We start from the raw sequence: 56,524 nt of genomic DNA, 5'->3' as shown, positions 1-56,524 counted from the left end.
GGCGGAACGCCGACGGGGTAAGACGCGTACCAGATGCCGTCGGTATCGGGCGCGGCGTGCCGCGCGCCATCCGCCTGCGCTGTCTGCGCTTGCAGTTGGGCTGCCATGGTCGTCTCCAATCTGTTTTTGTCGTGAATCGCGGCATGGCGCGCGTGTAGGGGCATCCCGCCACGCGCCGCCGCCATTCACGATAACAAGCTCACCTCCCGCTTCGCACGCTTTAGTACCGAGCAGTCGCTCTATCGCAACGCCTGAATCGCGGCGCGGCGTTGCAGCACGGCGGGCGACGGCGATGCCTCGGCGCCGTCGTGCTGATCGATCGCGATGGTGCGCTCGCCCTGGGCTTGCGTCGTGCCGGCGATGGCGGCGCGCAGCCATTCGAATGTCGTCGATGGCGCGGTGACGGGCAGCATGTGTCCGCCGTCCACGACCTTGAGCGTCACGCGCTTCGAGCGGCGGCGCAGCGCGTCGCCGTGGCGCTTCCAGTTCAGCACGATGTCGCCTCGCCCGAACAGCACATCGACGGGCATGGTGAGTTGTGCGTAGCGTTGCTCCATCTGCGCGAGATCGTCGGCATCCTCGATGGCGACGAGATCGAGCGACGCGTTGATGAAGCCGGTGGGCCGCAGGCTCAGCAGCGCGCCGCCGCGGGTGCGGAAATCCACGGGCACGACCTCCGGCGCGAAGACCTGTTTAAGCGTGGGCGTACTGGTGGCAAGGCCGAAGGGCGTCGCCAGGGTGCGCGCGATAAAGCGGCGCACGGCGCCCGAGCGCACGACGAGCGCGCGGAACGCCTTCGGCACCTCGGTCTGTACATGCGTGAGCGGCGCGATCAGCGCGATACGCGCGACGGTTTCAGGATGATCGAGCGCGACCGCGAGGGCGATTGCCCCGCCGAGCGAATGCCCCACCAGCACCGGCGCCTGCAAATCGAGCTTCTTCATGAAGCGCGCGATCGTGTCGCCCTGGGCGCGAATGCTCGCGCTCGCCCGGGCGCTGCGCGTGGAATAACCCGAACCGGGCCGATCGACGAGGATCACGCGATGCTCGCGCGCCAGCGCTTCGAGCGGCAAATAAGCGAAATTGCGCATCTGCCCGCACAGGCCATGGACGAATACGACCGGCGGCTTGTCGGGGCTGCCGAATTCGACGTAATGCAGACGCTCGCCATCGACGTCGACAACACGGCCGTCCATCGGCACGTCCTGCTCGATGCGTCGCGTCGCGCGCCGCGTGAAAAGCATCAGCAACACGAGTGCGACGGCAATCGAGGCGATGGCGGCGATCACGATAGTTCCCGTCAACGAGGGCAGGGCGATGGCGTTCACGCGATTCTCCACAAACAGAATGGTTATAGATCGAGAGAGACCGCGCGGGCTTCCTCGCGCTTTGTCCACGCGATAAAGCGCTGCACACGCGCGGCGATGAGCGGCGCGTCGCGCACTACGGTCCAGTGCGGCGCGTCGATGATCTCGCGTCGATGGCGGCCGAGCCATTGCGTCGCGCATTCAACCAACGCGGGCGTCACGTAGCGGTCGAAGCGCGGCACGATGAGCTGCACGGGTACCTGAGTGCGACGCTCTCGCGGCGCACGCGCGCATGCGATGAAGTTCGCGCGATAGAGCTGCAAACCGTTGATACAGTTGCGCAATTGAGCAGGATCGCGCTGCGCGCGAACACCCTCGGTGCGATGCAGCCACCACGGCCACAGCGCCGCGCCGCCGAGACGCCAGACCAGTTGCGGCACAAGCGGCAAATGAAAGAACGCGATGTACCAGGACCGCAGCGACTGCGCCACGCTCAGCCGCGCGCGGAATACGTGATCGAGGCAAGGCCCGGAGATCGACGTATAGGAGGCGATACGCGCAGCGTTGGCCGCATCGGCGACGGCTTCCCAGCACTGGATCGAACCCCAGTCGTGCGCGACCAGATGAAACGGCTGTGTGCCGCAGGTCGCGTCGGCCACTGCAATCAGATCGCGCGCGAGCTGCGCCAGTTTGTAGTCCGCACGAGCGCGCGGCGCCGCCGATGCGCCCGCACCGCGCACGTCGTAGGCGATCACGCGATAGCGCGTTTCCAGTTCGCGGCGCATGCCCTCCCAGACGCGCGCCGAATCCGGATAGCCATGCACGAGGATCATGGGCGGCGCGTCGCGCGGCCCGCTGACATAGACGGCGAGCCGCACGCCGTCCGAGACGACGTCGAGCCGCTCGGTCTCGCGAGACAGCGCAGCCACGGCGGGCATTTCATAGTCGCGCCCGCCGCCGCGCGGCGCATCGCATTGCGTACGCATGACCGCTCAGGCCGCGCGCGGCGTGCCGGCCGCATGCAGGGGCACACGGCGCGGCGCGGCCTGCGCGGCGTACTGCGCGTTGGTGTCGTCGATCTGCTCGATGAGGCTGCTTATCCGTTCGAGGTGCTTACGATTGTTGTGATCCCACGGATGGAAGCTGGGCTTGAAAAAGCGCAGCCATTCCATCGCGATGCCGGGAAACACGCCATGACGCGGCCCATAAAGGAACTTGAAAAGCCGCCAGTATCCGCTGAATTTTCCGATGCGGCGCTTGTGCCGGCGCATCAGTGCAAGGTGATAGTCGAACACGATCAGCCAGAACAGCAGCGTCGTGGCCAGCATCATGCCCGTGCGCATCAGATAGCGTTTGGGTCCCGGCTTGATGACCCGATTCCAGACATCGTAAGAGACCGCCTTGTGCTCGGTTTCCTCCAGTGCGTGCCAGAGCCACATCTGCTTGTAGCCCTCGACCGAGCCCTCGATGCGCGTGCCGGTGTCGGCGAGCAGCAGATCGGCGAGCATCGCGGTGTAGTGCTCGAGCGCCACCGTTTGCGCGAGTTGCAGCGACGGCGGCAGCACCTTGCGCGCGAAGTTGAGGATTGCCCACAGCCGCTTGTCGAGCTTGTGCGCGGGCAGACCGGCGGCCTGGAGCAGGTCGTTGTATTCGACGTGCTCGCGCGTGTGCATCGCTTCCTGGCCGATGAAGCCCATCACCTGTTTCTTCAGCTCCGGGTCTTCGATGCGGTCGCGGTAGTGGCGAACCGCATCCATAAAGAAGCGCTCACCAGCCGGAAAGAGCAGCGAAAGCGCGTTGAAGAAGTGCGTCACCGGCACGCCTTCGACGTGCCAGTCGCAAGCCCTTTCGGGCGGTAACGCGAAACGAACGTCGCGTCGTACCGGCATGATCATGCTGTTTCTCCCTGATTTTTGCCTGCGTTGTTGTTCATGGTGCGGCCCGTGCCGTTCAGCGTGGCCTCTCGTTCGGCACGCCGCGCGCGCTTGCGCGCCTTCGCGGCCTCGCGCCGCGCGCTCATCACGACGAGCGCCTGGTAGGCGGCGGGTAGCGAGCGTGCGAGCCAGTCGGCGGCCCGCGCATCGCGCCCGATCAGCACGCGCCGCGCGTTGCGGCGCACGCCGGTGAGAATCGTGCGAGCGGCGTCGTCGGCGGTGGTGATGAAGAACTTCTCGAATTCGTCCTTGCCCTGCTGTTCGCTCGCGACCATGAAGCCGACCATGTTCGACGCCACGCGGCTCGCCTGGGCGATGTTGGTGCGAATGCCGCCCGGATGTACGCAGGTCGCGGAGACGCCGCAACGCATCATGTCGAGTTCCTGGCGCAGCGATTCCGTGAAGCCGCGCACCGCGAATTTCGTCGCGTTATAGCCGCTCATGCCGGGTTGGGCGAACAGACCGAACACGCTCGACGTGTTGACGATGTGGCCGTCGCCCGACGCCTTCAGATGCGGCAGAAAGGCCTTGGTGCCGTGCACGACGCCCCAGAAGTTGATGTTCACGATCCATTCGAGATCGCTGTACGACATGCCGTCGATGGTGCTGGACAGCGCCACGCCCGCGTTGTTGAAGATGAGATTCACGCGGCCATGCGCAGCGGCGGCCTCATCGGCCCATGCGAACATCGCGTCGCGATCGCTCACGTCGAGTTCGCGCGTCGTCACGCGGACATTGGGCGCCAGCGCACGCACGATGCGCTCGGTCTCGGCGAGGCCGATGGCGTTCCTGTCGGCCAGCGCGAGATGGCAGCCCGCGCCGGCAAGCTGCACGGCGAGCGAGCGGCCCATGCCGGAGCCGGCACCCGTAATTGCGGCGACTTTGTTGTCGAAGTGCTTCATGTTGGCTTCTCTCCCTCTGGCGATCAAGCCGCTTCTGTCGTTTGTGCGGTTACCGCAAGCGTCGATTCGGATTCCTCATGACGTGGCACACGAAACACCTGATACTCGGCGATGGAAAAATGCGCCGTGGCCTGCCGGAAGCGCCACGTAAAGCCCGGCCAGAGCGTGGTGTTCTTGCCGTTGCGCGGATCGAGATACCAGCTCTTGCAACCGCCCACCGACCAGATCGCACGATCGAGCTTCAACTGGATGCGCTCGTTGTAGCGCGCTTCCACCTGCGCACGCACCTCGATTGAATCGGCGCGATCTTTCTTCATCGCATCGAGCGCGCCCAGGATGTATTCGATCTGCGACTCGATCATGAAGACCATCGAGTTGTGGCCAAGCCCCGTATTCGGGCCGACGATCATGAAAAAGTTCGGATAACCAGGCAGGCTGGTGCCCAGGTACGCATGTGCGCCGTTACGCCATGTATCGACGATATCCACGCCGCCGCGCCCGAGAATCGTGCCCCGCGCAAACGGATCGGCCACCTGGAAGCCCGTGCCGTAGATCAGGCAATCGACTTCATGATGGCGGCCGTCGGCGGTGACGACGCCCGTTGCATCGATGCGCTCGATCGCGTGGGTCACCACGCTCACGTTGGCGCGCGTGAGCGCGGGATAGTAGTCGTTCGAAATCAGCACGCGCTTGCAGCCGATCGTGTAATCGGGCGTGACGGCTTCGCGCAGCGCGGGATCTTTCACCTGATGGTGGATATGGCGCAGCGCGAGCTTCTGCACGTTTTTCATCAGCGAAGGATGGATCGCGAAACCCAGCACGCGCGATTCCAGCATCCAGTAGAGACCCGCGCGGGCGACCTTCTGCGTGAACGGCAGCGAGCGGAACATCCATTGCTCGAACTTCGAGAGCGCGCGGTCGGGTTTGGGCATGATCCACGGCGGCGTGCGTTGGAACAGCGCGAGCTTTGCGACCTGCGGCGCGATCTTCGGTACGAACTGGATCGCGCTCGCGCCCGTGCCGATCACGGCTACGCGCTTGCCTTCGAGTGCGTAGCCGTGGTCCCAGTGCTGCGAGTGGAAGGCCTTGCCCTTGAACGTCTCCACGCCGGGAATGGCAGGCAGCGCGGCGCGCGAAAGGCCGCCCATCGCCGAGATCAGCACGCGCGCCGAGAGACGCCGTCCGTTGGCGAAGGCCAGGCGCCAGCAGTGCGCGGCCTCGTCCCACTGCGCGCTCGCCAGCTCGTGATCGAAGTTGAGCCACGGCGACAGGCGGAACTTGTCCACGCAACGGTTCAGATAGGCGCGGATTTCCGGCTGGGGCGCGAACATGCGCGTCCAGCGCGGATTGGGCGCGAAGGAGAACGAATAGACGTGCGATTGCACGTCGCACGCGCAGCCGGGGTAGTGGTTGTCGCGCCAGGTGCCGCCCACGGAGCCGGCCTTCTCGAACACGGCGAAGTCGGTGTGGCCGCGCTGCAGCAGGCGGATCGCCATGCCAAGCCCGGCGAAGCCGGTGCCGATGATGGCGACGCCGACTGTCTCGCCAAAGCGGCCGTCGCCGGCCCCATCGAAAAACCGGGTGGGTGCGTTCATCCGGAGCGTCTCCCTATGGTTCATTATTAACTGTTACATTGAATGATGTAAACATAGTGCGCGAGACGGCCGCGCGCAAGAGGCTAGAGGAAGCATTCCAGGAATTGCGCGCGGGCGGCGAGAACGCGTGGAAACGCCCGCCTGGCCTGGCTTTTCGGGATTTCGCAGATGCGCGAAAGGGGGAAGAAAAAACGGGGCCGCAATAGAAAAACGCGGCGTTACGCCGCGTTCAGGGCATGGTGCGGCGCACGATCAGCGCTTCTTGCGGGCGGCCTTTTTGGCTGCGCGGGGCGCTTTTTCGGCGGTTTCGTCGGCCTGCGCGCTGGCCGATTGTGGCTCGGGCGTGCCCCGGCGGCCCAGCTTCTGGTCGAGGATGGTGGCGACGCGCCCGCCCAGATAGTCGCTCGACTGTTCTTCGAGCGCGCGCAGGATTTCGTTCTCCACGAACACCGTGGAGAGCGGGCGCAGCCGCCAGATGGCGTCGACGAGCGCGGGCATGTCGGTGGCGGGCGGCAGCGCGCCCTGATCGTAGCGGTCGAGATGGCGCACGACCATTTCCACGAGCACGCGCGCGATGGCGTCGAAATGCGGGCGCGCTTCTTCGAGCACGTCGAGCAGCTCGCGCGCCGGGATGCCTTCGCGCACCGTGGCCGCAGCGGCATCGAGCATGGCCGGATTGCGCGCGACGAACGAGAGGCCCTTGCGTTCGAGCAGGCCCAGTTCCGCGAGGCGCGTCAGGTTGCTGGGCGCCTGCGGGCCGAACAGCTTGATCAGTTCGGGCAGCGAATAGGTTTTGGGACGCGCATGCGACCACGGCCCGCCGATGGCGTTCTCCAGGCCCAGGATAGAGCGCAGATCGCCGCCATCGTCGATGGCCTTGATGAGATCCTGGATGTTCGAGAGCGTATAGCCGCGCGCGAGCAGATGGTTGATGAGTTTGAGGCGCGCGACGTGCGAGTCGTTATAGATGCCCACGCGGCCACGTTTGTCGGGCGGCATGAGCAGGTCGCGGTCCTGATACGCGCGCACGTTGCGCACGGTCGTATTCGCCACGCGCGCGAGTTCATCGACGGTGTATTCGCTGTCGGTGGCGCGCTCGGGCGCGAGTTCGGTCTCGGGGGGCGTGGACGATTTCGGCATGCGCCGATTTTAGCGCGAGCCGTCGTGCGAGCGCGAGACGGTGCGCCATCCAATCGTTCGACTATCGTGCGCTTGCGCGCACGACGCTTACGATGGCCCCTGCCCCGTGACTCAAAACTTGTACGAGACCGCGAGAAAGGAAATGAGCGGATCGGCCTTCAGTTCGGCGCGGCTCACGGCCAGCTCGCTGCCGTCCGCGGCCTTCACGATCACGGAAGATGTCGTCTTCAGCGGAATGTAGGTGAGCGACGCCACGAGTCCCAGGTGTGCCGTGATGTTGTATTCCGCACCGACGTTGAACACCGGCTGCCATGACGACGACGCCTTCGCGCTCACCTGCGTCTGCCCGGGCTTGCCCGCGCCCGCGGCGAGCACGGCGCCCAGATCGTCCTGCGTGGCCTTCACGAAGTTCGGATTGAGCTGGATCGACGAGAACCAGTTATATGACACGCCTACGCCCACGAACGGCCTGAACTTCGCATCCGCATCCCGGAAGTAGTACTGAAAGATCAACGCCGGGCTCCATTGACGCACGCTCGTCACAATCGGGTTGGTGGCCGGATTGCTCAGATTCTGGCTGCCGAGCGCGCCGGCCGGTCCCGGCGGCTTGATGGTGCCGTGGCCGTAGAGTTTGAACGCGGGCGGCACGCCCGCCACCGACGATATCGCGATGTGATCGGTCAGAAAGTGCGTGAACACCAGCCCGACCGTATCCGCTTTGCTGGTCGACAGACCGGTTCCCGCCGACGTGAACGAACCCGGCAGCCGCAACGGCGTGTTGATCGGTGTGGGCGCAACGGTCGTGGTGAGCGGCGTGCTCGATTGCTGGGGCGCGACGTGAAACCAGCCGAGCACGGCCACGTTGTCGCCCGCATGCTGGGCATGCGCCGCCGTGGAAATACCGGCGGCGCACGTTGCCACGGCGGCCGCTGCTGCCGCCTTCGCAGTACGTCTCATCATTCCTCCCTGTTTCTCTCAGGTTCGGGTGGCCTGCCCGCGTGCGGCAGCCGTCTCGTGAACGGCCGGTCCTGCGCGCGCCTTGCGGCTCGCCTGCGCGCACGATGACAAGCGTGGCATCGCGCGCGCGGCGTGGAGCGGTCACCTCATGGGCAGCGGGTCCCTCGTTGATCGCTGCATCGTTGCATCGTTACGTAAAAGCGGACGTGCATGCGCACAGGCATGTGTCACTGCACGAAGGCGCCAGCCGTGAAGTACGGCGCGGACGCATTCGTCAAATCGAGGAAGCTGAACACGCCGCCCGTGAAGGTCATCTTGCCGGTCGGCGTCGAGCCGGTCGATGCGCCCACGTGCGTGGTCGTGGCGACGCCTGGCACGCTCTGCGTGAAGTCCAGGTTGAGCGCCGTCGCAAGCGAGGCCTGCGAAGCATTGAATGGATCGAGCAGCGTGCCCTGGGTGCCGCTGAGGGCAAGCGTGCGATAGTCGAACTGGCTATCGACGCTGATGTACTCGCCGTCCTGCGAACCCTGCGTGATGGCCGTTTGCGGCGCGAGCACCGAGATGCCCGATTCGTCGTCGGCGACCGGGCCGGTTGCGCCGCTCTGCGGATCGGTGCCGATCGTCGGATATGCCACGCCCGTGCGCACCAGTACGGGCACGAGCTGGTTGCGCAGCTTGCCGACGATCATGAAGCCCTTCGCCGCGTTCTTGCCGGTGACGAGCGTGGGCTTGACCTGCCCCTGGAAGTTATCGGTTTCGAACGCGCCGCTGCCGTCGCCCGACTGCGTGAGATTGGTGCCGGGCTGCTGGCACTTGCCCGCGTTCACGCCGGTGTTGTCGCACTCCTGCCATGTGCCGTCGGCGTTGATGGTGATCTTCGCGTCCACGGCGGCGGGCAGAAAGTTCTGCGACGGTACCTGGTGATAGCCCAACTGGTTATACGTGCCGGCCACGTTGGCGATATTCGTTTCGATCGACGAAAACGCGATGAACGGGTAATACGGGAACGTGGTGTCCGGCACCACGCCGATGCCGCCCGAACCGGCGAATTGAATCTGCGCGCCCGGAATCGTGCCGCCCGCCACGCCCATGCCGATGAACACGCGCGCCGGGCGGCTCGGATCGAGGCTCGCGCCGTTCAACTGGAACGCGCACTGGTTGAGCTTGGCCGTGGGCAGGCCGGTTTCCTGCGTGATCGTGCCCGAGACCACCTGGCCCTTGCGCGTGGGCGTGACGGTGCCGGTGGTCGCGGGAATCGGCGATTCCACGTAGGTGATCTGCCAGGTCTTTTTCGTGGTGTCGAGCTGCAGTTTGACGAGTTCGCCGTCACCGCCGCCGCCCGTATAGACCGTGCTGTAATCGAGCGTGGTCGGGCAGAGCGCCGTTTCGACCAGCGGCGGGCTGCTGTTACCGCCGCCGCCGCAGGCGCCCAGCGTGAGCATCAGCGGTGCGCCGACGCCAACCATGGCGAGGCGCTTCGCGAAGGGCTTTGATTGCATACCGCGTCTCCAGATTCATTCTTGTAGGCGGGGCGCCGGCTCCCTGTCGTGGCGCCCCGTTCTGGCTTGCTGCGTGCTGCTTATTATTAATCTGCAATCCAAATCAATTGACGATGCAGATGTTTCAACTATTGCGGCTGGATCAGCGCACCCACGCCGAAGTACGGCGAGTTGGACGTTTCGCTATTCGCCGACGTCGAGGTGACGCCGCCGTTTTCCTCGCCGTTCAGGAAGATGCCGTACAGCCCGCCCACGGCGATTACGTTGCCGGTCTTGCCGTTGTTGTCGGTCGCTACGATCAGACCCGGATGCGTCTGCGTGTAATCGAGCGCGAACGTGCTTTGCGTCGTCATCGTCGAGGGCTTGAGGAAGCCGCCCGTCTGGCCGTTGATGAGCGTGGCCGTGTAGGCGAAGTTCGAGTCGGCGCCGATAAAGCTGCCGTCGAACGAGCCCGACGTGAGATTGGTGGCCGGCGCCATCATCGCGATGCCCGATTCGTCATCCACGGCGAGCGAAGTGAGGCCCTCGTTCACGTAGCCGGTGCGCACGACGACCGGCACGATCTTGCCGTTGAGCTTGCCGAGGATCAGATGGCTCGACCCACCGTGCGCGAGCAACGAAACGGTCGGCGACTGGATCTGCGGGGCGTTGCTGCTCGTGAAATAGCTGCCGGCGGAATCCGCGGCCCATTGCGATGAGGCCGTGTCGCATTGCGTGTTGGTCGCGCCGCTCGTCACGCTGCAATTGCCGCTCGCGTCGTAGGTTTCCTGCGCCGTGGTGGCCGCCGAGGCGAAGTTCTGCGTCGGTACGATGTGGTAAAGCAGCGCGTTCCAGTTGCCTTGCAGATCCGCGATGCTCGTGCTGACCGACGAGAAAGCGAGGAACGGATAGAAGTCGAAGGTGCGCGACTTCACGTTGCTGAAGAGCAGCGCGGCCGTGCTGTCGCCCGTGATGTTGACCGTCGCGCCCGGAATGCCGCCGCCCGCCACGCCGAAGCCCACATAAATCGTGGGCGGATTGTTGGCGTTATAGGCCGTGGTGTAGGTGCTGCCGTTGAGCGTGCCGCTGCCTTGTTGAAGCTGGAACGCACAGGCGATCTGCGCGGCCGTGGGCAGTGCGCCGCTCGGCGGATGCTGGACCGCGCCGGTGATCGTGAGACCCGCACGCGTGTTCTGCACCGAGCTAGCCTGCGCCGGAATCGGCGACGCGAGGAAGGTCAGCGAGTAGGTCATCTTCGTCGGATCGATGCTCAGGCTCACCACTTCGCCGCTGCCGGCGCCGCCTAGATACGTGTTTTTGGCGATGTCGGCGTCGGCCGGGCAGAGCGCCGTCGCAGCGGTCGCGCTGGCCGGTGCGCCCTGGCCCGTGCAGGTCGATCCCGAGCATTGCGCCGGATTGATGGCCGACGGATCGCTCGCCTTGCCTCCACCGCATGCGACCAGAAGCGGCGTTGCGGCTGCGGCCAGCGCGACGCAGCGGACAATGCTCTCCAACATATGTCTGCCCTCCCTGTCTCGTAATAATTTATGCGCTGAAGATTGGATCATGACATTGCGCGCTGTCAATTGAACGAATCACTCTAAAACCGCGCCAGCGGGCCGCATCGCTTGCGCTGTCACGGTTTGGGACTGCGGCAACAGGGGTTTGTCCTGATGCGTCCGTTACGCATGCGGCCCGCATGGCGGGGCGGCTGAGCAATCGACGTTCCCGGCGAAAGCTATGCTTGTTGCGTACGAATCGTTTCGCGCAACGGCGTACCAAGCCAGGCGCGGAGGAAGAATTACGCTGCTCTTATTGATGCCGATTTAATTCGACATCCAGATAAAGCCATTTGGCGGTTGTGCGAAGTGTTTTGCCTCGCGTTTATGTGACGACGGTGAGGGAATTCGGGAGTGGGCGCTGGTCGTGTCACGGTGTAAGGGTGAGACTTTTCGGGAGCGTGACGGGTCTTGTTCCAGTGAGGCTCGAATTCCCGCCGTGAAGTCACAATCCGCGCTTTAGAGGGCAAAGGTGAGTATCTGCGGGAGCAGATATCGACTTCAAAAGGCAGAAAAGTGCCTTTTTTTGAATCAACTCAAGTCGCTTTGCAGATTTTCTAAATCAAAGTGACTGGCGGCGGATTTAAAGGTGAGTATTTTCAGGAGGGGATAAATGGCCTCCCATCATCGGCCGGATAATGACAAACGGTATAAATACTGATCCGCGCGGGCCATCAGCGCCCGCACCGCACTCCGGAGTTGCCCGATGGGACTATTCGACCGCTTGTGGCCACGCAAACGCGCGCAGCCGCTCCAGGAAACGGCGCAGACCCGCGCGCTCGTCGAACGGCTGACGGTGCTCAGCCCCTCGCTCAAGCTGGCGCGCGCGTATCGCGAGCGCCTCGTGCCCGCGCTCGCCATATCGCAGGCCTACATCGGCGAACTGGTCGAGCGCCTGCCGCCCGCGCGCGAAGCGAGCGCCGCGAACTGGCTCGCCGATCCCTATATCCACGCCTTCTTCGCCGCACCCGATGAAATCGCGCACGTCCTGAGCCGCTCGCCCGAACTGCACGCCTGGTTCGATGGCCATCTGCTCGCGCGCGAGACCTGGGCGGTGCTGGGCATGGCGATGAACGAGCGCCGAGGCTTTGGCGTCAGGCAGCAGGGCGATCAGGTGCATACCGACGTCGCCCAGACCACGCTGAGTTTCGACGATCATCAGGTGCGCGTGTGCGGCGAATCCGAAGCGGATCTGCGCGCGCAGATCGTGCAGCGCGTGGTCGAGCAGATCGCGCTGGAGGGTCTCGCGCAGATCGGTGCGGACGAGTCGCGCCGCGACGCGCTCGAAGAGGAGCGCGCGTTGCTGCGCACGCGCCGCCAGTTGCTCACCCGTCAGGGCGCGGGCACGCAGCGCATGGTGGGTCAGCGCGTGCAGGCGGACGCGGCGGAACTCATGCGGCTGGAGGCGGAAATCGCGGCCAACGAGCAGGCGCTGGGCGCGCTCGGGCTCAAGACGGATGCGATCGAGCACGAACTGGACGTCATCTGCGACGTGCTCGGGCATCCTGCGCAGCACGCCAACGTGGTAATGCGGCAGGTGACGCTCAGCCCGATGAACGTCGTGATGGAACAGGCCGATGGCGGCGCGCAGATCGTCTTTCCGCTCGCGCATATTCCGGCGAGCCCGGACGGCGTGCGTGCGTTTTCGCTGGTGCGCTTCGCTCGCGCGGACCTCATCCCGTTGCCGAAGGTGCTGGACGTGGACAGCCGGTTTGTGATCTGAAGGCCGATAGGTGAGGGTATTCGGGAGCCTGGTGCGCCTGTGGTTAGTCGGCTCTGCGAAGCGTGAGGTGATTTTGGCTAACCCTGTTTGTCTCACTGCAGGGATAGGGTTCGCGCAAGAAATCACGCGATTTCTCCGTGAATCATGCTTAAAAATTTCCTGGGAGTCCCAGGTCACGCGTGGCGATTGCAAACGCCCGTGGGGCGATGACGTGCAATGCCTATGGTGAGGGTTTTCGGGAGGTGGCAGTCCGAAGCGTGAAGTCGCCGTGTGGTGAGGGATCCGGAACGTCGGCGATTCACCGCACTCGTGCGCGCAGCCAATCGGTATCGGCGCAAAAAACGCTGGATTGAGGCCTGTTTGCTGGAGAATTTTCCTGGTAGTCCCAGGTTAATCGGTGCGAATCGCTTTTCGGATTTGCGCCCTGATGCGCCCGGAAATGCCTGAGGTGAGGATATTCGGGAGCGTTGTTCTGGAGGGCGGTCTGATCGCTTGCCGATCGATATGCAAGGGCAAAAACGCCTTGAAACAAGCCCTCGCCCGCAAAACGACGACGCCTTCGCGTCGCCGCTTCCAATCCAAAGGTGAGCTTTTTCAGGAGGAGCCTGCCGTCCACACCGTCACGCCGCCCGCATCGATCTCGAAGCGCAGCGCGCGCGGGCCGTCCTGCGAGTCGGCCCAATCGTCGGCGGGAATGTCGAACAGTTCTCCTTCCAGTTCGATCGTCACATAACGGTCGCCGTGGCGCAGCGACGTCCCGGCGATGCAGCCTTCCCAGCGGCCGTCGGGCGCGGCGCGCAGCGCGCGCGGCGCAACCCGCCACATCACGCGCGAACCTGGCATGGTCGTCGCGTCGCCACGTACATCGGCGCAAGGCAGCCGCAGGCCGCTTGCCGTCTCGATCTCGCCCGCTCCACGCACGACACCTTCGCCGATGTTATGCAGACCGAGCAGTTCCGCCACGCGCGTCGAGGCGGGCCGCGCGAACACCGCGTCGATGGGACCGGCCTGCAACGTGCGGCCTTGTTCGATCACGAGCACTTCGTCGGCGAGCAGGGCCGCTTCGTCGGGATCGTGCGTGACGATTACCGTCACCGCCGCGATCTCGCGCTGGAGCGCGCGCAGCGACTGCTGCAGACGCCGGCGGCGCGGCGTGTCGAGTGCCGCGAACGGCTCGTCGAACAGCAGCAACTGGCTGTGCCGCGTGAGCGCGCGCGCGAGCGCGACGCGCTGGCGCTGGCCGAACGAGAGCTGGCGGGGCAGGCGCTGCGTGAGCGCGTCGAGGCCCAGATGCGCGAGCCAGTAGCGCGCGCTGGCGGTATCGGCGTCGACGGGAAACGCCAGTTGCTGCGCCACCGTCATGTGTGGAAAAAGACCGTAATCCTGCGGCATATAGCCGATCTGGCGGCGCTCGGGCGGTAGCACGCCGAGATCGGTCGTGCCGAGCATCACCGCGCCCGAACTTGTGCCGATTTCGTTTGCCTCCAGCCCCGCGATGATGCGCAGCGCGAGCGACTTGCCCGAGCCCGACGGCCCGATGATCGCCAGCCGCCGCGTGCGCGGCTGCCAGGCGACGTCGAGCGTGAATGCGCCCAGGTGCCGCTTCGCCGCGAACGACAGCCGCAGGTCGGCGGCTTCGCTTGCAGTGGCGGCGGGCGTGATGGCGGTGAGCTCGTCGCCGTTATCGACGCTCACCGCCAGCGTCGCGCGCGCGCCGCGCGTGTACACCGAGAGCACCGCGCAGACGATCGCAATGCCGAGCGTCGGCAACAGCAGCGGCATCATCGCAGGCAGCCCCTGGCCGCCGAACACCACGTAGGTGTAGACCGGCAGTGAGTACGGGTGATACGCGACCATCACCGTTGCGCCGAACTCGCCGAAGGCGCGCAGCCACGCGAGCGCGAGTCCGGCGCGAATGGCGGGCCACGCGATCGGCAGGGTGACGCGAAAGAAACGGCTGGCGGCGTGATGGCCGAGCGTGGCGGCGACGTCGTCGTAGACGGGATCGACGGCGGTGAAGGCCGAGCGCGCCGCGACGATCAGAAACGGCGCGGCCACGAAGGTTTCGGCGAGCACGATGCCGGTGAAGGAATCGGTGAGCGCGCCGTTGAACAGCAGCCCGAGCGGACTATACGGTCCGAGCAGGAACAGCAGCAGGATGCCGCTCGTGAGCGGCGGCAGCGCGAGCGGCAACTGCACCACGAAGCCCAGCAGGGCGACGCCGCGCGCGCTCGAACGCGCGAGCCAGTAACCGAGCGGCACGCCGCTCACCAGAATCAGGAGCGCCGCCACGCTCGCACTGCCCGCCGACACGCCGACCGCCGACCAGGTGGCGTGCCAGTCGACGTTGGCCCAGTCCGCCTGGCCGATCTGCGGAATGCTGGCGAGAAAGGGCGCGCACAGATAGACCGCGAGCAGCGCGCCCAGCCACCAGAGCGGCCTTGCGGCGCGCTGCACGGGTTGCGTCATGACTGCATCGGGCTCACTGCTGCGCGGCGTCGATCACGGCTTGCACCGAGGGCGGGATCGCCTGGCCGTTACCGTTGACGGCGGGCTTCGTCACATCGACGCCATGCTCGGCGAGCAGCTTGCGGCCCTCCGCCGAGAGCAGGAAGTTGACGAAGCGCGCAGCGCCCGCGCTATTCGGGGCGTCGTTGAGGATCGTCAGCGTGTAGTTCGCCTTGATCTTCAGTTCGGGCGCCGGGTGGATCGACGGAATCTTCAGGTCCGAGGTCTCGGTCGAGTAGAAGAAGCCCGCGTCGAGCTGACCCGATTGCAGACGGCCCACGAGCGTTTCTTCCGGCAGCACCTGTTCGGGATTGTCCGGCGCGCCCAGCGTCTTTTCGACGAGATCCGCCTGGTTATAAGCCTGAGCGGCCTTCGTCATGAGTTCGACGGTGAAGGCGCCCTTCGGGTCGAGCTTGGGGTCCGTGCGGCCGATGCGGATGCCCTGTTCCTGCAGCACCTGATCCCACTTCTTCGTCTTGAAGTCGTTCGCGAAACGGCTCTTCGCGCTATAGCCGATCAACAGCGGCGATTCGGCGAAATTCACGTACCACGAAACATGATTGCCGTTGGCTTCGCCCATCAGGCTGGAATTGACCTTGGGGCTTGCGCTGATGAACACGTCGCCGCGGCGCAGCTTGCCCTTTATTTCATTGGCGATCTTGTTCGAGCCGGCCGCATAGCCCTTGAAATGCAGGCCCGTTTCCTTTTCGAACGCGGGGCCGACGCTCTTTTCCATCAGGTTCACGAGCGAGCCTGCGTAGAGCACGTTCACATCGCTGTCATCTGCTGCGAATGCACTCGAACTCGCGGCCAGCACGCCCGACATCACCACGACCGATGCGATCATCTTGCGGATCATCTGTTCTACCCCGTACCGTTATAAAGGTGCTTATATTACGACGTCCTGGCGCAACGTTGTGCTTATCCGAATGGCCAATCTTCGCGATAACACCTGTGCGTGCCGGACTAGCGCGACTACACTGGGCGCCTGAATCTTGAGGAGACCATCATGCGTACCAGCGCCCGCAATCATTTCACCGGCCAGATCACCTCGGTCAAGCACGGTGCCGTCAACGACGAAGTCACGCTGCGCGCCGACGGCGGCCTGGAAATCGTCGCCATCATCACCCACGGCAGCGCGGCTTCGCTCGGTCTCGCGGCCGGCAAGCCCGCATTTGCGCTCGTGAAGGCGTCGTCGGTGATCCTGATGGTCGACGGCGAGACGACCAAGGTGTCCACGCGCAACGTCGTCACGGGCAGCGTGACATCGCTCACGAAGGGCGCGGTGAACGCCGAAGTCGTGATCGCCGCGCCAGGCGGCGCGCAGATCGCGGCCATCATCACGAACGAGAGCGTGGACCGCCTCGGTCTTGCGGCCGGCAAGCCGGCATCGGCGCTGTTCAAGGCGTCGAGCGTCATCATCGGCGTCGACGCTTGAGGCGCTTGCCTGCCTGTTGTCGATGACGTCGCGCGCAAGGTGTCTGATATGACCGGCTCGCTGTCCGATTTCGAACACCTCGCGGCGCAGTGCCGCGATAGCCTGACCGGCGTGCCCGGTGGCGCCCGTTCGCCCGATGCGTGGCTGTTCGCGCGCCTCGTGGCGGCCCGCGAAGTGCGCGGCGAACGGGCTTTGCTCGGATTGTCGGCGGCCACGCTGGGGGCGTTGGCCGCACGGCATTTCGCGGCGTCGGGCGGCGCGCTCGCGGCACCGCAGCATGAAGCGCTCCTGGTGCTCGATGAGGCGCACGCGGCTTTCGTGGCGGCAATGCGCGATTTCCTGGTCGGCCTGGCCGCCCCCGAAGTCGATGCCGATGACGCGCGCTGTCTCGCCACGATCCTCGCGCACGCGTGCCTGCGGCCCGACCATCTGTGGCGCGATCTCGGCCTGTCCGGCCGCGATGACGTCACGCAGATGCTCACGCGTTTCTTTCCCGAACTGGTTGTGCGCAACACGGACAACCTGCGCTGGAAAAAGCTGCTCGCGCGCGAACTGGCGTTGTCTGTTGGCGGCGTGCCGGGACCGGCGCCAGGCTGTCCCGGCTGCGAGGATTTTGGTTTTTGCTTTCCGGGCGGCAAGGCCGCCGTTCAAGGTTCCTAGCGCCCTTGGTGCCCCGTCGGGCATGGGATGCGCGAAATCCATCGTGTATGCTTGCGGCCATGACCACATCCGCCATAGACCGCCCGCCGGCGCCCGCCAGGGAGCGCAAAACCGCTGCTTCGAAGCCCGCCGTGAATCCTGATTCGAATCCCGCTTCGAATCCCGACTCGACCGCGCGAACGGCTCCGCCAGCATCCGGAACGAGCGATGCCGCCAGCCCGTCGGCGCGTCGTGAGCCCGACGTGCGTTTTCGCATGCGCGTCATCCAGGGCGAAACGGTCGCGCTCGGGCCTGGCAAGGTTTCACTGCTGGAGGCGGTGCGCGATCACGGCTCGATCTCGGCGGCGGCGCGCAGCCTCAATATGTCGTATCGGCGTGCGTGGCTGTTGATGGATGAACTGAACCGCGCGCTCGAATCGCCGGCCACGGTGTCCGAGCATGGCGGGCAGAGCGGCGGAGGCAGCACGCTCACGCCGGTCGGCGAGGAAATCATCCGGCTCTATCGCGGCATCGAAGCGCGCGCGGCCGCGGCCTGCGCGCCCGAAATCGCCGCGCTGATCAAGCTCGTGAAGGGCTGAGCGCGCTTCGCCTTAACCGTGGCGCAGGCAAAAGCGCGACACCGGCACGGCGGTGAGCGCCGGCGTGGAACCCGCGTGCAGCCGCACCATCAACTCGACAAAGCTCGCGAGGCTCGCGGTGCGCAGCGGGTGATAGCTCACCTGATGCCGCTCGCAGACGCGCTTGAGCATGTTCATCGAATCGTGGTCGATGCAATCGACCGGGAACACGGCCATGTCGGCGCCCGCGAGCGCCGCCGCCAGCAGGCCCTTGCGGTCCTCGATGCCGCCGTCGTGCACCGTCAGCTCGCCGCCCGCCGCCGATACCCAGCGCCGCAGCGCGTGATTCGAACCGGGCCGTCCGCCCACATAAACGATACGTCGACCCTTGAGCGCCTCGCGCGGCAGGGCGCGTGCGGTGCTGCCCTCGGCATCGGCGTCGCCGTCGGCATGGATGGCGCTTTCCATCGCGTATGCCTCCGCGCGCAACGCGTCGATCAGCGTGCGCGCTTCGTCCAGTTGCATGCGCACGGTGCGCAGCGCGTGTTCGTCGGCGGTGGCGCGCTGCTCGGCGGCTTCGCGGCGGCTGGTTTCAAGCGCGAGCCGCGCGTCGCGGGCCGCCAGCGCCTCGCGCAGCGTCGCGATCTGCGCGTGTAGCGCCGACTCGTCCCGCACTTCGCGTTGCGCCACGGCGCGCGTGGTGTGTTCGTCGAGCGCCGCGCGGGCTGCGTCGCGCTCGCGGCTCATCTCGTGCAGGCGCGCCTGCTGGCGCTCGATTTTGGCTTGTAAAGCCGCGTTCTCTTCTTCAAGCACGACGAGGCGGCGCAGGTCCGCACGGTTCGCCGCGCCGACGAGGTGCGAAAGCATGTGCAGGTCGCCGAACGCGGCCTGACGCACTTCCATCGTCGTTTCCGGGTGGGACATCAGCGCCCAGTAGGCGGGTGGAATGTCGCCGCTCGCGCGCGCTTCGTTCCACAGCGCCAGCACGGCGTCGGCGTCGCGCGCGCTGGAGAAGCGCCGCAGCGCGCCCGCATAGCGCGTGTCGAGCGCCTTTTGCAGCGCCTTGCCGCCCGCGCCGCCCTGAATCGCCAGTTCGACAGCGGTGTGATGGATGTCGAGGTCGCTCGCGCGCTGGCCGTCGAGCGGCGCGTATTTCGGCACGAGCTTGCGCAACTCATGGGTGGACAGGCAGGTGCCGATGATCGAACAGTGCAGATGCGCGTCCAGGTCGGCCAGGCGCGTGCGCCGGCGCGAACGGTCGAGTTCGGCCTGCGAGGGGCCGCAGCAGTCGGCGGCGGGAGCGAAGGCGCGCAGATGCGGCGCCTCGTCCGGCGTCGCGGCGCCTGAAGCGCGAGCGAGGCGAAACGGCGGTGCGTGCATGGTGACCTCTGTCCGGTTGGAAGCGCGGGCCGGCGATATAGGCGGGCCGCATACCGATAGCGCAATATATCATGGAATATAGCGATGTTCGGCTGGCGTCCCAAGCGGCCAGATCAGGCTGTGTGCGTGTCGCCCGGGACTTGCGAGCGTTGCTCGTGCTGCGCCAGAACATGCTCGACGCATAGGCCGACAAAGGCCGTATCTAGCCGTTCGAGTTCCGCGGCGGTCCTTCGCATGGCCTCGATATCGAGGCAGAAGGCGTCGGAAAAGAGCGTTTCGCGGGTCTTGTCGAGGCGGCGCGCATCGCGGATGGCGCGCTTGAGTTCGCGATACCGCGCGAAGGTGGCGGGATCGACGTGACGAGCGAGCGCGCTCAAAAGCGGCTGGAGCGCGCTGTCCGCCGCGCCGCGCGCGGGTTCCTCGCCTGCGCGCGCCGCTAGCAGGCGGTTGAAACGCGCGAGGCTTTCGCGCAGCCGCCGGAATGCGTCGACGACGTCGCGAATGCGTTCCGCGCGGTCATGGCCGCTGGCGGGCCGCAGCGTCGTGATCGTCGCCGGCAGGCCGCTGGCTGGGGCGCCGGCAGGGGCGCTCGCGCGCGCCGGCGTTACCGAAATCGCCGTGACGGCGGAATTCATCATCAAGGGCCGACTGCTCACTTACCCACCTTTCGCGGACCTGCGCATACAAACGACGCACAAACGGCGCACGGAACGCGCGCCGGACTCGATGTATTCTAATGGATATATCGATAGGCGGATCGCTCGCCGCTTCATGGCCGGTATCCATAGCCGGTATTCGTGACCGCTATGTCCGGCGCAACAGGCCCTTCCGGTGCCTGCGCGTCCGTTGTTCTAGAATTGTCGGCTTTCCGATCCGCTCCACGCGCTGCCGCGTCTGCCGCCCCGCGCGTTTTTGGCTTTGCTTTCGGCTTTGTTTCCGGCTTTATTCGCCATCCAATGAATACACCCTTATCCGACTCCGGCTCCGCGTCCGGCAGTCTTGCGCGTCATCCCGGTTTCCAGCGTTTCTGGGGCGCACGCGTGCTCGCTTCCCTGTCTTTTCAGATGCTTGCCGTCGCGATGGGCTGGCATATCTACGCACTGACAAAGAGCGCGTTTGCGCTTGGCCTCGTTGGCCTCGCGCAATTCCTGCCGATGTTTTTGCTCACGCTCGTGGTGGGTCACGTCGCCGATCGCTATGACCGGCGACGGATCGCCGCCGTCTGCCAGAGCATCGAATGCGCCGCCGCACTGACCTTCGCGTGCGGCACCTTCGGCGGCTGGCTGAGCGCGCCGATCATTTATGCGCTGGCGGCCTGCGTGGGCGCGGCGCGCGCCTTCGAGTCGCCGGCCATCTCGTCGCTGCTGCCCGGCGTGGTGCCGCGTGCGAAGCTGCCCAACGCGACGGCCTGGTCCACCTCGGCGACCCAGACCGCACAGATCCTCGGGCCGGCGCTGGGCGGTCTGCTGTATGGCGTCGGTGCAGGGGCGGCGTATCTGGCCTGCACGATCTCCTTCGCGCTCGCGGCGGTTCTGTCCTCCAATATCCGTCTGCACACGAAGCCTGCGTCGCGCGCACCTGTCACGCTCGAATCGGTGTTCTCGGGCATCGCCTTCATCCGCTCCCAGCCGGTGATTCTGGGGGCGCTTTCGCTCGATCTGTTCGCCGTGCTGTTCGGCGGCGCGACCGCGCTTCTGCCGATTTTCGCGCGCGACATTCTCCACGCGGGGCCGCTCGAACTCGGCCTGCTGCGCTCCGCGTCGGCCGTGGGCGCGCTGACGGGCACGATCTGGCTCGCGCATTTCCCGCTGCGGCGGCGGCCAGGCCTTGCGATGTTCGGCGGCGTGATCGTGTTCGGTTTCGCGACCATCGCGTTCGGGCTGTCGCACAACATCGTGGTTTCGCTGATCGCGCTCGCGGTGCTCGGCGCATCGGACGTGGTGAGCGTGGTCGTGCGCAGCTCGCTCGTGCAATTGCGCACGCCCAATGAAACGCTTGGCCGCGTGAGCGCGGTCAATTCGCTCTTCATCGGCACGTCCAATCAACTGGGCGAATTCGAATCCGGGCTGACGGCCGGATGGTGGGGCGCGCAGCCGGCGGTGCTGGTGGGCGGCGTCGCGACGATCTGCGTGGCGCTCGTCTGGATGAGGCTCTTTCCCGCGCTGCGCGACACCCGATCGCTCGAACGCGAGCCGGAACCCGCCACGGCGGCCGCGAACTGATGCGCCACCCTGGCCAGGCGGCTTAAGCCGTCCGGCGAGACGAAAGCACGCCGTTTGCCGCTATGCTTTTGCGGATGGAACTGGAAACTGAAAGGTAACGATGCAATCGACGACTCCCTCCCGTGTAACCCGAAGGAGCCACTCATGCGTGTAGGACGCCCGGTCAAGGCGCTGCCGCAGCCGCTTTGCGACTATTGCGGCGCGAAGGCGCTGCTCGCCCGCTTCGGCGACGAAGCCTATCCGTACCGCGACGATCACGGCCCGCTGTGGGTCTGCACGCCCTGCGAGGCGTGGATCGGCGTGCCCGCGCGCAGCACGCGCAATGTGCCGCTGGGGCGGCTCGCCAACGCGGCGCTGCGCGAGGCCAAGAGCCGCCTGCACGATGCGCTCGAACCGCTGGTCGCCGCGAAGGTGCGGCGCGACAAGGTCAACGTGTTCGAGGCGCGCGGCCGGGCGCTGCGCTGGATCGCCGAAGAACTGGGCTTCGACCTGCCGAATCCCTCGATCCACCATCTGACCCTCGATCAATGCGAAGCGGCGATTCGTCACGTCGAAGCCTTCATGGCCGCGCGGCGCGCCACCGACGACGCGCGATAAAGACCGGCCAAACGTCCGCAAACGCCCGCCCGGCAGCTTTCGCCGGGCGCACTCCTTACCGGTTGTCACCAATCGTTACATTGGCGTAGTCAATCAGTGCTCAACCTTGAGCGGGAGGTGCCGTTATTGCACCTGAACTGATTTCCTTTGTGCGACATGGCCAGAACGATTCCTTTCCCGCAACATGTTCAAGCCGCCCGCGTCCGCCGGCATCGGGCCAAGGGTGATTTGCTGCCGATGCCGCGCGCGAGCGCGGACGAACTCGCCCTGCAGGTGCATCTGGCGCTGGCCGCGTTACACGCGGGCGGTTCCCAGCATGATGCGCAGGCCATCCTGCACGCTCACTGGCTGGCCCAGGCGAGCGCCGAAGCCGGTTACGGCACGCTCACGCCGGAGCAGATCGGCCCCGCCGACGAAGCGATCCTCGCGTGCTTCTCGCGCGGCGGCACGCAGGGCGAATGGCTGATCGACGACGCGCAGTTCGACGCCATCAAGGCCGTGATCGCCGTGTACGACCAGCAATTGCAGAGCGCGCCGCTGTGGGTGCTGACCGAAGCGAGCGAGCGGCTGGAGCGCATGCGCGCGGGCGATACACGCCAACAGGCCCGCAAGCGCGCCTGAGCGGCGGGCCGCTTTGCAGACCCTTCGCAGACCCTTTGCAGCCCGCTTTGCAGACTTTCGGGCACACGATTTGCGCAATAACGCGAATGCCTTTTGCTGATCGGTTCCCGAGCCTCGCAGCCGTTTATGGGAACGGTTTCGCAGCGCTTGCCCGGATCCGTCCCGAATCCGCGTGACAGGCCGTCCGGCGGCGCTGTGGCGGCATTGGCACGGGATTTGACGAACGGCGCGAATCGTGTTGACTTCAGGCAGGGTGCGTGACTAAAATTCGCCCGTCTTAACAAAAGGGGCTGACGCCTTGGACAGTAGCAGTTGTCGATCTTCGAATAGTTTCGCTGCCTGACCGGCAGGACGTCCGCGCTCCCTTTCTTTCAGCCGCCGTCTTGCCAGCCAGGCAGATGGTGCGCGTCCAGCAGTAAATCCTCGTGCACGCTAATTAGCGTCGATCCCGCGCCGCCGCACTTCGCGCAGCGCAGGACCGATATCGCGCCGTGAGCGTTCGCGCTCCCGGCACGGCCCGCTCATGGCTTCGTTCGCCGCTTGTTTTTCGCATCCCAGGTGTCGCCTGGCCATGCGCTAGCCGACCGAAGCCGATGCGCGGACCGCCACTCGCGTCGCGCTTCAGGCCAGGCCCTCCGGCTCGCCTCGCACGCCGCCGTGACGATAAGGAGTTCCGATGTCCGACAGTGACAGTTATCCGTTATGCCGCTTCCTTTCGATATTTCTTGAGGAAAGCCGGCGGACGTAAGCCGTCGTTGCGCGCCGAATTGCCCGATTGCATCGCGCGCGCCGCCGGGTCTGCTGACTTTCCTCGCCAAGGCGTCCACCGATGGGTGAGACGCGAGGAGATTCAGCATGAACTTCGGCCTTCTTCTGCCGCACCTGCCGCAAACGCAGCACACCCTGCATCCCGATGTGATCGGCGCCCGCCAGCGCGCGCCGGCCACGCCGCCCTGCCGTACTTCGAGACTCGCCGCGCGCTGGCGTGATTTGCGCGCACGGGTGTTCCCTGGCGCACGGGGCTGACGGGATTTTCAAGAGTCAGACGCGAGAACGGTCCCGCGCCGGCACCGTCGCCCACGAAGTCAGTGAGGCGAGGAAAGCCAGGCGCGAGGGCCGCGCATCACCCAGAACGCTGGTGCTTCAAGACATGAATCAGTTCAACCGCTCACTGCGAACGATCCGCCGCGCACCCTGCGCAGGTGGCGTCGCGCGCATTTTTGCCCTCGGAGGCCGCTAATGGAGTTCAGATTCAACCTGAACCGGACGGCCAACGCCTCGGCGTGGCGCGTGCTGCCCAATCGCTGGGACTTCGTCGCGTTTCCGCTCATCATCTGCCTGATCGCGATGGCGGCCGTTGGTTTCCACGAAACCATGGCGCCCATCTCGACGCTCAAGACCCAGGCGATCTCGCTCGACCCCGCGAACCTGCCCGAATACGCCCTGCGCACCACGTTGCGGATGCTGGCGGCGATGGTGGCCTCGCTGGTCTTCACGCTGGTCTACGGCACGCTCGCGGCCAAGAGCCGGCGCGCGGGCCAGGTGCTGGTGCCGATCCTCGACATTCTTCAGTCGGTGCCGGTGCTGGGCTACATCTCCTTTACGGTCACGTTCTTCCTCGCGCTGTTTCCTTCGCGCGTGCTGGGCGCCGAACTCGCGGCGATCTTCGCGATCTTCACGAGCCAGGCCTGGAACATGACCTTCAGCTTCTACCAGTCGCTGCGCACCGTGCCGCGTGATCTGGACGAAGTGTCGAAGGGCTTCCACCTGACGGCCTGGCAGCGTTTCTGGAAGCTCGACGTGCCGTTCTCGATGCCGGGCCTCATCTGGAACATGATGATGTCGATGTCGGGCGGCTGGTTCTTCGTGGTGGCCTCCGAAGCGATCACGGTGGGCAACAACACGATCACGCTGCCGGGCATCGGCGCGTATCTGGCGCAGGCGATCACTGAAAAGAATCTGCACGCGGTCGGCTGGGTGATTCTGGCGATGACGGTCGTGATTCTCGCCTACGACCAGTTGCTGTTCCGTCCGCTCGTCGCCTGGGCCGACAAGTTCCGCATGGAAAACACGAGTTCCGGCGATGCGCCCGAATCGTGGCTGCTCGACCTGATCCGCCGCACGCGTCTGATCCACCGCCTGCTCGTGCCGATGGGCTTTTTGCTCGCGACGCTCGCGCGCATTCCGGTGCGCGCGCAACTGCCGAAGGCCATGCCCGCGATCAGCACCACGCGCAGCAAGCGCTCGCGCGTGGGCGACATCGTCTGGTCGGTCTGCGTGATCGCGCTCACGGTGTTCGTGGTCTGGCGCGCGGTCGCTTACGTGCGCACGGGCGTGACGCTCGACGAAGTCTGGCACGTGTTCGTGCTCGGCCTCATCACGCTGTTGCGCGTGGTGCTGCTGATCGCGATTGCGTCGGTGATCTGGGTGCCGCTGGGCGTGCTGATCGGCCTGCGTCCCGCGCTCGCCGAAAAATTCCAGCCGCTCGCGCAGTTCCTCGCCGCGTTCCCGGCCAACCTGCTGTTCCCGGTGTTCGTGATCGTCATCGTGCGCTTTCACCTGAACCCGGATATCTGGCTCTCGCCGCTGATCGTCCTCGGGACGCAGTGGTACATCCTGTTCAACGTGATCGCGGGCGCGAGCGCCTATCCGAACGACTACAAGGAAGCCGCGAAGAATTTCCACATTCGCGGCTGGCAATGGTGGCGTCAGGCGATGCTGCCGGGCATCTTCCCGTATTACGTCACGGGCGCGATCACGGCCTCGGGCGGCGCGTGGAACGCGAGCATCGTCGCCGAATTCGTGCAGTGGGGCGATACGCGGCTCCAGGCGCATGGTCTGGGCGCCTACATCGCGCAGATGACCGCCGCCGGCGACTTCCCGAAGATCATTCTGGGCATCGCGATGATGTCCCTGTTCGTCACGCTGTTTAACCGCGTGCTCTGGCGTCCGCTTTACACCTATGCCGAATCCCGGCTGCGGCTCGATTGAGATGGAGTAAATCATCATGCTGAATCCGAAAATCGTCTCATCCGACTTGCTGCCGATGCGTCCGACGCTCGGTGAAGAAGTGCTCTCGGTCAAGCACATGTCGCGCGGCTTCGCGAAGAAAGACGACGAGCGCCTTGTGCTCGACGACGTCAATCTGTCGCTGCGCGAGGGTGAAATCGTCGGGCTGCTGGGCCGTTCCGGCTCGGGCAAGTCCACGCTGTTGCGCATCATCTCCGGCCTCATCGAGCCGACCGCCGGCGAAGTGAACTGGCGCGGCAAGCCGCTCGAAGGGCCGGCTGAAGGCGTGTCGATGGTGTTCCAGACCTTCGCGCTGTTCCCGTGGCTCACCGTGCTGCAGAACGTGGAAGCGGGTCTCGAAGCGCAGGGCGTGCCCGCGCGCGCGCGCCGCGAGCGCGCGCTGGCCGCGATCGATCTGATCGGCCTCGACGGCTTCGAAAACGCCTATCCGCGCGAACTGTCGGGCGGCATGCGCCAGCGCGTGGGTTTCGCGCGCGCGCTGGTGGTCGATCCGATGCTCATGCTGATGGACGAACCGTTCTCGGCGCTCGACGTGCTGACCGCCGAAACGCTGCGTACCGACCTGCTCGACCTGTGGACGCAAGGCCGCATGCCGATCAAGTCGATGCTGATCGTCACGCACAACATCGAGGAAGCGGTGTTCATGTGCGACCGCATCCTGGTGCTGTCGTCCAATCCTGGCCGCGTGGTCGCCGAAATCAAGGTGCCGTTCAAGCACCCGCGCAACCGCCTGGACCCGGCGTTCCGCAAGCTCGTGGACGAGATCTACGCGAAGATGACCGCGCGCGATGCGGCGGAAACGTCGTCGCGCCGTCTCGAAGTGGGTAGCCGTCTGCCGGACGTGTCGACCAACCTGATGGCCGGTCTGATCGAAACGCTGGCGGCCGCGCCCTATCATGGCCGCGCCGACATGCCGGAAATCGCGCGCTCGCTGCATCTGGAAGTGGACGATCTGTTCCCGATCGCGGAAATGCTGCAGCAGCTCGGTTTCGCCGATGTGCGCGACGGCGATCTGCTGCTCACGCCGCCCGCGCGCGTGTTCGCGGAAATGGGCACGCAGGCGCGCAAGCTGATGTTCGCCGATCACCTGCTGCGCAACGTGCCGCTCGCGGCGCGAATCAAGAAGGTGCTCAACGAACGTCCGGGCCACCGTGCGCCGCGTGTGCGCTTCGAACAGGAGCTGGAAGACATCCTCTCCGATGTCGCGGCGGAACAGACGCTTGATACCGTGATCGACTGGGGCCGTTATGGCGAGATCTTCTCGTACAACGACCAGTCGGAAATCTTCAGTCTGGAAGACGTCGAGGCTTGATGCGCCGAGCGACAGCCAGGCGCGATGCAATAGAGAAACCGGAGCCAGGCGCTCCGGTTTTTTTCGTGCGCGGCGTACCTGAAGGTGAGCTTGTTCGGGAGCCAAGGTCAATGCGCGATCGTTGTATCGGCAAACATCGCGCGAAGCCCTTGTTTCAAGGGATTCAACGTCGTGCGTGCGGGTGGAAAAGGGCGCATGACATCGCTAAAGGTGAGGCTTTTCGGGAAGGGGCGGGGGTGAGGCCGATGCGCGCGGGACACGCACCGGCCATGACAACGTCAATTCGGCTTGCCGCGCGGCGTGTTCTGGCCGTTGCGCGTTTTGGCGCTGCTGCCTGAAGCGGATGCCGGACGGCCACGCGTGTCCTTGGCGTCGTCGCGATCGTCGCGCTCGTCATCGTCGAGCGTGCGGTCTTCGACGTCGTGCTCGTTCGACATATTAACGAGGAAGTTGCGCTGAGGATTGGCAAGCTCGATGCCGCGTTCCGTGAACGTCGTCAGCACGCGCCGGTTGAACTCGCGCTGCACGCTCCAGCGCGACGAGTCCTTGCACTGGATCTGGCCGACCAGCGTGACGCTCGCGCCGTCCACCGAATCCACGCCCCAGTAAGCGAAGTCGCTGAGGATGCCGCTTTTGAACGCGTCGTCCGCGCGAATCGCCGCGCCGATCTCCTCAAGCGTGGCGACGGCGCGTTCGAGATCCTTGCCATTGGCGATCATCACCTTCACCGCCGCATTGCCGATGCCGCGATTCGTGTTGTTCACCGTCGTCACCGAACTGAACGGCACCGTGTAGAGCGAGCCGTCGCCGCCGCGCAGACGCACCGTGCGGATCGACAGGAACTCCACCGTGCCGGAGACGCCCGCGACCGTCACCCAGTCGCCCACCTGCATGGCGTTTTCGGTGAGCAGAAAGATGCCGGTGATGAAGTCCTGCACGAGCTTTTGCGAGCCGAAGCCGAGCGCCACGCCGAAGATACTCGCGCCCGCGATGAGCGGCGCGGTGTTGATGCCGAGCTGCGAAAGCGCCGTGAGACCCACCACCACGAAGATCGCGACGAACAACGTGGTGCGGAACATGGGTAACAGCGTGCGCAGGCGCGCGGCGCGCACGTAGTCGCCCGCGTCGGTCCAGGCGTTCAGGCGCCGTTCGGCGACGCCGTTGGCGGCCTCCCAGATCACGATCGCGACCACGATGGCGACGGCGATCGTCAGCAGCGCGGAGCCGAGCAGATGGCCGATCGGCGCGTTGATCAGGAAGCGCCCCGGATGCAGACCCCAGACGTGCAGCAGCACGTCGAGCATGATGATCCAGAGCGCGCCCATCACGACGCGCCGCAGCGCGGGGTAATAGCGATAGGCGCGGCGCTGCGTGATCGAGAGGTTATCGCCCTTGCCGTACGGATCGAAGACACGTCCGAGCGCGCCAAGCGCGACGATCGCGATCATGCGCGCGACCAGCAGCACGCCGAGCGAAATGCCGCCCGCGCGGATCAGTTCCTGGTAGCCGCCGCGCAGATCGAGCGCCCAGACGAACCACAGCGCCATGACGACGAACACCGCGACGATCGCCCAGATGTCGGCGAACCAGTGCACGAGCCAGGCAAACGAGCCGCGCGCGGCGGGCGAATGGCGGATACGGTCGGCGACGGCATGGCGGCATTGCAGGATCATGATCGCGAGCGCGACGTGCGCGACGAGGATCACGAGCTTGACGAGCGCGAGGTGCGCGTCCTCGGTCATGCCGAGCGGCACCGCGCCCGCGAGCACCCCGCACACGCCGCCGATCACGACGATGCGTGCGAGCCAGCGTTGCGAGAACGCGGCCCATGGGGCCGTCATGGGCATGAGGCGAAGATCGTCCGAATCGGGCGCGAACAGCAGCTTGCCGACCGCGATGATGATGCGGCAGATCACCCACGTATCGACGACATGGCCGACGGCGGCGGCGGGCGCGGCATCTTCGGGGCCCGACAGCGAGAGCACGCCCGCGGCGCACAGACCGAACGCGATCACCGGCACGAGGTCGAGCAGCGTAAGGACCAAGGCGAGCGGCAGGCGCTTGAGCAGACCCCAGTGGTGTGCGCCACGGCTGCGGTGAAGCGCCTCGCGTGCGAGCGCCGCGGCGTTGCGCACGTAGGACGTGTCGCTGGCGGCGGGGACTTCGGAAGCGTCGGCGGCGATGGCATTGGCGTCGACGCCCTGGTGCTCCTCCGGATCCTGCGTGCCCATGCCGGCGGCGGCGCGCAGCGCGTCCTTTTCGGCATCCTTCTGGGTGTTTTTCTGCGTAGCGGCCTTTCGCACGGCGACCGTGCCGCTCGCTTCGGGCGTTTGCTGCTGGGCGGCCTCGCGCGCGGCAGCGGCGGGCGGCGTGGCACGCTCTGCGTCGTCGTCGCGATGCGCGTGCGCGACGATCGCGCGATGCGGCCGGATGATCGCGCGCCGCATCAGCCATTCCAGCGCGACGGCCGGCACGAGCGTGAGCAATAGCACGCGCAGCAGGCCGATCAGCATTGCGTGGCCTTCGGGCGTGGCCAGGCGCACGCTCCACCAGTCGTGCGCCGAATGCACATTGAAGAGCGCGCCGCGTGCGCGCAGCAGTTGCCTGCTGATGACGTGCGCGCCGTGCGCGGCGCCATCGGCGATCTGCAGCACGAGACCGTTCGAGCGCAGCGCGTTCGACAGCGCATCGGAGGCGGACGAGGCGCTGGCCGCCGACGCGGCGGCGGGGGCGCTTGCGCCGGTCGCGCCGCTGGCGGCGGCGCTGCCCGAAGCCGCAGCGGCAGGCGTGGCAAGCGCGCCCGCGGCGGCAATCGCCCGCAGTGTGTCCGCGACGTGCGCGCGCTGCACCGGATCGTCGAGGACCTGTAACGCCGCGTGTGCCTGCGCAGGCGTCAGCACGACGGGCGCGGCGGGATTGGCGGAACTCGCCGGCCCGGCGGCGGCGGCGCGGCTGGGCACTGCGGCGAACATCAGCACGCAGGCGAGCAGGGCGATCAGCGGATCAAGACGCCGCACGCGTAAACCGGTTAAAAGGCGGGCAACTGGGCGAGAGAAGATGGGCATCCTTGGCATGGGAAGAAAACGGAGTCGATCTCGATGGCTGGCGGACTGCCGGACGCGGCAATGGCGAGGGGCGATTGCACGGGCATGGCTTCATGCTGTCCGGCTGAACATTCGACGCACTGCCGCAATTTTTGTGCCCCTGGATCGGGCGGACGAAGGGAAGTGCGAAACGGTGTCAGACCGTGCGCCCGGCAGACGCGCGAGCGTTTTGAAGAGTCAGAGTATGCGCCCAATGGCGGCCAACCGGCGTCGAGTCCGCATCGCCGCGTGCAGGCGCCTGGTATCTCGATCAAACAACGCGCGCCCGGAACGAAGGGCGCGCGATGGTGCTTGCCTGATGCTTACGTAGTGCTTGCGTTTTTTAGCGTGCGCGACGCGCCGCTTCGAGATTCGCGTCGAGCTGGCGCGCAAGCCCATAGAGCATACCGAGCGACGGCGCCACGATGCCCGCGCGTTGTGCAAGCTCATAAGGCGCGCCCAGCAGCGCCTCGACTTCGAGCGTGCGGCCCGCTTCGACGTCCTGCAACATCGACGTCTTGAACGCGCCGAGCTTGCGCGTGATCGCATTGCGCTCCTCGATCGTCATGGCGAGGCCGATGCCCAGCGCCTCGCCGATCGCGCGCGCTTCCGCCATGACCGCTGCGACCAGTTGCGCCATGAGCGGATCGTCGAGGATCACGTCCGCCGTGGAGCGCGTGAGCGCGCTGATGGGGTTCATCGTCATGTTGCCCCAGAGCTTGGCCCAGATTTCGTGCTGGATGGATGGCGGCGACTGCACGTCGAAACCGGCGTCGGCGAGCAGGGCGCGGGCTTCTTCGGCGCGCGCGGCCATGTGCGCGGTCGCGGCGCCCACGATCAGCAGATTGCCTCGGCCCTTGCGGATCACGCCGGGCGCGGCGATCGACGAAGACAGATGCACGACGCAGCCCGACGCCTGCGCGGGCGGCAGCGCCGCCGACACCGCGCCGCCCGGATCGACGGATTCGAGCCGGCCGTTCGCCTGCGCGTTGCCGAACTCGCTGAGAAACCACCACGGCACGCCATTCATCGCCGACACGATATGCGTGTTCGGCCCGACGAGCGGCGCGAGCGAAGCCGCCGATTGTGCGAGCGCCTGACCCTTGAGGCAGACGAACACGATGTCCTGTGCGCCGAGCGTGGCGGGGTCGTCGGTGGCGTTGACGCGCGCCGTGTAGCGTTCGTCGGCGTCTTCGATGACGGTGAGGCCGTCACGGCGGATCGCGTCGAGTTGCGCGCCGCGTGCGAGCACGCTGACCTGCAAGCCGCTGTGGGCGAGACGTGAGAGACGTGCAAGCCGCGCGGCAATCAGACCGCCGATCGCGCCGGCGCCCACCACGGTAATACTGCGCTGCGAGGCGTTCACTGCTTACTCCTTGTACGAGGGGTCCTGGCGATCCACGCGTCGGATCAGCGCCGCGAGGATATTGTCGCCGGCGCCGTGCGCGGGCGAGAACTGTAGCGCATCGCGCGTGGCGCGTGCGGTGATGGCCGGATCGATGGACAGGGCGTGGCCGCGCATAGAATCGGTGACCACCTGGATTTCGCACGCGCGATTGAGCGTCCACAGTAGCGCAAACGCGTGCGCGAGGCTCACGCCATGCGCGAGCAGCCCGTGATTGCGCAGGATGAGCAGGCGCTTGTCGCCCATCGATTTGAGCAGGCGTGGCTTCTCGTCGTCGTGCACGGTGATGCCTTCGAAGTCGTGATACGCGACCAGGCCGTGCAATTGCGCCGAATAGAAGTTCGTCGAGGCGAGGCCGTCCTCCATGCACGCGACGGCGAGGCCCGCCGTGGTGTGCGTGTGCATGACGCAATGCGCGTCTTCCACGTTCGCGTGAATGGCGCTGTGGATCACGAAACCCGCGGGGTTGATCGGGTAATCGCCGGGGCTGAGGATCTTGCCGTCCAGATCGATCTTGACGAGATTCGACGCCTTGATTTCGTCATAGGTCAGACCAAACGGATTGATCAGGAAGTGCTTGTGCGGACCCGGCACGCGCAGCGTGATGTGATTGAAAATCAGCTCGGTCCAGCCGAGCTGATGAAACACGCGGTACGTGGCCGCGAGCTGCACGCGGGCAGCCCATTCCTGCGGTTCGCACCAGTCGGGCCGTGTGGTTTCGGCAGTTGCGCTCATGGGTGTCTCCTCATGGGTATTCCCTCGCGGGGCGCCTTTCTCTACTCGGCAGAGCCGATGCTACGCGCAAATAAATGCGTGCGCAAGCATCAAAATATGGCGGATAGCCTTTGTTTTAAGGCGTTGCAGAGATGTTATGCTGGCGACTCTGCCAGATATCGCACGACAAGCGGGCGAAACGAACCATGACAACGGCGAAATATCCGATCGAAGATCTGTTCACCTACCGGCTCCACTTGCTCAAGAAGCAGACCGATCGCACGATGAACGAGGCGTTTTCCTCGGCGCTATCGCTTTCGCTCACGGAGGCGCGCATTTTGCTGAGCGTGGGGGCGTTCGGGCCGATTTCGGTATCGGATCTCGGGCGCGCGTCGAATCTCGACCGCAGCCAGGCGAGCCGCGCGACCGACGCGCTGGAGCGCAAAGGGCTGCTGGAAAAAGCGTCGAACGCGGCGGATGCGCGTGGCGTGCTCGTGAAGCTTAGCGCACAGGGGCGCAATACTTACCGGCGCGCGTCGGCGATTTCGACGGCGCAAAACGAGGCGATTCTTGCCGTGCTGAGCGCGCACGAGCGCGAGGTGCTGCAGGGCGCGCTCGCGAAGCTCGTGGCGCAAGGCGGCGAGGAAGCGTAATTCAGGCAGTAGACGGGCGAAACGCAGCGGCAAGTTCGCTTGCGCTGCGCGCGAGCAACGAAACATCGCTGCCCACCGCGACGAAATTCGCGCCCGCCTCCAGATACTCGTGCGCGATCGCCCGGTCGGCGGCCAGCACGCCTGCGGCCTTGCCGAGCGCGCGCACGGCGCGGATGCCCGCGACGATCGCTTCACGTACCGCCGGCGCGCCGGGCTGACCGAGCAGGCCCATGGACGCGCTCAAGTCCGCAGGGCCGAAGAACACGCCGTCCACGCCTTCCACGGCGGCAATCGCCTGCAATTGCGCGAGTGCGTTTGCCGTTTCCACCTGCACCAGCACGCAAATTTCGTCGGCGGCGCCGTGCAGATAATCGGGCGAGCCGTTCCAGCGCGACGCGCGCGCAAGCGCGCTGCCCACGCCGCGTATGCCCAGCGGCGGATAGCGTGTGGCCGCCACGGCGTCGCGCGCATCGTTGGCGCTTTCGATCATGGGCACCAGCAGCGTTTGCGTGCCGATATCGAGCAACTGCTTGATGAGCGCGGCGTCGTTGCGCACGGGCCGCACGATCGGATGCGTGGGATGGGGCGCCACGGCCTGCAACTGCGCGAGCGTGCTGCGCAGATCGTTGGGCGCATGCTCGCCGTCGATCAGCAGCCAGTCGAAGCCCGTGGTCGCGAGGAGTTCGGTGACGTAGGAATCGGCGAGCGCTGCCCACAGGCCGATTTGCGGCTTGTTCGCGAGCGCGTGCTTGAACGTATTGACAGGTACGGGCATGGTTTTCGTTAGCACTATGAATTGAACATCAAACGAAGCTGAAACCGATGCCCCCAAGCGGGCCGTAATCGGCATGGAACGTATCGCCCGTGCGCGCGGCAATGGGCGCGGTAAACGAGCCGCTGAGAATCACGTCCCCCGCTTCGAGGCGCTCGTCGTGCCGCGCGATCTTGTTCGCGAGCCAGGCCACGCCGGTAGCCGGATGATTGAGCACGGCGGCAGCCAGCCCGCTTTCCTCCACGCCGCCGTTCTTGTAGAGCAGCGCGCCCACCCAGCGCAGATCCACGTCGAGCGGCTTGACGGGACGCCCGCCCAGCACCACGCCCGCATTGGCGGCGAAGTCCGAAATCGTGTCGAACACCTTGCGCGGCGCTTTGGTTTCGCGGTCGAACTGCTCGATGCGCGCGTCGATGATCTCGATCGCGGGTGTGACATAAGCTGTCGCGTCGAGCACGTCGAAGAGCGAAACATCGGGGCCTTGCAGCGGCTTTTGCAGCACGAACGCCAGTTCGACCTCCACGCGCGGCGCGATGAAGCGATCCGCGCGGATCGCACTGCCGGCCTCGATGAACATGCTGTCGAGCAGCGGCGCGTAGTCGGGTTCGTCGATCTGCGAGGCGCGCTGCATCGCGCGCGACGTGAGGCCGATCTTGCGCCCCTTGATCGTGTGGCCCGCGGCGAGCTTGAGCTTGACCCACTCGCGCTGGATTGCATAACCATCGTCGATGGTCATCGACGGGTGGGCGCGCGAGAAATGGCGCAGTTGCGTGCGCGTGCGTTCGGCTTCGTCGAGCTGCGCGGCCAGCTCGCGGATCACTTGCGGTTCCAGCATGATTATTTCCTTAGCCGTGCGTGCAGATTGTTGTGCTTCCACGCGCCTTCCTCGCTGAATTCGACGATCTCCAGCGAGAGCGCGAGTCCATGCGCGGCGAACGCCTCGGCGAAGTGTTGCTTGATCGCGTCGAACAGCGCTTCGCCGGTGGCGCGGCGCACTTCGGCGGTACGGCCCGCGCCGATCTTCAGGCAGCCGTGCAGAAAGGCGTTGTGCGGATCGCCGTCGGCGATGAAGTACTGTTCGCAACGCAGCGCGCGCGTGCGGATGCCGCCGCGCGGATAGACGCGTGCGCCGTCGGCATCGCGTTGCGCGTCGAGCACATGCGCGAGCGTTTCGCAGAGCTTGCCGATGCTCGCCGCGTCGGCGAGATTGGCGCTGTATTCGAGGGTGAGATGGGGCATTCGAAGCTCCTTCGCCGTTCAGCGCGGCAGCGGCGTAAGCGACGTAAGCGGCAAAACGGGCAGCACGGCGTTGATCTGCCCGGTGCCCGAACTGCCGAAATACGGCGTGATGACTTCCGCGCGGCCTTCGTACCGGTCCCAGCCGAGCGCGCCCAGCAGCATCGCGGTGTCGTGCATGCCGCCTTCGCCCCAGCACTTTTCGTTGTAGAGCGGCAGCATGGCGCAGAAGGTCTTCCAGTCGCCGCGCTCCCAGAGCGAGACCACGTTGCGGTCGGTCTGTTCCAGAAACGGGTCCCAGACCTTGTGCATGAACTGCTCGGCGGTGCCGTTGTTCGCGAAGTGATGGCTGAGCGAGCCGCTCGCGAGAATCGCCACCGTGCCGTCGTAACGCTCCTCGATGGCACGGCGCACCGCGAGGCCAAAGCGTGCGCTTGTCGCCAGGTCATGCCACATGCACCAGCCCGCGACCGACACGGTTTTGAAGTGCTGATCCGCATTCATGTAGCGCATCGGCACCAGCGTGCCGTATTCCAGCTCCAGCGTGGTTTCGCTGTGCGCGCGGCTCTTCACGCCCATTTCGTTCGCGACATCGGCGATCAGGTGACCGAGCTGTGCGTTGCCAGGATATTCGTACTCCATATTTTTGATGAAGTGCGGCAACTCGTTGCTCGTGTAATTACCCGCAAAATGAGGCGCGCAATTGATGTGATATTCGCTGTTCACGAGCCAGTGCACGTCGAATACGACAATCGTGTCCACGCCGAGTTCGCGGCAGCACCGGGCGATTTCCTTGTGACCGTCGATGGCGGCCTGACGGCAGCCCTTGTGCGGCCCGTCGAGTTCCGAGAGGTACATCGACGGTACGTGGGTGATTTTTGCTGCCAGCGCGAGTTTGCCCATCGCGGTCTCCTGTCTTTTCCTTGCCGCGTGTAGGGCTCAAACGCCCCAGCGCGGGATGTGATGCGAGCCGAGCGATACGCACACGTTCTTCGGTTCGAGGAACACTTCGTAGCTCCACGTGCCGCCTTCGCGGCCCACGCCCGATGCCTTGGTGCCGCCAAATGGCTGGCGCAGATCGCGCACATTCTGGCTGTTCACGAAGCACATGCCCGCTTCCACGGCGGCGGCCACGCGCAGCGCGCGGCCCGTGTTCTCGGTCCACACGTAGCTCGACAGACCGTAAGCGATGTCGTTCGAAATGCGGATGGCGTCCGCTTCGTCCTCGAAGGGGATCAGGCACGCGACCGGCCCGAAAATCTCTTCCTGCGCGATGCGCATGCGATTGTCGACATCGACGAACACCGTCGGTTGCACGAAATTGCCCTTTTTCAAGGCGTCCGGCAGCTCCGGCAGGTCCAGACCGCCACATGCGAGCGTCGCGCCTTCCTTCGGGCCCAGCTCGATATAGCTGCGCACCTTTGCCAGATGACCCTGGCTGATCATCGGGCCAACGACCGTTTTTTCGTCGAGCGGATCGCCCACGCTGATGCGCTTCGCCCGCTCGACAAAACGTTCCGCGAACTTCGCGTAGATCGAACGTTGCACGAGAATGCGCGAACCTGCCGTGCAGCGCTCGCCATTGTTCGAGAAGATCATGAACACCGCGGCGTCGAGCGCGCGTTCGAAATCGGCGTCGTCGAAGATCACGAACGGCGACTTGCCGCCCAGTTCCATCGAGAACTTCTTGAGGCCAGCGCTCTGCACGATGCGATTGCCCGTGGCCGTCGACCCCGTGAACGACACGGCGCGCACGTCCGGATGCGCGACCAGCGGCTCGCCCGTTTCCTGCCCGAAGCCATGCACGACGTTCAGGACACCTGCGGGAATGCCCGCTTCCAGTGCAAGCTGGCCGAGCATAGAGGCCGTGAGCGGCGACAGCTCGCTCATCTTGAGCACGGCCGTGTTGCCGAACGCCAGGCACGGCGCGACCTTCCACGTCGCCGTCATGAACGGCACGTTCCACGGCGAAATCAGCGCGCACACGCCCGTCGGATGGAACAGCGTGTAGTTCAGATGCGTGCTGGTGGGGTAGGTGTGGCCGTCCACCGCCGTGCACATCTCGGCGAAATAAGTGAAGTTGTCGGCGGCGCGCGGCACCAGTTGCTTGCCTGTCTGCGAGATCGTCTGGCCGGTGTCCTTCGTTTCGGTTTGCGCGATCTCGGGCACGTTCTTCGCGATCAGCTCGCCGAGCTTGCGCACGAGTTTGGCGCGCTCAGCCGCGGGCTTCGCGGCCCACGCGGGGAAGGCGTTCTTCGCCGCGCTCACGGCGAGATTGACTTCCTCCGCGCCGCCGCGCGCTACTTCCGCAAGCACTTCCTGATTCGCGGGATTCACGGTTTCGAAGTAGTCGCGCCCTGCGTGGGCGCGGCCGTCGATCAGGTGTTCAATGCGACCTGTGGGCATGGCGTGTTCATTCCGTCGTGGTGGCGCGGCCGAAATCGGCATCGGACGCGATTGTGTTGACAAGGCGGCCGAGGCCGTCGATTTCGCAAATCACTTCGTCGCCGGCGTTCACGTTGACGACGCCTTCGGGCGTGCCGGTGAGGATCACGTCGCCTGGCGCGAGCGTCATGAAGCCGCTCAGATATTCGATCAGTTCGGCGATACCGGTGACCAGATCGCGCGTGTTGCCGTGCTGTTTCAGCTCGCCGTTGACATACGTGCGCAGGTCGAGCGCGTTGACGTCGGCGATATCGGCGGCATCGACGAACCAGGGGCCGAGCACCGTGCCGCCGTCGCGGTTCTTCACGCGCAGGTTCGGCCGATAGTAGTTCTCCAGATAGTCGCGGATCGCGTAATCGTTCGCGATCGTGTAGCCCGCCACGTACTGCATGGCGTCCTCGCGCTTCACATTCTGGGCCGTGCGGCCGATCACGACGGCCAGCTCGCACTCGTAGTGCATGAAGGTGACGTCGGCGGGACGGCGCGTGGAGCCGCGATGGCCGATCACGCTGCCCGGCCCCTTGAGGAACACGAGCGGCTCTTCCTGCTTGCTGAATTGCAGTTCCTTCGCGTGTTCGGCGTAGTTCAGGCCGAGCGCGAAGATCGTGCCGGGTTCGAATGGCGCGAGCCAGACGACTTCGTGTTCCTCGCGCACGCGGCCGTCGGCCAGGCGCACGCGCTGGCCTGCGTGTGGATACGCTTCGTGAATGGCGCCTGCGTAGGCGACGCGTCCTCGCATCATGCTGTGGCTCCCATGAATTCGACGGCGAGCGACGGCCAGCCTTCAATCGATATCGTTGCGCGCGCACCTTCATGCGCGACGGGCGAACCGTGCGGCACGCCGAGCGTGATGATGTCGCCGGGCGCGAGCGTCATGAAGTCGGTCACATCGGCGAGCAGTTGCGCCACCTTGCGCACGCTGGTGGCCGTATTCGCGGTGAAGCGCGGCGTCCCTTCGATAGCGACGCTGATCGCGAGATTGTCCGGATCGGCCACGTGCTTGCGGGCGAGCACGGCCGGGCCGATCACGCAGAAGTTGTCGCGCGCCCGAAAGCGCACGGACGGGCGATAGACGCTTGCGTGCGGCACGCTCAGGTCCGCGACCAGCGTGTAGCCCGCGATGTAGTCGAGCGCGTTAAACGCGGCGATGCGCGTGGCGGTGCGCCCGATCACGATGCCCAGCGATGCGCCCACCTGCACGCCGGGTCCGTCTTGTCCGCCGGGCACGACGACGCGCGCGCCGTGGCCCGCGAGCGTGTTGCGCGGCTTCAGATAGAGAACGGGTGCGCGCGGCGGAGCCTTGTAAGGCGCCGCGTTGACGGCGTTGCCGAGCGCTTCGAGCGCGTGGCGGTCGTTGAGCAGCGTGCCGTACACGGCGCCCGCCACCGGCGCGCGGCAGCGTGCGCCGTCCGCGAGCAGGGCGCGGGCTACAGCGGCGCTGACGTCGCGCGGCAGGGCGTCGCCTTCCAGATGCAACAGATGATCGTCTACGGAAAACATGGCGTGGGTCGCTTTCCCGGAAAACACTAATATGTGAGTGATTCTGCGCTTGCTATCATCCAGCGTCAACCATCGACGCCGTTTTCGCGGGTTTCCCCTGGTCTTTAGGGGATTCGCGGCTGCGTCCTGAACGAAGCCATCATGTCCGATTCCTCACGCACTTCCACGCACGTCGCGCACCGCAATCTGCCCATGCTGCTCCTGCGGGCGCGCGAAAAGATGATGGAGCGCTTTCGCCCGCTCATCACCGCGCACGGCCTTACGGAGCAGCAATGGCGCGTGATTCGCGCGCTCAACGAAAGCGGGCCGCTGGAACCGCGCCAGATTTCCGATCTATGCACGATTTCCAGCCCGAGCATGGCGGGCGTGCTGGCGCGCATGGAGGCGCTGGGCCTCGTGACCAAGGAGCGTTTCGCGGACGACCAGCGGCGCGTGCTCGTGACGCTCACGAAGAAGAGCCATCAGCTCGTGAAGGCGATCACGAAGGAACTGGAGGCGCGCTACAAGGCGCTGGAGGAAGAGGTGGGACCGGACGTCGTGGAGCGCGTCTATCGCGCCATCGACGATCTGCTTGCCGGGCTGGAGTGAATGCGCATGAGCGCACATGAGCGCACGCCGCGCGAGGCGGCGGCCTGAACCGGCGAAAGGTGAGGATTTACGGGAGCGTGCCCGCGTTCAGGCGAGAGCGTTGAAGGCGCTGTCGAATTCGCTGGCCGAGGTGGGCCGTACGATACGCGCGACTTCCGCGCCGTTGCGCAGAAAAATAAGCGTGGGCCAAAGCTTCACGCGAAACGAGCGGCCGAGCGCGCGGCCTGGGCCGTCTTCCACCTGAATGCGGCGCACGTCGGGATGCCTGGCGAACGCGTCGCCGATCAGCGGCTGCGCGCCCTGGCAGTAGCCGCACCAGTCGGTGCCGAATTCCAGCACGGCATGGCCTTGCAGCGCGTCGATCTCCTTGCGGGCCGGGGCTCGGGTGGCATAGCTCATCGCGATTCCTTTCGTGTCAGGGCATCGTCATACGATAACCCAGGCGGCCCGAACGCGCTTGACGTGGCTTCAGCGCGCCTCGCGCAAGCCCAGTGTCACGGTCGATTCGATGCGCTCGACGAGCCAGCCGTCGTTGCCGTGAGCGGCGACGATCGCGTCAATTTCCGCGAGCAGCGTATCGAGCCGATCGCCCAGCCGCGCGCGCGCGAGACTCGACATCGACAGCGGACGCGCCTTGAGTTGCTCCGCGCTCACGCGCCGGTATTCGATCACCGAAATGCGCTCGATGGCGCTGAACGACGAGCGCGCCAGCACGTCGGTATGGCTTTCCCATTGCGCGGAGCGGCGCAGCGCGCGCGTGGCATCGGTGTTGGCGTAGCTATCGAGCAGGTTGCGATATTGCGCGGCCCAGGGGCGCTGCGGATCGTCGAGCTGCTCGGTGTTGAAAAGGGCGACGGCGCCGCGCTGGGCGAGGATCGTATCGAGCCGCGCGAGCGTATCCACGCGGTCCATCCAGTGAAACGCGCGGCCAATGACGGCGAGATGAAACGTGCCCAGATCGGGTGAGAGGTCGTACGAACTTCCCTGGCGATACTCGATATTGGGCGCGATGCCCGCGCCCAGCTGCGCGGCGACTTCGAGCATGGCGGGTTCGGGGTCGATGGCCGTGGCGCCGGCCACCCAGCTTGCGAATGCAAGGGAAAGCTGGCCCGGACCGCAGCCTAGGTCGAGCAGGCGTTGCGTCCCGTCCAGACCCACGCGCTGCGCGACGCGGCGAATCAGCGCGGGCGAGTAGGCGGGGCGGCCGATGAGGTAATGGGGCGCGGCGTGGTGGAAACGGTCGGCGACGAAAGGCGTGATCTGGCTCATGGCGCGTGTGGGGCGTTGGGCGAAAAAGGGAACTCGCACAGTCTGGAGATGCGGCGCGGCGGCGTCAAGAAGGACAAAGGTGAGTGTTTTCGGGAGTGAGGCGTACTGGCGAAAAGCGCGCACCTTCAGGTTTTTACGCGGACGCGGCGGTGAGCCTGAAATGAAGAAATGCACCGTAAAACAAGCACTAAAGTGAATCCGTAGGTGTTCTTCCCGGAGGCGTGGCGTTTGCCGTATGCGCGTGCAAACGTGCGTTCACGGCTCAATGGTGAGTATTTGCGGGAGCGCTGGAAATGTGTCGCGAAACCAGTTCGGCAACCTCCCTGTCATGCCGGTGTCATTTGCGTAAACCGATAAAAGCACCTGTTTTTCAGGCTTTTTATTCTTCGTCGGCATCAACGGAATCAAGCGGTCGTAGCGGGCAAGCCGACGCTTCACGCGCAAAGGTGAGAAGATTCGGGAGTGGCGGGCGCCATTGCACGGCTGCCTGCGATGGGTATATAACAGTACTGCGGGATTCTTTCTACGAAGCCATTGCAAGGGGAAACGATTCATCATGACGAGCGACGACACGCCAAAGCATGACGCTCAAGCGCCGGGCGCCAATGCGCCTCAAACCGATCTGGACAATCTGAACGCCGCGTTCTCGCACGTGGACGAAGGCGTGAAAAGCGGCAGCATCGCGGCGGGCGCGGCCAGGGGCCTCGTCTTCAGCCTGATCGAAACGCTGGGTGCGCTGGTGGGCGACCCCGACCTGCCCGAACACGCACGCTCCGGCTATGAAGGTCTGCTCGAAGCGGCGCGCGAACTGCGCGTGAAGCTGGAACGCTAACCTCACGAAGGCGCGTGTGCGCAGGCGATGCGTCTCAGGCATCGCCTGGCGCCTGCGCGAGCAAGGCTTCGGCCAGTCCGTCCGGCGCCGCGCCGATGCGCAATTCCGGCGTTCCATGCCAGTCGGCGCAACGTTGCAGTGCGCGCCGCAGATCGCTGACGAGCCGCCCGCTCACGCGCACACCCGGCTCCAGATGGAGCGACTTCACTTCGAATACCTGCTGGGCGCGATGCGCTTTCGCGTCGGCGCGCCCGATCAATTTCCCGCGGCTCAATATCGGCAGTACGAAGTAACCGTATTTGCGCTTGTGCGCGGGCACGTAGCATTCGATCGCATAGTCGAAACCGAACAGCGCCACCGCACGCTTGCGGTCCCACACGACCGGATCAAACGGCGAGAGCAGTGTCGTGACGGTCGATGACAGCGTGCCGTTCGCGGCGGCGTCGATGAGCGGCGCGTGATCGCGATGCACGAACGCATCGGGTTTCCAGCCCTCCACGCGCACGGGCACGAGCTCGCCCGCATCGGCGAGGGCGTGCAGCGCTTCGACATACGGGCGGCGCGGCAGGCGGTAGTAGTCGGCGGCCCAATCGGCGCGCAGCACGCCCAATGCCTGGGCGGTGCGCAGCAGCAGCGCGCGTTCGGCGTCGGCGCGCGAGGGCAGATCGCGCGCATCGCGCCAGTGAGGCAGCACGCGCTCGGCCACGTCGTAGACGCGCTGGAAATTGCGCCGTTCCGCGACCATCAGCGCGCCGGTCGCGAACAGCACTTCGAGGTGACGCTTCTCCGGCTTCCAGTCCCACCAGCCGCTGCCCTTGTCGCCTTCGGCGCGCGCGAAATCGGCGGAGCGCACCGGGCCGCTCGCACGGATGCGTTCGAGTAGCGCGTCGATTTCGCGGCGATGCTTCGCGTGCCAGTCGGCGGCGTATTTCCAGCCCATGCCCGACGGGTCCAACATGCGATGGCGCAACAGCCCATAGTCCTCGATCGGCACGAAACAGGCTTCATGCGACCAGTATTCGAACAGACGCCCAGCGGCGAGATGCGCGTCGAGCCAGCGCATGTCGTACGCGCCCACGCGGCTGAACAGCACGAAATAAGGACTGCGCGCGACCACATGGATGGTGTCGATCTGCAGTTGCGCCATGCGGCGGATCGCGGCCAGCACGTCGTCGGGTGTGGCCTTGCGGCGCGGCGGCGCGAGCAGGCCTTGTGCGGCCAGATGCAGCGTGCGCGCCGCCGCGAGCGGCAGCGTCAGGCGTGCGGCGTCGCCGGGTGAAGCCGGCTCGGCGTCAGCTTCGAACGCCGCGTCGTCACGCATGCAGGCCCGCCATCGCGGCCACTGGCGTCACGGCCTGCGCGGCGGCAGAGGGCATTGCGCCCAGCAATTGATGGATTTGCGCGACCACGGCCGCACCTTCGCCCACCGCCGCCGCGACGCGCTTGGTCGAACCCGCGCGCGCATCGCCGATCGCATAGACGCCTTCGACCGACGTGGCGAGGCTGCACGACGCATCGTTGGCGCCCGTGAGCACGAAGCCGTTCGCATCGAGCGCCACGCCGCATTCGCGCAGCCAGCCCGTGTTGGGGTCCGCGCCCGTGAAGAGGAACAGATGGCGCGCGTCGAAATGATCGACGCCTTCGGGGCACGGCGCTTTCAGCCGGATCGCGGCCAGCCCGGTTTCGTCCTCGTCGAGGCCGAGGATTTCGCTGCGCGGATGCACGTTCACATTCGGCAGCGAGGCAATGCGGTCGATCAGATAACGCGACATCGTCGATTCGAAACCGGCCTTGCGGATCAGCACGTCGATCTGGCGCGCCTGGGTCGACAGATAGACGATCGCCTGGCCCGCCGAATTGCCGCCGCCCACCAGCACCACGTTTTCGTGCTTGCAGAGCTTCGCCTCGACCGGCGAGGCCCAGTAATAGACGCCGCGTCCCGTATAGCGATCGAGCCCGGCGATGCTGGGGCGCCGATAGATCGCGCCGCTCGCGATCACGACGGTGTGTGCGCGCACGTCGCCGCTACAGGTTTCGAGGCGGCGTGGATGCTCGTTGCAATGGAGTTTTTTCACCGCGACCGGAATCGCCACATGCGCGCCGAACTTCTGCGCCTGCACGAAGGCGCGGCCCGCGAGCGCCTGGCCGGAGATGCCGGTCGGAAAGCCCAGATAGTTTTCGATGCGCGAGCTGGCGCCCGCCTGGCCACCCGGCGCGCGCGAGTCGAGCACGATCACCGACAAGCCTTCCGAGGCCGCATAGACGGCGGTTGCGAGTCCCGCCGGACCCGCGCCCACGACCGCCACGTCATAGACGCGCTCGCCGTTGAGTTCGGGCAGCAGACCCAGGCATGTGGCGAGTTCCGGCGCCGACGGATGGCGCAGCACGGTGCCGTCGGGGCAGATCACGAGCGGCAGGTCTTCGCAGCGCGCCGCGAAGCGCTCGACCACGCTGACCATGCAGCTTGCATCGCGCTCGTCGAGCACCGAATACGGATGGCCGTTGCGTGTGAGAAAGCCTTGCAGCGAGAGCAGCGCGGGATCGTTGTGCTTGCCGACGAGGATCGGGCCGCCCGCGCCTTTTTCGATCAGCGAGACGCGGCGCAGGATCAGCGCGCGCACGATGCGCTCGCCGAGTTCCGCTTCGGCGACGATGGCCGCGCGCAGCTTTTCAGGCGGAATCAGAATGGCGTCGACGGGTTCGAGCGCGAGGCCGTCGACCAGCGCCGGGCCGCCCGAAAGCTGGCCGACTTCGGCGAGGAAATGACCGCGCCCATGCTCGACGATCAGGCGCTCGCGGCCCAGGCCGTCGCGCTGGAACACCTTCACGGAGCCCGCGAGCAGCACGAACATGCCGGGGCCGGTGTCGCCGGTGTGGAACAGCAGTTCGCCCGGCTCCCAATGCCGCCGCTCGCCGAAACGCGCGAGCCGCGCGATCTCGTCATCGGTGAGTTCGGGGAACATCTGGTGCCGCCGCGTGGAAAGCGTCGAAAACGGCGCTTCGGCGGGCTGCGGCTGTGTATCGGAAAAAGACGCGGAAGACGTGGACTGCGAGGCCTCGTAGCGAGGCGGCTCAGTAGCAATGGAGCCCATCAGGCGATTCTCCTCATGCGCGCGGCAGCCGGAATGCGGCCCGGCTGCCGCGCGGAATCAGACAGCTTTCGGCGTGATGTTGACGGACACTTCGGGATGCTGTGTCAGCACCAGCGATTCGAGCGCGCGCCCGGAATCGCGCCAGGCGTCCAGGCCGCCGAGCAGCGGCACCACGTCGATGAATCCGGCCTCGGCAAGCTTCTTCGCCATCCAGGCCGCGGAAATTTCATTGGGGCACGAGCAGTAGATCACGAGCTTTTGTTCGAGCGGATACTTCGAGAGGATCTCGTCGAGCTTGCGCTCGTCGGCAAAGAGCGCGCCCGGAATGATGTACGGATCGAGCTTGCGCTTTTCTTCCGAGCGGATATCGAACACCACGGGCGGCGGCTTGTTGGCCATCGCGCGGTAGAGATCGTCCACGGTGATGCGCGCGTTCGCGAGCTTCTTGATGAGCTGGCGGCGGCGCTGCCAGCGGTAGGCCGCGTAGAGCAGCAGCAAAACCGCGACCACGACCGCCGCGAAGCGGCCGAGGCGGCTCGCGCCCGCCAGCATCATGTCGATCTGCGGCGCGAACAGCACGCCGATCAGCAAACCGGTGCCTGACCAGAGCGCGGCGCCAATGCCGTCGAAGCCCACGAAGAGGCGATAAGGCGTGCCCATCGCGCCCGCCAGCGGCACGGAGACAAGCGAGAGACCCGGCACGAACTTGGCGATGGCGAGGACGCGCACGCCCCAGCGGCCGAAAAAGCGCTCGGTCTTTTTCACGCAGGTATCGCGCGAGAGCGAGAGCTTGCAGAGCGTCTTGAGCGTGTTGCCGCCATAGAGACGGCCGGCGAGAAACCAGACGCTGTCACCGATCAGCATGGCGACGACGGACAGGCCAAGTACCGGCGCGACCTGCTGCCCGATCGAACCCGGGTGCATGGCGGCCATGGCACCGAACAGCACGAGCGCGGGCATCGCTGGCACGGGTAGGCCCAGTGCGCCGGCTAGTACGTTGAGGAACACGAGCGCAGGGCCGTACTGCGCGATGAGGTCATGTAGCATCGGCTTACTTCCTGCCAGAGGCGCCGCACGGGCGGCGCAAAAAATTGGAAGAGTAACGTAACGATTATGGACGCATTTCGAAGGCGTGCAAGCGAGCCTGCAAGCGCCGGGGGACGTGAGTTGGGGAGCATACGCCCAATGCGGAATCGACGCGCGCGAGCGCCGGCGCGCATCAAATGCCCATTGCCAGGAAGTACCAGGAAACTACCAGGGAAATGCTGAACAACGCAGTGCAGCAAGTAAGACGTGTGAACGCGCGAAGACACCGTGAGGGTGCCTTCGCGCAAGCGGCCCGCACGGCTGGCAGGCGCGTGGTTGGGGCGACCGGGATTTACCGCGTGTGCGATTCGCCGGGTAGCTCGGCACCCTGGGCGCGGATGGCCGCGATCAGTTCCGCAGGCGTGATTTCATAACGCACTTCGCGGTGGATGCCCGGCTTGCGCTCGTCGACTTCAATCAGCAACAGGCTCTTGCCGTCGGCCGAAGATTCGAGGCGCAGCGAACGCGTTTCGCGGCCGGTGGCTTCGTCATGCTCGGTGAGCAGGGTCATGTTTCCGGAAGACCCGGTCGTGCGCATTGATGTTGTCCTCGTAGGTGGTCGAGCCAATTGTACGGGGTCAGCCGCGCGGCGTCTCAGTCCTGTGAGCGCGGGCGCACATAGCGCGCCGCCGCCTGACCCGGCCAGCCAGTTTAACGCGACTCCGCGTTTACACGAGCATTTTTGCGTGTCCTGCAACGGTGCGGGGAACTTGTTTCGCTGACTGAGACATTGTCATGGGCATGACGCAAAGGATCCTTAATGATGTTCCGGCGCGCATCGCGGATACAGCCATGCCTTGCCCCGCCGATATTCACCTCCCGCAAGTCCTCACCTTCGAGTGGCGGCGGCGCCAAGAAAAAACGGCTCACCCGGTAGAGGCCAGGTGAGCCGTCGAAACGCCGTTGTTACTCGGATCAGCAACCCACATGGTGGGCGCTAACGGTTGGATATTGCGGGGTGGATCGCCTGCTGTCGAGATGGGACAAATGCCGATCTGTCTGCTTAATCGGAGCACGCAATTGCTTTACGGCAGGCTTTCGCCTGCTCAGGCCTCGACGGCCTCCTCGTGGGCGTGGGGGCTGCGCGCCGGTTTGGCCGGGCGACGCGCCGGAGTACGGCGCTCGTTCTGCTGCGTGCCCGCGACCGTGAAGAGGCGCACGGCCTCGTCCAGCACATCGGCCTGGTCGGCCAGGCGCTGCGCCGTGGCGGCGGCCTGCTCGACCAGCGCCGCATTCTGCTGTGTCGCGCTGTCCAGATGGGCGACCGCCTGATTCACCTGGCGAATCCCCTCGGCCTGCTCGCCGCTCGCATTGGCGACTTCGACGATGATCGACGAGACGCGGCTCACGGCCTCGTCGATGGCACGCATCTGCGCGGTCGTGTGGCCGACCAGTTCCGTGCCCTGAGCGATCTCGTGCACGCTCGCATCGACCACCTGCTTGATTTCCTTCGACGATGCCGCGCAGCGCTGCGCAAGCATGCGCACCTCGCTTGCGACCACCGCGAACGAGCGGCCCGCTTCGCCCGCGCGCGCGGCTTCGACGGCCGCGTTGAGCGCGAGGATATTGGTCTGGAAAGCAATGCCGTCGATCACGCCGGTGATGTCCGCGATGCGCTTCGAGGCGTCGGTGATGCCCGCCATCGTGCGCTCCATGCGCCCCGCAAGCGAGCCGCCCTGGGCCGCGGCGTCCTGCGCCTCGCGGGCGAGATCGAGCGCGCGCGTGCTGGCTTCGGCGTTGGCCTGCACGGTGGTGGTGAGCTGATCCATCGTCGCCGCGGTTTCTTCGAGCGAGGCGGCCTGCAACTCGGTGCGGCGCGAGAGATCGAGATTGCCCGTCGAGATTTCGTGGGCGGCGTCGAGCATGCCGTCGATCTGCGAGCGCACGTCGTAGACGATGGCCGTGAGATTGGCCTGCAACTGATTGAGTGCCTGCAGCACATCGCCGAGATCGTCCTTCGAGGCGATCGCCAGCGTCGCGGTCAGATCGCCTGCGGCCATGCGCGTGGAGGCCGCCGACATCTGTTCGAGCGGCGCACCGAGATGACGGGTGGACAGACGCCAGGCCGCCACGCTGCACACGGCGGCGGCGCCGAACGCGCACCAGAACGGCGTGGGCGGCAGACCCTGCCACGCACCGAAGCCGGCGGCCGCGAGCGCGGCGGGCACGAGCGCATAGCCGATGCCGATCCGCGTGGCGATCGGCAGACGCAGGAGCGACTTCGCCGCGCCGATGACGCCGGTGCGCGTGAGATCGCCTTGATGCAGGCGCAGGCCGCGCAAACGGCCCTCGCGCATCTGCGCGTAGAGCTGCTCGGCTTCGCGCACTTCCTCGCGGCTCGGCTTCACGCGCACGCTCAGATAGCCGACGACGGTGCCCTGTTCGGACACGGGCGTGACGTTCGCGCGCACCCAGTAGTGATCGCCGGACTTGCGGCGATTCTTCACGAGCGCGGTCCAGGGGCGGCCCGAACCGATCGTCTCCCACATGTCGGCGAAGGCTTCGGCCGGCATGTCGGGATGGCGGATGATGTTGTGCGCACGGCCGATCAGCTCATCTTTGGAGAAACCGGAAACGGCGACGAACGCGGGATTGCAATACTGAATACGGCCCTTGAGATCAGTGGCCGAGACGAGCATTTGCGAAGCAGGGTAATCGAATTCCTGCTGGGTAACGGGTTGGTTGTTGCGCATGGGATTCCTTGCAGATCGGCCGGTCACGGCCCGACAACATGTCGGAATTAACGGCAATTTCCTTCTGATCTTTAGGGTTTTTGTCCGATGACGAGGTTGAGTCATGGCGCATCGTCTTGCTGGGCGATGAGGGAAATGGTTGCGCGGTCAAAGATCTGGGTGGTCTGTGCGGGGGATGTGAGCGGGATTGGTCTGGATTTTTGTGGGTGGCTTTTGGGGTGGGGTGAGCGCGCCCTGATCGAGGCCGGATTGCGTTTTCGACGCATTAAAACCACGCGTGTGCTGGTCGAATATTCCCGTCTTCGATGATTACAAAGGAATACAAACTATTTCTTTGTCGATTCATCAGTTAATCAGGAATGCAGAGTGTTGACGACGATCGAATGACTCGACGACGGCGGCTCAAATCGTTGTTCTCCCGACTCCCATTGATCGCTTTAAACGCAGTTTAATCAGACAAATGAACCGCCAATAATTACATTTAACAACCAATTAAATTACATTTTCATTAAGCAAGCCCTATCCTCGAAATCCCTACGTGATGTAGCTGAAATGCATCAATCAATTGAAAGACTCGGTAACTTCTGTAATGATACCGATTCTCATTCTCTCGGCGGCCCCACGATGGCCGTCCGGGCTTTAATCCAAAAATAGCCAGCCTCGTCGATCCCTGTGCGCCATTGGGGGCCGCAAGCCAGCCACTGCTATCCAGGCCGAACGCGCCTCCATCGCGCGCTCCACCGGCCGGATTTTTCTTTCGTCGCACAGGGAACCCATGTTGAACAGGACGCCGCTCGCGAGTGCCCTCGCGCTAGCTTTTGCCTTGCCGTTTGCTTCTTCCGCGCTCGCCCAGAGCGCGCCTGCCGTTGCTGCACCGGGCGCAGTCGCCCCGCCCGCCGCTTCGAGCCAGGCAGCCGCGCAGCCGAACGTCAGGGCCAAGGCCGACGACAACGGCACGCTGCCCGCCGTCGCGGTGTCCGGGCAAGCCGCGCCGCAGGACTTTCAGGCCGAAAAATCGACCGTCGGCGCGAAGACGCCCACGGCGCTGCGCGACATTCCGCAGACGGTCACGGTCATCAACAAGGCGCTGATCCAGTCGCAAGGCGCGACCTCGTTCCAGGACGCGCTGCGCAACGCGCCCGGCATCACCATCGGCGGCGCGGAAGGCGGCCAGATCGGCAACAACATCAACCTGCGCGGTTTCACGGCCCAGAACGACATCTATCTCGACGGCTTTCGCGATCGCAACCAGTACTACCGCGACACCTTCGATCTGGAATCGATCGAAGTGCTTTACGGCCCGTCGTCGATGCTGTTTGGCCGCGGCTCGACGGGCGGCGTGATCAACCAGGTCTCCAAGCAGGCCACGCTCAAGCCGCTCACCGAGGTCTCGTCCACCATCGGCACCAACGACCGCTATCGCGCGACGCTCGACGTCGATCGACCGCTGGGCGACCACGCGGCGTTCCGTCTGAACGCGTTCGGCCAGTCGCTCGGCTCCACGCGTGACGAGATGATGAACAAGGACTACGGTTTCGCGCCCGAACTGCGCTTCGGCATCGGCACGCCTACCGAAGTCACGATTTCCGCGCTGATCCAGCACAACTACGATCAGCCCGATTACGGCGTTCAGTCGATCAACGGCCATCCGTTCTCGCCGTCGAAGGGCACGTATTACGGCCTGACCGACGACCGCACGATCCAGGACGTGCAGAACATTTCGGCGCGCGTCGATCACAAGTTCAACGATCAGTTCAAGATCAGCAACCAGACGCAGTTCTCGCACTCGCTTACCGATGCGCGCGAGACGGCGCCCGGCTCGGTGCTCACGGGGCCGCTTTCGAGCAGCACGGCGCTCAAGAACGGCAACTACACGACGCTGCCGCTTTCCGATCTGTACGTGAAGCTCGCCAGCCACGATCGCGTGATCGAGAATCACTCGATCTATAACGATACGATGGCGCAGTACAAGTTCGACACGGGCTTCGTGAAGCACGAGATGATCGCGGGCGTCGAAGTGGGCCACGACAGCTACACGAATCAGGCCTACACGCGCAACAATCTGCCGATCGTGTCGCTGCTCGATCCGGTCTATATCCCGACGCCCTCGAACGTCACGCAGACGGTCGGCAATCATGCGGAATCGGGCGCGACCACGCTGGCGGCGTACTTCAACGAAACGATGTCGCTCGGCGAGCACTGGAAACTGATCGGCGGCGTGCGCTGGGATCGCTTCCAGGCGCATATTGCGAACTCGGTCAGTGCTCCGAACTATGCCTCGCAGACCAACACGTTCACGAGCGTGCGCGCGGGTGCGATCTATCAGCCGACCGACTGGCAGTCGTACTACTTCTCGTACGGCACGTCGTTCGATCCGTCACTCGAAGCGCTGACCGTCACGAACACCACGCAGAGCCTCGCGCCCGAGCACACCAAGTCGTATGAAGTGGGCGGCAAGTGGGATCTGCTGGGCGGCAATCTCTCGGTGACGTCGGCGCTCTTCCAGCAGGAAATGGACAACGCGCGCACGCAGACTTCGAGCGGCGAATACACGCTCGACGGCGATATTCGCGTGCGTGGCTTCCAGGCCGGCGCGACGGGTCACATCACCAACAAGTGGCAAGTGTTCGCGGGCTACACCTATATGGACGGCCTCGTGCTCAAGGCCGCCGACGGCACCCAGGGCAAGACGCCGGCCAATACGCCGCGCAATACCTTCACGATGTGGACCACGTACGCGTTCACGCCGCATTGGGAAGTGGGTGGCGGCCCGACCTATATGTCGTCGCGCTACGCGGCGAACACGAATTACGTCGAAGTGGGCGGCTACACGCGTTGGGATGCGATGGCCGAGTATCACGCGAAAAAGTGGGACGTGCGCCTCAATGTGCTGAACCTGACCAACAAGTTCTACTATGACGCGCTCATCCAGTCGGATGGCGGACGTTCGGTGCCGGGTGTCGGCCGCACGTTCCTTGCAACGTTCGATTACCGCCTATAAGGTGTCCGATTCGTAGTCGCCTGCAACGGAGCATCCATGCCGTTGTCACGCAAAGCCCGCATCATTGCGGGCTTTTGCGCGTCCGTGCCCCCTGTAATGCCGCGCAATAGGTAGCGCAAAAAGCGAAGGAAAACGACGATGCTGATCCATATCCCTAACGTCTTGACACCCGAACAGGTGCAGGCCATGCGCGCGCGTCTCGACAACGCAGGCGACGCCTGGGTGGACGGCCGCGCGACGGCCGGCTGGCAGGGCGCGCCCGTGAAGCGCAATCGGCAGATTGCCGAGCACACGCCGCTCGCGCGCGAACTGGGCGACGTGGTGCTGGCCGCCATCGAGCGCAATCCGCTCTTCATCAGCGCGGCGCTGCCCAATCAGGTTTATCCGCCGCTTTTCAATCGCTACGAAGGCGGCATGACGTTCGGCTCGCACGTCGATGGCGCGGTGCGCGTGCTGCCCAACGGGCTGAAGCTGCGCACCGATGTCTCGGCGACGTTGTTTCTTTCCGCGCCCGACGAATACGACGGCGGCGAACTCGTGGTCGAGGACACCTACGGCGTGCAGGAAGTGAAGCTACCGGCGGGCGACATGATCGTTTATCCGGCCACGAGTCTGCATCAGGTGAAGCCGGTCACGCGCGGCGCGCGCGTGGGCAGTTTCTTCTGGGTGCAAAGCCTCGTGCGCGACGACACCAAACGCGCGCTGCTCTTCGACATGGACACCGCCATTCAACGCCTGAATGCGAGCGACGCGGACGCGCCGGCGCGCCGCAGCCTGGTGGGCTGTTATCACAATCTTTTGCGTATCTGGAGTGAGACGTGAGCTCTACTGACAGCACTATTTTTATCGACGATCAGCAACGCAGCGAGCGCGCGAAGCGTTCGCGCCGCGCCACCTTCATCAAGTGGCTGCGCAAGGTGCATGGCTGGGTGGGTTTGTGGGGCGCGGCGCTTGGGCTGTTGTTCGGCGTGACGGGCTTCGTGCTTAACCATCGCGCGGAGCCGTTGCGTATTTCGCCGGGCGCGCCGCAGGTTTCGTCGATGCAACTGGACGTGCCCGATCCCGCCCCCGAGACGCCGCGCGAGCTGGCCAAATGGCTCAAGTCGCAGCCCGATCTGAAACTGCCGCCGCGCATGGGCCGCGTGCAGAAGGAGCCGGAGCACAAGGTGGCCTGGGGCGACCGCACGACGGTGCAGCCCGAGCACTGGCAACTGACGTTCACCGCGCCGCATGAGAGCGTCACGGCGGAGTACTGGGTCGGCGACGACGCCGTCACGCTCAAGCGCTCCGACAATTCGCTGCTGGCGACCATCACGAACCTGCACAAGGGCGTGGGCATGAGCGTCGGCTGGGTGCTGTTCATCGACACCTTCGCGGGTGCGCTGATTCTGCTGTCGCTCACGGGCGTGCTGCTGTGGACCGAGCTGAACAAGCGCAAGACGGTGGGCGCCGTGCTGGTGATCGGCTCGATCGTCGTGGCGGTGTGTGTCGGGCTTGCCTGAGGTTTAGCCTTGGCTCAGTCGGACTGATCCGCGCCGCCAAGGTTTCGCGCCAGATAGTCGATGAACGCGCGCACCTTCGGCGGCAAAAAGCGGTTGGGCGGATAGAGCAGCCACACCGGGCCGCTATAGGCGCGCGCCTCGAAAATCCATTCCGGCAGCACCTGCACGAGCCGGCCGTCGCGCAACGCTTCGGCCGCCGTGAATTCGGGCAGGCAGGCGACGCCCCAATTCTCCAGCGCCGCTTCCAGACGCGCGCCTGCGTGGTTCGCGATATAGCGGCCTTTCACCTCGACGGTTTGCGTTTGCGTGCCCTGGCGCAGACGCCAGCGATGATCGTCGGCGGTTTCTCCGAGCCAAAGGCAATCGTGTTGTGCGAGTTCGCGCGGCGCGGCGGGCGTGCCGCGCGCGGCCAGATACGCGGGCGATGCGCACAGCAGCCAGCGCACCGCACCGAGTTGACGCGCGGCCAGTCCCGGCGGCGGCGTGCGCGTCGGGCGGATCACCAGATCGAGGCCGTCGCGCAGCGGATCGAGATCGTGATCGGCAAACACGAGTTGCACGTCCACTTCCGCGAATTCACGCAAAAAGCCTGGAATGAGCGGATGAATCACGGTTTTCGCATAGGCCGTGGGCGCGGCCACGCTCACGCGGCCCTGCGGACTGGCGGCCAGTTGGCCCGCGGCGTCGATCGCGCCCGCCGCCGCGCCGACCATATCGCGGCAATGCCGATATACCTGCGCGCCCGATTCGGTCACGCGGATCTGGCGCGTCGAGCGCTCCAGCAAGCGCGCGCCCAGCGCCTCCTCCAGACGTTTGATCTGCCGGCTGACCGTCGATGGCGTGCTGCCCAACTGGCGCGCGGCCACCGAGAAATTGCCGGCCTCGACCACGCGCGCGAAAGTCGCGAGATCGGGCAGCAGGGCGAAGAGTTCGGTCGGGTTCATTGGCGGACGCTCGTGGTCATCTGTGCGTGGGTGACATAAAAGCTGTGCGTGTGCGCCCAATTATCGCCATGAACGCAAAGCAGGACAATGGCCGCTCCCGCTACTCAAGAGATCAGTCCCATGCGCTTCACCCGTCTGATGCACCTCGCCGACTGGCTGCTGCTCGCCGTCGCGTTCGTCTGGGGCACGAGTTACGGCGTGGTCAAGCACGCGCTGGCGTTCTATCCGGTGTTGGGGTTGCTGGCGCTGCGCTTCGGCATCACATTCGTGCTGCTTGCGCCCGCGTTGCGCACCTTGCGTCGGGCGTCGCGGCGCGCGTTGGCCGGTGCGCTGCTGGCGGGCGCGCTGCTGCTTGGCATTTTTCTGTGCGAGACCTTCGGCGTGATGCTCACTCGCGCGTCGAACGCGGCGTTCCTGATCAGCTTGTGCGTCGTGCTCACGCCGCTCGTGGAGTGGGCGATGTTGCGGCGGCGTCCCGCGCGCGCGGAGTGGCTGGCCGTGGCGGCGTCGCTGGCGGGCGCATGGCTTTTGACGGGCGGCGCTTATGTGCCGAATGCGGGCGACGCGCTCATCCTGCTGGCGGCTCTCCTGCGGGCGATTTCCGTGTGCGTGACGAAGCGCGTGATGCGCGATGCGTCGCTGGCGCCGCTCGCGGTGACTGCGGTGCAGGCGGGCTGTGTGACGTTCGGCAGCGCGGTACTTGCGCTGGTGTTCGCGCCGCAGCAGTGGCAGGCGTTGCCGGCATGGTCTGGTCATGGCGTGTTCTGGGCAAGCGTGGCGTGGCTCGTGCTGGCCTGCACGCTCTTCGCCTTCTTCGTCCAGAACTACGCCGTGCGCCGCAGCAGCCCGACGCGCGTGGCCTTGCTGATGGGCAGCGAACCTGCGTTCGGCGCGCTGTTCGCGTGCCTGTGGCTGGGCGAGAAACTCACCGCGGCCGCATGGACAGGCGGCGCGCTCATCGTCGCGGCCTCGCTGCTGGCGACGGTGCAATGGAAGCGCGCGCCCTTCAGTCCTTCACGCCGCGCTTGCGCAGCAGATACGTATCCATGATCCAGCCGTGCGCCTCGCGCGCTTGAGCGCGCACGCGCACGATCTCATCCTTCACCTCGTCGAGCGGCCCCGCCACGAGGATTTCGTCGGGCGTGCCCACATAAGCGCCCCAGTAAATGTCGAGATCCTCGCCCGCCATCTGCATATAGGCGTTTTGCGCGTCGAGCATGACCACGGCGCTGTCCGCATCGTCCGGAAAGCCGTTTTCCGCGAGACGCCGGCCGGTCGTGATGCTCACCGGCTTGCCGATGAAGTTCAACGGCACGCGATGCTTCGCCGCGAGCGCCTGCACGCTGCTAATACCCGGAATCACCTCGAATTCGAACGCAATGCGACCATCGCCCTGAATCGCATCCAGAATGCGGATCGTGCTGTCGTAGAGCGACGGATCGCCCCACACCAGGAACGCGCCGCATTGCCCATCGGCGAGTTCGCTCTCGATCAGCCCTTCGAATACGCGCTGCTTGTCGCGATTGAGTTCGTCCACGGCTGCCTTGTACTCGACGCCATCGCGCCGCCGCTCGGGACTCGCCGCTTCCACGATCCGATAATCAGGATTCCGGATGAAACGCGCGCAGATCTCCTTGCGCAGCGCGACGAGCTTGTCCTTCGCGGGACCTTTATCCATCACGAAGAATACATTGGCGGCGTTGAGCGCCTCGATGGCCTGCACGGTCAGGTAATTCGGGTTGCCCGCGCCAATGCCGATAATCAGGATTTTTTTCACGTCGAAGTTCCGGTGAGTGCGTCGTCGCAGAGCAGTTCGATGCCGTCGAGCTGCGCGGCGCAGATGTCGCGCACGATGGTCACGAAGTCGGCGAAATAAGGACGCGCGGCGAGCGCCTTGGGCGCGAGCGCGTAAAGCTCGCTCCAGAGGCCCTTCGCGCCCACGCGTTTGGCGAGCACGTAGTCGTGATCGACGTAGCTTTTCACGCCCCAGTTGGGCAGCGCCGCGACGCCGCGCCGGCTGGCCACCAGTTGCATGATGGCGATGGTCAGTTCCGCCGTGCGCCGCTCCAGCTTGACGCCGGCGGGTTCGAGCACTTCGCGGATCAAGTCGATGCGCGATTCCGGCACGGGGTAGGTGATGAGCGTTTCGTCGCGCAGGTCTTGCGCGCTCAGACGGCGGCGGCTGCGCAGACGGTGCTCGTTGGCCATCACCACGAGGATTTCGAAGCGGAACAGCGGCGCCACCGTGAGCGCGCGGCGCGCACGCGGCTTCGAGCCGATCACCACGTCGGCCTTGCCCTCGGCGATCAGGCGCATGGGATCGGCATGGAAGCCCGCCACCAGATCGACCTCGACCTCGGGCCAGCGGCGGCGGAACTCGTCCATCACCGGCATGAGCCAGTCAAAGCAGGTATGGCATTCGAGCACGATGCGCAGTTCGCCGCGCGCGTCGCCCTTGAGGCGCACGAGGTCGCGCTCGGCGGCGGCCACGGCGGCCAGCGTCTCGCGCGCGAGCGCGAGCAGCCGTTCGCCCGCCGCGGTGAAACGCAGCCCCTGGCGCGTGCGCTCGAACAGCGAAACGCCGTAATGCGCTTCGATGTCGCGAATCTGGTGCGAAAGCGCCGACTGGCTCAAATGCACGCGCGCGGCGGCGGCCACGAGCTTGCCGGAATCCGCGATGGCGACGAGCGAACGTAGATGGCGAAGTTCGATCATGCAGCCTCGCGCACCCGGCAGGAAGGTTGAAAAATCTGGATATGAATATGGTTCATACAACGATGAAAACATGT

The 56,524-nt window shown here is 65.4% G+C and carries 52 protein-coding genes (1 of these 52 only partly in view); 17 read left to right on the top strand and 35 right to left on the bottom strand.

What is annotated here, in order from left to right:
- The 10 genes from B0G62_RS16045 to B0G62_RS16000 form a co-directional block, all read right to left on the bottom strand.
- Positions 1-107, bottom strand: partial view of an AMP-binding protein gene (locus B0G62_RS16045; RefSeq protein ID WP_103705181.1) — the 5' end (the start) only. Its footprint begins 1,657 nt before the window's first position; only the first 107 of its 1,764 coding nucleotides appear in the window; it begins with the start codon at positions 105-107; the stop codon falls past the left edge of the window.
- Positions 108-239: 132 nt separating this feature from the next.
- Complete coding sequence (locus B0G62_RS16040; RefSeq protein ID WP_407671178.1) at positions 240-1,289, bottom strand: alpha/beta fold hydrolase; 1,050 nt, start codon at positions 1,287-1,289, stop codon at positions 240-242.
- A gap of 62 nt (positions 1,290-1,351) precedes the next feature.
- Positions 1,352-2,245, bottom strand: coding sequence for an alpha/beta fold hydrolase (locus tag B0G62_RS16035; protein ID WP_103705214.1), 894 nt, complete (start codon positions 2,243-2,245; stop codon positions 1,352-1,354).
- Positions 2,246-2,299: 54 nt separating this feature from the next.
- Positions 2,300-3,202, bottom strand: coding sequence for a metal-dependent hydrolase (locus B0G62_RS16030; protein ID WP_103705180.1), 903 nt, complete (start codon positions 3,200-3,202; stop codon positions 2,300-2,302).
- Positions 3,199-4,143: an SDR family NAD(P)-dependent oxidoreductase gene (locus tag B0G62_RS16025; protein ID WP_103705179.1), complete on the bottom strand. Its 945-nt coding sequence runs from the start codon at positions 4,141-4,143 to the stop codon at positions 3,199-3,201. The genes B0G62_RS16030 and B0G62_RS16025 overlap by 4 nt, the downstream gene beginning before the upstream one ends.
- Before the next feature lie 23 nt (positions 4,144-4,166).
- On the bottom strand, positions 4,167-5,738 hold the full coding sequence (locus B0G62_RS16020; RefSeq protein ID WP_103705178.1) for a flavin-containing monooxygenase: 1,572 nt from the start codon (positions 5,736-5,738) through the stop codon (positions 4,167-4,169).
- 252 nt (positions 5,739-5,990) lie between these two features.
- A complete protein-coding gene (locus B0G62_RS16015) occupies positions 5,991-6,878 on the bottom strand; it encodes a MerR family transcriptional regulator (RefSeq protein ID WP_103705177.1) in 888 nt (295 codons plus the stop codon).
- A 111-nt stretch (positions 6,879-6,989) separates the two neighbouring features.
- Entirely contained in the window at positions 6,990-7,835 is an 846-nt protein-coding gene (locus B0G62_RS16010) for an OmpW/AlkL family protein (protein ID WP_103705213.1), read from the bottom strand.
- A gap of 227 nt (positions 7,836-8,062) precedes the next feature.
- Entirely contained in the window at positions 8,063-9,301 is a 1,239-nt protein-coding gene (locus B0G62_RS16005) for a DUF2957 domain-containing protein (protein WP_167401280.1), read from the bottom strand.
- A 161-nt stretch (positions 9,302-9,462) separates the two neighbouring features.
- Positions 9,463-10,830 (bottom strand): DUF2957 domain-containing protein, encoded by a 1,368-nt coding sequence (locus B0G62_RS16000; RefSeq protein WP_103705175.1) that lies wholly within the window; start codon positions 10,828-10,830, stop codon positions 9,463-9,465.
- Between the two features lie 748 nt (positions 10,831-11,578).
- On the opposite strand from B0G62_RS16000, the gene B0G62_RS15995 reads away from it, so the two are divergent.
- The gene (locus B0G62_RS15995) at positions 11,579-12,595 is read left to right on the top strand and encodes a hypothetical protein (protein WP_103705174.1); all 1,017 of its coding nucleotides are present in this window, start codon (positions 11,579-11,581) and stop codon (positions 12,593-12,595) included.
- A 594-nt stretch (positions 12,596-13,189) separates the two neighbouring features.
- Here B0G62_RS15995 and B0G62_RS15990 read toward each other — a convergent pair.
- Positions 13,190-15,064 (bottom strand): ABC transporter ATP-binding protein/permease, encoded by a 1,875-nt coding sequence (locus tag B0G62_RS15990; RefSeq protein WP_103705173.1) that lies wholly within the window; start codon positions 15,062-15,064, stop codon positions 13,190-13,192.
- A gap of 13 nt (positions 15,065-15,077) precedes the next feature.
- Positions 15,078-15,962, bottom strand: a complete 885-nt coding sequence (locus B0G62_RS15985; RefSeq protein WP_103705172.1) for an extracellular solute-binding protein — start codon at positions 15,960-15,962, stop codon at positions 15,078-15,080.
- A 150-nt stretch (positions 15,963-16,112) separates the two neighbouring features.
- Here B0G62_RS15985 and B0G62_RS15980 point away from each other — a divergent pair, with 150 nt between their 5' ends.
- The 3 genes from B0G62_RS15980 (at position 16,113) to B0G62_RS15970 (ending at position 17,779) form a co-directional block, all read left to right on the top strand.
- Positions 16,113-16,541 (top strand): TOBE domain-containing protein, encoded by a 429-nt coding sequence (locus tag B0G62_RS15980; protein ID WP_103705171.1) that lies wholly within the window; start codon positions 16,113-16,115, stop codon positions 16,539-16,541.
- Between the two features lie 48 nt (positions 16,542-16,589).
- Positions 16,590-17,201: a nitrogen fixation protein NifQ gene (locus tag B0G62_RS15975; RefSeq protein WP_103705170.1), complete on the top strand. Its 612-nt coding sequence runs from the start codon at positions 16,590-16,592 to the stop codon at positions 17,199-17,201.
- Between the two features lie 254 nt (positions 17,202-17,455).
- Complete coding sequence (locus B0G62_RS15970; RefSeq protein WP_103705212.1) at positions 17,456-17,779, top strand: winged helix-turn-helix domain-containing protein; 324 nt, start codon at positions 17,456-17,458, stop codon at positions 17,777-17,779.
- Positions 17,780-17,791: 12 nt separating this feature from the next.
- On the opposite strand, the gene B0G62_RS15965 is transcribed toward B0G62_RS15970, so the two are convergent.
- Positions 17,792-19,138: a DUF2325 domain-containing protein gene (locus tag B0G62_RS15965; protein WP_103705169.1), complete on the bottom strand. Its 1,347-nt coding sequence runs from the start codon at positions 19,136-19,138 to the stop codon at positions 17,792-17,794.
- A 113-nt stretch (positions 19,139-19,251) separates the two neighbouring features.
- Entirely contained in the window at positions 19,252-19,776 is a 525-nt protein-coding gene (locus tag B0G62_RS15960; protein ID WP_244193265.1) for a hypothetical protein, read from the bottom strand.
- Positions 19,777-20,094: 318 nt separating this feature from the next.
- Here B0G62_RS15960 and B0G62_RS15955 point away from each other — a divergent pair, with 318 nt between their 5' ends.
- The 6 genes from B0G62_RS15955 (at position 20,095) to B0G62_RS15935 (ending at position 26,920) form a co-directional block, all read left to right on the top strand.
- Positions 20,095-21,360 (top strand): MFS transporter, encoded by a 1,266-nt coding sequence (locus B0G62_RS15955; protein WP_103705168.1) that lies wholly within the window; start codon positions 20,095-20,097, stop codon positions 21,358-21,360.
- Between the two features lie 144 nt (positions 21,361-21,504).
- A complete protein-coding gene (locus tag B0G62_RS15950; RefSeq protein WP_103705167.1) occupies positions 21,505-21,957 on the top strand; it encodes a zinc-finger-containing protein in 453 nt (150 codons plus the stop codon).
- 237 nt (positions 21,958-22,194) lie between these two features.
- Positions 22,195-22,578 carry a hypothetical protein gene (locus tag B0G62_RS15945; RefSeq protein WP_244193264.1) on the top strand — a complete coding sequence of 128 codons (384 nt, stop codon included), beginning with the start codon at positions 22,195-22,197 and terminating at the stop codon, positions 22,576-22,578.
- Positions 22,579-23,433: 855 nt separating this feature from the next.
- The gene (locus B0G62_RS31695) at positions 23,434-23,604 is read left to right on the top strand and encodes a hypothetical protein (RefSeq protein WP_167401278.1); all 171 of its coding nucleotides are present in this window, start codon (positions 23,434-23,436) and stop codon (positions 23,602-23,604) included.
- Between the two features lie 213 nt (positions 23,605-23,817).
- Complete coding sequence (locus B0G62_RS15940) at positions 23,818-25,569, top strand: ABC transporter permease (protein ID WP_103705165.1); 1,752 nt, start codon at positions 23,818-23,820, stop codon at positions 25,567-25,569.
- Between the two features lie 16 nt (positions 25,570-25,585).
- Positions 25,586-26,920 carry an ABC transporter ATP-binding protein gene (locus tag B0G62_RS15935; RefSeq protein WP_103705164.1) on the top strand — a complete coding sequence of 445 codons (1,335 nt, stop codon included), beginning with the start codon at positions 25,586-25,588 and terminating at the stop codon, positions 26,918-26,920.
- 278 nt (positions 26,921-27,198) lie between these two features.
- Here B0G62_RS15935 and B0G62_RS15930 read toward each other — a convergent pair whose 3' ends face one another.
- From B0G62_RS15930 to B0G62_RS15915, 3 genes are all read right to left on the bottom strand, one after another.
- On the bottom strand, positions 27,199-29,937 hold the full coding sequence (locus B0G62_RS15930; protein WP_167401277.1) for a mechanosensitive ion channel domain-containing protein: 2,739 nt from the start codon (positions 29,935-29,937) through the stop codon (positions 27,199-27,201).
- A 409-nt stretch (positions 29,938-30,346) separates the two neighbouring features.
- Positions 30,347-31,369 (bottom strand): 2-dehydropantoate 2-reductase, encoded by a 1,023-nt coding sequence (locus B0G62_RS15920; protein ID WP_103705161.1) that lies wholly within the window; start codon positions 31,367-31,369, stop codon positions 30,347-30,349.
- A 3-nt stretch (positions 31,370-31,372) separates the two neighbouring features.
- Complete coding sequence (locus B0G62_RS15915; protein WP_103705160.1) at positions 31,373-32,143, bottom strand: class II aldolase/adducin family protein; 771 nt, start codon at positions 32,141-32,143, stop codon at positions 31,373-31,375.
- Between the two features lie 185 nt (positions 32,144-32,328).
- Between B0G62_RS15915 and B0G62_RS15910 the strand changes: the two genes are divergently transcribed.
- Positions 32,329-32,775 carry a MarR family winged helix-turn-helix transcriptional regulator gene (locus B0G62_RS15910; protein ID WP_103705159.1) on the top strand — a complete coding sequence of 149 codons (447 nt, stop codon included), beginning with the start codon at positions 32,329-32,331 and terminating at the stop codon, positions 32,773-32,775.
- A 1-nt stretch (position 32,776) separates the two neighbouring features.
- Here B0G62_RS15910 and hpaI read toward each other — a convergent pair whose 3' ends face one another.
- Genes hpaI through B0G62_RS15875 form a run of 7 tightly spaced genes read right to left on the bottom strand, consistent with a single transcriptional unit; the run spans position 32,777 to position 38,728 of the window.
- Positions 32,777-33,550 (bottom strand): 4-hydroxy-2-oxoheptanedioate aldolase, encoded by a 774-nt coding sequence (gene hpaI / locus B0G62_RS15905; protein ID WP_103705158.1) that lies wholly within the window; start codon positions 33,548-33,550, stop codon positions 32,777-32,779.
- A 28-nt stretch (positions 33,551-33,578) separates the two neighbouring features.
- On the bottom strand, positions 33,579-34,382 hold the full coding sequence (gene hpaH, locus B0G62_RS15900) for a 2-oxo-hept-4-ene-1,7-dioate hydratase (RefSeq protein WP_103705157.1): 804 nt from the start codon (positions 34,380-34,382) through the stop codon (positions 33,579-33,581).
- A gap of 2 nt (positions 34,383-34,384) precedes the next feature.
- Complete coding sequence (locus B0G62_RS15895; RefSeq protein ID WP_103705156.1) at positions 34,385-34,786, bottom strand: 5-carboxymethyl-2-hydroxymuconate Delta-isomerase; 402 nt, start codon at positions 34,784-34,786, stop codon at positions 34,385-34,387.
- 18 nt (positions 34,787-34,804) lie between these two features.
- Positions 34,805-35,686: a 3,4-dihydroxyphenylacetate 2,3-dioxygenase gene (gene hpaD / locus B0G62_RS15890; RefSeq protein ID WP_103705155.1), complete on the bottom strand. Its 882-nt coding sequence runs from the start codon at positions 35,684-35,686 to the stop codon at positions 34,805-34,807.
- A gap of 36 nt (positions 35,687-35,722) precedes the next feature.
- On the bottom strand, positions 35,723-37,189 hold the full coding sequence (hpaE, locus tag B0G62_RS15885; protein WP_103705154.1) for a 5-carboxymethyl-2-hydroxymuconate semialdehyde dehydrogenase: 1,467 nt from the start codon (positions 37,187-37,189) through the stop codon (positions 35,723-35,725).
- 7 nt (positions 37,190-37,196) lie between these two features.
- Positions 37,197-37,970, bottom strand: a complete 774-nt coding sequence (locus tag B0G62_RS15880) for a fumarylacetoacetate hydrolase family protein (protein ID WP_103705153.1) — start codon at positions 37,968-37,970, stop codon at positions 37,197-37,199.
- The gene (locus tag B0G62_RS15875) at positions 37,967-38,728 is read right to left on the bottom strand and encodes a fumarylacetoacetate hydrolase family protein (protein ID WP_103705152.1); all 762 of its coding nucleotides are present in this window, start codon (positions 38,726-38,728) and stop codon (positions 37,967-37,969) included. Before B0G62_RS15875 ends, B0G62_RS15880 begins: the two co-directional genes overlap by 4 nt.
- A gap of 192 nt (positions 38,729-38,920) precedes the next feature.
- Here B0G62_RS15875 and hpaR point away from each other — a divergent pair, with 192 nt between their 5' ends.
- Positions 38,921-39,316: a homoprotocatechuate degradation operon regulator HpaR gene (gene hpaR / locus B0G62_RS15870; RefSeq protein ID WP_103705210.1), complete on the top strand. Its 396-nt coding sequence runs from the start codon at positions 38,921-38,923 to the stop codon at positions 39,314-39,316.
- Between the two features lie 87 nt (positions 39,317-39,403).
- Here hpaR and B0G62_RS15865 read toward each other — a convergent pair whose 3' ends face one another.
- The 3 genes from B0G62_RS15865 to B0G62_RS31305 all read right to left on the bottom strand — a co-directional run bounded on the left by B0G62_RS15865 (position 39,404) and on the right by B0G62_RS31305 (position 41,143).
- A complete protein-coding gene (locus tag B0G62_RS15865) occupies positions 39,404-39,715 on the bottom strand; it encodes a thioredoxin family protein (protein ID WP_103705151.1) in 312 nt (103 codons plus the stop codon).
- Between the two features lie 69 nt (positions 39,716-39,784).
- On the bottom strand, positions 39,785-40,585 hold the full coding sequence (locus tag B0G62_RS15860) for a class I SAM-dependent methyltransferase (RefSeq protein ID WP_103705150.1): 801 nt from the start codon (positions 40,583-40,585) through the stop codon (positions 39,785-39,787).
- A 255-nt stretch (positions 40,586-40,840) separates the two neighbouring features.
- Positions 40,841-41,143 carry a hypothetical protein gene (locus tag B0G62_RS31305; RefSeq protein ID WP_146055305.1) on the bottom strand — a complete coding sequence of 101 codons (303 nt, stop codon included), beginning with the start codon at positions 41,141-41,143 and terminating at the stop codon, positions 40,841-40,843.
- On the opposite strand from B0G62_RS31305, the gene B0G62_RS15855 reads away from it, so the two are divergent.
- Entirely contained in the window at positions 41,142-41,417 is a 276-nt protein-coding gene (locus B0G62_RS15855) for a hypothetical protein (protein ID WP_103705149.1), read from the top strand. The two genes, B0G62_RS31305 and B0G62_RS15855, sit on opposite strands and share 2 nt — an antisense overlap.
- 34 nt (positions 41,418-41,451) lie before the next feature.
- Here B0G62_RS15855 and B0G62_RS15850 read toward each other — a convergent pair whose 3' ends face one another.
- The 5 genes from B0G62_RS15850 to B0G62_RS31935 all read right to left on the bottom strand — a co-directional run bounded on the left by B0G62_RS15850 (position 41,452) and on the right by B0G62_RS31935 (position 48,288).
- On the bottom strand, positions 41,452-42,738 hold the full coding sequence (locus tag B0G62_RS15850; RefSeq protein ID WP_103705148.1) for a winged helix-turn-helix domain-containing protein: 1,287 nt from the start codon (positions 42,736-42,738) through the stop codon (positions 41,452-41,454).
- Entirely contained in the window at positions 42,731-44,509 is a 1,779-nt protein-coding gene (locus tag B0G62_RS15845; RefSeq protein ID WP_103705147.1) for an FAD-dependent oxidoreductase, read from the bottom strand. Before B0G62_RS15845 ends, B0G62_RS15850 begins: the two co-directional genes overlap by 8 nt.
- A gap of 57 nt (positions 44,510-44,566) precedes the next feature.
- The gene (locus B0G62_RS15840; protein ID WP_103705146.1) at positions 44,567-45,556 is read right to left on the bottom strand and encodes a DedA family protein/thiosulfate sulfurtransferase GlpE; all 990 of its coding nucleotides are present in this window, start codon (positions 45,554-45,556) and stop codon (positions 44,567-44,569) included.
- Between the two features lie 331 nt (positions 45,557-45,887).
- Complete coding sequence (locus B0G62_RS15835; protein WP_103705145.1) at positions 45,888-46,133, bottom strand: hypothetical protein; 246 nt, start codon at positions 46,131-46,133, stop codon at positions 45,888-45,890.
- Between the two features lie 508 nt (positions 46,134-46,641).
- Complete coding sequence (locus B0G62_RS31935; RefSeq protein WP_208624232.1) at positions 46,642-48,288, bottom strand: methyl-accepting chemotaxis protein; 1,647 nt, start codon at positions 48,286-48,288, stop codon at positions 46,642-46,644.
- A gap of 775 nt (positions 48,289-49,063) precedes the next feature.
- Here B0G62_RS31935 and B0G62_RS15820 point away from each other — a divergent pair.
- The 3 genes from B0G62_RS15820 to B0G62_RS15810 all read left to right on the top strand — a co-directional run bounded on the left by B0G62_RS15820 (position 49,064) and on the right by B0G62_RS15810 (position 52,791).
- Positions 49,064-51,289 carry a TonB-dependent receptor gene (locus tag B0G62_RS15820; protein WP_103705143.1) on the top strand — a complete coding sequence of 742 codons (2,226 nt, stop codon included), beginning with the start codon at positions 49,064-49,066 and terminating at the stop codon, positions 51,287-51,289.
- Between the two features lie 138 nt (positions 51,290-51,427).
- Positions 51,428-52,111, top strand: a complete 684-nt coding sequence (locus tag B0G62_RS15815) for a Fe2+-dependent dioxygenase (RefSeq protein ID WP_103705142.1) — start codon at positions 51,428-51,430, stop codon at positions 52,109-52,111.
- Positions 52,108-52,791 carry a PepSY-associated TM helix domain-containing protein gene (locus tag B0G62_RS15810; protein ID WP_103705141.1) on the top strand — a complete coding sequence of 228 codons (684 nt, stop codon included), beginning with the start codon at positions 52,108-52,110 and terminating at the stop codon, positions 52,789-52,791. Before B0G62_RS15815 ends, B0G62_RS15810 begins: the two co-directional genes overlap by 4 nt.
- Positions 52,792-52,805: 14 nt before the next feature.
- Here B0G62_RS15810 and B0G62_RS15805 read toward each other — a convergent pair whose 3' ends face one another.
- Entirely contained in the window at positions 52,806-53,735 is a 930-nt protein-coding gene (locus B0G62_RS15805) for a LysR family transcriptional regulator (RefSeq protein WP_103705140.1), read from the bottom strand.
- A 120-nt stretch (positions 53,736-53,855) separates the two neighbouring features.
- Here B0G62_RS15805 and B0G62_RS15800 point away from each other — a divergent pair, with 120 nt between their 5' ends.
- Entirely contained in the window at positions 53,856-54,785 is a 930-nt protein-coding gene (locus tag B0G62_RS15800; protein ID WP_103705139.1) for a DMT family transporter, read from the top strand.
- Here B0G62_RS15800 and cobF read toward each other — a convergent pair.
- Together cobF and B0G62_RS15790 are read right to left on the bottom strand one after the other, a co-directional pair.
- A complete protein-coding gene (gene cobF / locus B0G62_RS15795) occupies positions 54,742-55,512 on the bottom strand; it encodes a precorrin-6A synthase (deacetylating) (RefSeq protein ID WP_103705138.1) in 771 nt (256 codons plus the stop codon). The genes B0G62_RS15800 and cobF overlap by 44 nt on opposite strands.
- The gene (locus B0G62_RS15790) at positions 55,509-56,450 is read right to left on the bottom strand and encodes a LysR family transcriptional regulator (protein WP_103705137.1); all 942 of its coding nucleotides are present in this window, start codon (positions 56,448-56,450) and stop codon (positions 55,509-55,511) included. The genes cobF and B0G62_RS15790 overlap by 4 nt, the downstream gene beginning before the upstream one ends.
- Positions 56,451-56,524 lie beyond the last annotated feature (74 nt).

The sequence above is a fragment of the Paraburkholderia eburnea genome, assembly GCF_002917095.1.
In the GTDB taxonomy this organism is placed as follows: Bacteria; Pseudomonadota; Gammaproteobacteria; order Burkholderiales; family Burkholderiaceae; genus Paraburkholderia; species Paraburkholderia eburnea.
This window is presented reverse-complemented; position numbering and strand designations above follow the sequence as displayed.

Bases quoted from the DNA above. Each gene is read 5' to 3' on its own strand.
- B0G62_RS31305 (WP_146055305.1), bottom strand. From the start codon at position 41,143: ATGATGAATCGTTTCCCCTTGCAATGGCTTCGTAGAAAGAATCCCGCA.
- B0G62_RS16010 (WP_103705213.1), bottom strand. From the start codon at position 7,835: ATGAGACGTACTGCGAAGGCGGCAGCAGCGGCCGCCGTGGCAACGTGC.
- hpaR (WP_103705210.1), top strand. From the start codon at position 38,921: ATGCTGCTCCTGCGGGCGCGCGAAAAGATGATGGAGCGCTTTCGCCCG.
- B0G62_RS15935 (WP_103705164.1), top strand. From the start codon at position 25,586: ATGCTGAATCCGAAAATCGTCTCATCCGACTTGCTGCCGATGCGTCCG.
- B0G62_RS15990 (WP_103705173.1), bottom strand. From the start codon at position 15,064: ATGACGCAACCCGTGCAGCGCGCCGCAAGGCCGCTCTGGTGGCTGGGC.
- B0G62_RS31695 (WP_167401278.1), top strand. From the start codon at position 23,434: ATGAACTTCGGCCTTCTTCTGCCGCACCTGCCGCAAACGCAGCACACC.
- B0G62_RS15945 (WP_244193264.1), top strand. From the start codon at position 22,195: ATGCCGCGCGCGAGCGCGGACGAACTCGCCCTGCAGGTGCATCTGGCG.
- B0G62_RS15860 (WP_103705150.1), bottom strand. From the start codon at position 40,585: ATGAGCCAGATCACGCCTTTCGTCGCCGACCGTTTCCACCACGCCGCG.
- B0G62_RS15950 (WP_103705167.1), top strand. From the start codon at position 21,505: ATGCGTGTAGGACGCCCGGTCAAGGCGCTGCCGCAGCCGCTTTGCGAC.
- B0G62_RS15820 (WP_103705143.1), top strand. From the start codon at position 49,064: ATGTTGAACAGGACGCCGCTCGCGAGTGCCCTCGCGCTAGCTTTTGCC.
- B0G62_RS15865 (WP_103705151.1), bottom strand. From the start codon at position 39,715: ATGAGCTATGCCACCCGAGCCCCGGCCCGCAAGGAGATCGACGCGCTG.
- B0G62_RS15880 (WP_103705153.1), bottom strand. From the start codon at position 37,970: ATGATGCGAGGACGCGTCGCCTACGCAGGCGCCATTCACGAAGCGTAT.
- B0G62_RS15845 (WP_103705147.1), bottom strand. From the start codon at position 44,509: ATGGGCTCCATTGCTACTGAGCCGCCTCGCTACGAGGCCTCGCAGTCC.
- B0G62_RS15835 (WP_103705145.1), bottom strand. From the start codon at position 46,133: ATGCGCACGACCGGGTCTTCCGGAAACATGACCCTGCTCACCGAGCAT.
- B0G62_RS16020 (WP_103705178.1), bottom strand. From the start codon at position 5,738: ATGAACGCACCCACCCGGTTTTTCGATGGGGCCGGCGACGGCCGCTTT.
- B0G62_RS15815 (WP_103705142.1), top strand. From the start codon at position 51,428: ATGCTGATCCATATCCCTAACGTCTTGACACCCGAACAGGTGCAGGCC.
- B0G62_RS15850 (WP_103705148.1), bottom strand. From the start codon at position 42,738: ATGCGTGACGACGCGGCGTTCGAAGCTGACGCCGAGCCGGCTTCACCC.
- B0G62_RS16035 (WP_103705214.1), bottom strand. From the start codon at position 2,245: ATGCCCGCCGTGGCTGCGCTGTCTCGCGAGACCGAGCGGCTCGACGTC.
- hpaE (WP_103705154.1), bottom strand. From the start codon at position 37,189: ATGCCCACAGGTCGCATTGAACACCTGATCGACGGCCGCGCCCACGCA.
- B0G62_RS15970 (WP_103705212.1), top strand. From the start codon at position 17,456: ATGCGCGTCATCCAGGGCGAAACGGTCGCGCTCGGGCCTGGCAAGGTT.
- B0G62_RS15940 (WP_103705165.1), top strand. From the start codon at position 23,818: ATGGAGTTCAGATTCAACCTGAACCGGACGGCCAACGCCTCGGCGTGG.
- hpaH (WP_103705157.1), bottom strand. From the start codon at position 34,382: ATGCTGGAACCGCAAGTGATCCGCGAGCTGGCCGCGCAGCTCGACGAA.
- B0G62_RS15975 (WP_103705170.1), top strand. From the start codon at position 16,590: ATGACCGGCTCGCTGTCCGATTTCGAACACCTCGCGGCGCAGTGCCGC.
- B0G62_RS15915 (WP_103705160.1), bottom strand. From the start codon at position 32,143: ATGAGCGCAACTGCCGAAACCACACGGCCCGACTGGTGCGAACCGCAG.
- B0G62_RS15840 (WP_103705146.1), bottom strand. From the start codon at position 45,556: ATGCTACATGACCTCATCGCGCAGTACGGCCCTGCGCTCGTGTTCCTC.
- B0G62_RS15980 (WP_103705171.1), top strand. From the start codon at position 16,113: ATGCGTACCAGCGCCCGCAATCATTTCACCGGCCAGATCACCTCGGTC.
- B0G62_RS15875 (WP_103705152.1), bottom strand. From the start codon at position 38,728: ATGTTTTCCGTAGACGATCATCTGTTGCATCTGGAAGGCGACGCCCTG.
- B0G62_RS15955 (WP_103705168.1), top strand. From the start codon at position 20,095: ATGAATACACCCTTATCCGACTCCGGCTCCGCGTCCGGCAGTCTTGCG.
- B0G62_RS16025 (WP_103705179.1), bottom strand. From the start codon at position 4,143: ATGAAGCACTTCGACAACAAAGTCGCCGCAATTACGGGTGCCGGCTCC.
- B0G62_RS16030 (WP_103705180.1), bottom strand. From the start codon at position 3,202: ATGATCATGCCGGTACGACGCGACGTTCGTTTCGCGTTACCGCCCGAA.
- B0G62_RS15985 (WP_103705172.1), bottom strand. From the start codon at position 15,962: ATGATCCGCAAGATGATCGCATCGGTCGTGGTGATGTCGGGCGTGCTG.
- B0G62_RS15805 (WP_103705140.1), bottom strand. From the start codon at position 53,735: ATGAACCCGACCGAACTCTTCGCCCTGCTGCCCGATCTCGCGACTTTC.
- B0G62_RS15960 (WP_244193265.1), bottom strand. From the start codon at position 19,776: ATGATGAATTCCGCCGTCACGGCGATTTCGGTAACGCCGGCGCGCGCG.
- B0G62_RS16015 (WP_103705177.1), bottom strand. From the start codon at position 6,878: ATGCCGAAATCGTCCACGCCCCCCGAGACCGAACTCGCGCCCGAGCGC.
- hpaI (WP_103705158.1), bottom strand. From the start codon at position 33,550: ATGCCCGTACCTGTCAATACGTTCAAGCACGCGCTCGCGAACAAGCCG.
- B0G62_RS15855 (WP_103705149.1), top strand. From the start codon at position 41,142: ATGACGAGCGACGACACGCCAAAGCATGACGCTCAAGCGCCGGGCGCC.
- B0G62_RS16005 (WP_167401280.1), bottom strand. From the start codon at position 9,301: ATGGTTGGCGTCGGCGCACCGCTGATGCTCACGCTGGGCGCCTGCGGC.
- B0G62_RS31935 (WP_208624232.1), bottom strand. From the start codon at position 48,288: ATGCGCAACAACCAACCCGTTACCCAGCAGGAATTCGATTACCCTGCT.
- B0G62_RS16000 (WP_103705175.1), bottom strand. From the start codon at position 10,830: ATGTTGGAGAGCATTGTCCGCTGCGTCGCGCTGGCCGCAGCCGCAACG.
- B0G62_RS15965 (WP_103705169.1), bottom strand. From the start codon at position 19,138: ATGCACGCACCGCCGTTTCGCCTCGCTCGCGCTTCAGGCGCCGCGACG.
- B0G62_RS15800 (WP_103705139.1), top strand. From the start codon at position 53,856: ATGCGCTTCACCCGTCTGATGCACCTCGCCGACTGGCTGCTGCTCGCC.
- B0G62_RS15995 (WP_103705174.1), top strand. From the start codon at position 11,579: ATGGGACTATTCGACCGCTTGTGGCCACGCAAACGCGCGCAGCCGCTC.
- B0G62_RS15790 (WP_103705137.1), bottom strand. From the start codon at position 56,450: ATGATCGAACTTCGCCATCTACGTTCGCTCGTCGCCATCGCGGATTCC.
- B0G62_RS15895 (WP_103705156.1), bottom strand. From the start codon at position 34,786: ATGCCCCATCTCACCCTCGAATACAGCGCCAATCTCGCCGACGCGGCG.
- B0G62_RS15910 (WP_103705159.1), top strand. From the start codon at position 32,329: ATGACAACGGCGAAATATCCGATCGAAGATCTGTTCACCTACCGGCTC.
- hpaD (WP_103705155.1), bottom strand. From the start codon at position 35,686: ATGGGCAAACTCGCGCTGGCAGCAAAAATCACCCACGTACCGTCGATG.